The sequence below is a fragment of the Fibrobacter sp. genome, assembly GCA_012523595.1.
Lineage (GTDB): Bacteria > Fibrobacterota > Chitinivibrionia > Chitinivibrionales > Chitinispirillaceae > JAAYIG01.
The window spans coordinates 1-40,947 of the sequence record JAAYIG010000146.1 but is presented as its reverse complement, the minus strand read 5'-3'; the positions used below and the strand labels follow the sequence as shown (position 1 = coordinate 40,947).

Below are 40,947 nucleotides of genomic sequence, written 5' to 3'. Positions count from 1 at the left end.
ATGTACCCAACGCCCCATCCTGTTGACAACTTTTTCCCATTGGCTGGTATAACGAAGCACTATCGAACGGCAGGCTTCATTGAAGATAAAAATTCCCAGTTTTTCTATATCGCGTTTACCTGAGACCTTGAACTCCTTCTCCATCTCATTCTCAACCGGCAGACCATGACAGTCCCAGCCGAATCTGCGGTCCACATAGTTGCCCCGCATGGTCCAGTAGCGCGGAATTATGTCTTTCAGTGTACCTGCCAGAAGATGCCCGTAATGGGGAAGTCCGGTGGCAAAAGGAGGACCATCATAGAAAACGAACGCATCATTTGATTCAGTTTCTTTCAGCGACTTCTCGAAGATTCCATTTTCTTTCCAGAACCTGAGAATTTCATCCTCGACTTCAGGAAATCTGACTTGATTGTTAACAGGCGAAAAGGATCCTTTACTCATAGTTGTTCAAGCACTTTCTCTATCAGCCGTACAAGTACCGGCTCTGTTTTATCAGCAACCGCAATTATTTTCTTTATATCAGCAGGCTCAAGCGCATCAGGCAGACAGGCATCGGTGACAACCGAAAGTCCCAGTACCCTGATTCCTGCATGAACCGCAGCAATCACCTCCGGAACGGTGCTCATTCCGATGACATCTGCACCCAGAGTCTTTAACATGCGATATTCAGCCCTTGTCTCAAGAGAGGGACCGGACATCGATGCATACACACCCTGTTCGAGTCTGATGCCGTTCTGAAGCGCCACTTTCATTGCAAGCTCCAGAAGCTCTTTACTGTAGGGTTCCGACATATCCGGGAAACGCGGTCCTATACGGGGATCATTTGGACCAATAAGAGGATTATCACCCAGCAGGTTTATATGATCGGTTATCGCCATGATCGTTCCAGGCACAAACAGCGGATTTACCCCTCCGCAGGCATTTGAGACAATGAGAGTCTGCACACCCAGGAACTTCATCACTCTTATAGGGTAAACAATCTGCTGCATCGTGTAACCCTCATAATAGTGAAACCGCCCCTGCATCGCCACGACACTCTTCCCCTTCATCGTACCCAGAATAAGCTTACCGGCATGCGCCTCTACAGTCGACAGTGGGAAATGAGGTACAGTCTCGTAGGGCAGAGATACATCGGTATCGATAGAATCCGCAAGACGGCCCAGACCTGTTCCCAGTATAATTCCGATCTCCGGCTTAATCGAAGTTTTTGATTCAATAAACTTCAATGACTCCTGAATCATGTCAAAGGTGCTTGTCATGATACTCCTCATTGTTAATAGTTATACTGCGATTCTGTTTTTCACTTCAGTATCTGTCAAACCATCGAGGGCAACCACCTTGTTTCTGGAATGCCCGCCCTTAATGATTCTTATTGATGATCTGGGAATCGAAAGCCGCTTCGAGAGCAGCTTTACAAGATGCTCATTGGCCCGGTCATCGACCGGCGGAGAGGTAACCGAAATCTCAAGTACCCCTGATTCACCCATTACGATTCCATCTCTTTTGGCTCTGGGTTTGAGATGAACCTCGAATGTGCAGCCCGATTGTTTCTCCAAAACGAAACCGTCCCTCTTTACGCATCTAAAGAGGAGATATTGGGCTGTGGAGGCACCTCATCCATCGTCTCCTCCTCAGCGATTTCCATTAAACTATCCTTACTCCCCTCATTACTCTGCTTGAGGTCACCGCTTATAATCTCGAGGAGATTAAGCTGAGTGGTAAGCATAGATTTGAATCTGGCCAGGAAACTGTCACGCTGGTTCCTCAGTGCCACCAGCTCACTTTCCAGCTCATGCACTCTGCTCCGGGCCTCATCCTCGTAGCGCTCCGCCCTCAGATTGGCATCCTTCAATATCAGTTCAGCTTCTTTCTGAGCATTCACTCTGGCCTCATCCGTGGCTTTCTGCGCTGTCAATAAAGTCTCATTGAGAACGCGCTCAATTTTGGTATAACTCTCCAGCCGTGCTTCCATGTTCTTAATCTGAGTGGCATACTCTCCGTTCTGCTTTATGATCGCTTCATACTCCGAAGCCACCATCTCCAGAAAGCTGTTCACCGCGTCAGGATCAAATCCACGCCATACGTGCCTGAAAGGTTGTTTTCTGATGTCAAGTGGAGTGATACGCATTCTGATGCTCCCCGACTAAAATGTATATAGTGATCGCAAAAGAAACCGCTCCAGCAGTTCAAGAAGCAGTAGCAGAATCAGTGGCGAAAAATCCAGTCCTGTTCTTCCCGGAGGAACAAGCCGCCTTATCGGATCCAGGAGAGGCTCTGTGAGACGATGTATCCACATTACCACAGGATTATAAGGGTCGACATGAACCCAGGAAATAATCACCCTTGCCAATACTATGAATTCATAAATTCTGAAAATAAGGAGAATCCAATAGGCCATCAGCGACGCTCACCCAGAAGAAGAGTGCCAATACGCACCATCGTTGATCCCTCCTCAATTGCCCATTCAAAATCTCCGCTCATCCCCATGGACAATTCTATCTCCCCTGCAAGATCCTTTACTTCCTCACCGAGTTCCCGCAGCATCGAAAAAGCCCCCCGGACCTCCTTCTCCCCGCCATGGAGAGGCCCTATCGTCATAAGGCCACAGAATTTCAGGGAAGCGCTTTGCACCACTCTCTCACAGATTTTCCTGCAGTCCTGAGGTTTGCATCCGGTTTTGGACTCCTCACCGGATGTATTCACTTCCACCAGGGCTTTCAGGGGAGGACCTTTGTGCAGAAACTCGATCCTGGAGATTAACCTCTCCCTATCGACCGATTGAATCCAATCTATATATGGCAGCACACGGGATACTTTGTTTGTCTGGAGATGGCCAATCATATGAAGGGTATAATCACCCTTAAGCATCGGAGCTTTCTGTTCAATTTCATTGACCCTGTTTTCACCAAGATCCCTGATTCCCAGTTCTATCAGCTCCTGAAGCACCTGTGCCGGACAGGTCTTTGTAACAGCTATCAGCCTTACAGCTTCAGCATCTCTTCCCGATTTCCGGGCAGCCCTGTCAATCCGTTCCCGGACACTTGCCAGACGTTCCTTAAGTTGTTCATCCATATAAGGTTATTACGAACCTGCCGATTCAATAGTCCAGGTTCAGGTGGAATGTATATTGTTCTCAGTGAATATAATAAAATGAGCGCTTTTATATGCGTTCTGGTTGAGCACTTTTGTCTCCGACCAGGCAGAAACCTGAACCGTACTGTGCTGCTCAGCAATCCTCTTTTCTTGCTTTCTGGGATATTACTGATAAAAATACTGTACAAAGATTTTGAATATATTATTATTTTAAACCATGTTATCTTTAATAAATATTTTCCTGATTTGAAACATGGAACCCGGATTTCCGGATAAAACATTCTTTTTGTATAAGAATATCTATGCAGAAAGCACAGATAGTTCTAAAATAAACAAAAAAAGCATTCATTCAGTAAAGGTGCATATCTTGCAGTCGACTTGAGACCTATACACTCAAGCAGTCAGATTCCTGCAAGGGGGGCAAGAGGAAAAAATGAGATGGATCACAGCCGCGGTTTTATGCGCATTTTTAGCCAGTTGCAGCAATCTTAAGCTCGTTGAGCAGGACACTCCTGAAGGTCAGGAAAGATTTACAACAAAAAGGGGCTCCATCCGGCATGGAACTTACACAATCTGGTATCCTAACGGAGCCAAAAAGATGGAAGTAGAGTACAGGAACGGAAAAAAGAACGGATTGGAGACTCTTTGGGATGCTTTCGGGGCTAAACTGAGAGAAACCACCTATGTAAACGGGAATAAAAGCGGTAAAGAGATTTTCTGGAATCACAGAGGAGTTCTTGAGAAAGAGATCCTTTATCGTGCCGACAAACAGGAAGGGCTTGAGACCACTTTCTACAATAACGGAAAGAAAGCCAAGGAAGAGCTTTACAAAAACGGGCTTAAAGACGGCCTGGAAATAGGTTATGATGAGAGCGGACGGAAAATCTACGAGGCATTTTACCGCGCCGGAAAAAAGCATGGCAAGGAAATCTTCTACGACTACTCTGCAGGTGAGCAGCCACGTGTTACTACGATCAATTGGGAAAATGGTGAAGTGGTAAAATAAGAGCCTTCCAGAAACAGTTCTTTTCCTCTGATGTTCACACTCAATTATCAACACCCATAATTCCTCAACATTCACCATCACCCTTTAAAATCAGGTCTTTCAGCGGATCAAACCTTTACATTTCATAATATTTGACAAACAAACACTTGCAATTTGTTCTCTCTAAAATGTTATATTGGGAACAAATCAGTTACTCTTAATGTGTTGTATTTCTTTTAAAGGCAGGTGTTTAAGTGTCAGTACGTTGTTTCCTGAATTTAAAGTCTTTAACTAAAGGAGTTCTTTTTTGCGGTGCAGCGGCTTTTGTTGCCTCTTCTCACGGTGATGTGATCAAGGCAAAAAGCCTCTCTCAATCAGAAGTGCAGTCTGCTGTTAATTCGGCTTCTCCCGGTGACACAGTAGTATTACCGTCGGGAACCCAGTCCTGGTCAGGACAGTTGAGGATAGAGAAGAAGAATATCACTATCAAGGGAGCAGGAGCAGGTTCAACAATAATCAATGCCGGAAGCAAAACCATCTACCTCTCAGGTGAGAGTGCCTCCGGTCTCAGAATTACCGGGATCGAATTCCGTTCAGGCAACCAGGTGATTTACGCTTCAGGGAGCGGCTCACCCAAACAGGCAGTAAAGAATCTCCGGGTAGATCATTGCAAGTTCCAGGGGAACTATATTGTCATCGAGACTACAGGCGGGGCAACGGGAGTTTTCGATCACAATGAATTTCTCAATTCCTATGCTGCAAGACTATACGGAAGCAACGATCCCAATCCCAGACCTCCCTATCCGCTGGGGACATCGGATGCGCTTTTCTTTGAGGATAACATAATCACAGCTAACTCAAGCGGAAATCCGCCTCACTGGATCGCCTCAAACAGCCACTCAAAATACGTGGTACGTCATAACCAGTTTAACTACAGTAAATCACTGTGGGATATAGTTGACGCACACGGGGCATGTGAGGTAAAAGGCAGAGGTTCGGCTACCTGGGAGATCTATAACAACGTCTTCAATATCTGTCCCACAATCTCCCGGGTCATCCACCTCAGAGGCGGACAGGGTGTAGTGTTCAACAATACCTTCAAAGGTTATAATGCGGGCAAGGCGATCACCATAACCGATTACGCGCTTTGTAATGGTTCGTGTACTCAGAGCTGTACAAAGTTACCCTGTCCTGACCTGATCAATCATGCCTATTTCTGGAATAACATTCTGGAAGGTAAAGCCATTAATCCTGTAAACAATTGTTCGAACTATATCAAACTCGACAAAGACTATTTCACCTACGAGATGCCCGGATACAAGCCATACACTTATCCGCATCCTTTAACCAAAGAACCGGATAACGCCACTGGTATTTTGAGAAAAGAGAGTGCACCAATTTCAGCGATTTCACTTACGGCACGTATGTCTGACGGGTTAGCGCAGATCTCTTTCTCCCTTAAAGATGAAGCACCTGTAAAGATGGCGATCTATAATGCCAATGGTGTTCTTGTAAAGGAGCTGATCGATGAGGTAAAGACTGCCGGAAACCACTCGATAAGCTGGGATGCAACAAACATACCGGCTGGACTTTACATAGTAAGGGCTACTGCAGGAAAGCTGCAGGAAAGCTTTACATTCATGAGGTAATTGTAAAGAAAATATCTTTCGGGCTCACTTTGGCTACGCTCAGTGAGCCCTCTTTGTATGTATTCTGCACACTTAGGCTTCGCTCACTATGCAGGCTTGAACTCCCACCAAAGATAGCCAGTCATTATTCATACGGGATGGTCATGAAGGAAGGTGCTATTAACCGGACACTACCAAACTGGTAATAAAAATCAGGCTGTTTTTCTGATCTTCTCAATTGTTCCTGCTTATATCCATTTTATTCTCCATGTTTCTTTCTCCTTTCCACCCGGCAATTCAATTTGCATATTATAGTGTACCGTTCTAAACTTAAACTTATTATATTCTTGATATCTATTCGACTTCCCTTTTCTCAATTTTCTCAATAACTTTTTCCCAAAAACAGTTTTTCTATGCAGCAAGGCATTTTTGAGAGCCTTACAGGCTGTTTTCTTGATGGAACTCCGCTGGAAAGCATCGGATACAGCGAACGACGTGTCTATTCAGTGATGGATCATCTCTCCAGGATGTTCAACACCAGGGTGGGAAGTATCTCTTACCTTCCGGATTACGGACTTCCTGATATCTCCGAGGTTTACCGTACCTTGCCTGATGGGCTGGAGAATCTCAGGGACGCAATAAGACGTACTGTCGAAAAATATGAACCCCGGCTGGTCAATGTAAGAGTTCAATATCAGGAGCCCGAATCTGGCAGGCAAAGGATTGTTTTCATCATAAACGGGCAGATAAAAGGTGGTGGCCAGGTGCGGTTCCAGACCACTTTCACCGGAACCGGAAACTCTTCGGTTTCACCCTTCAGAAAAAAGGAATAGATATTTCAAATGATACAGAAATACTACGAAGAGGAACTTCAGTATCTCTATGAATCCGGAAAAGAATTTGCACGTGCGCATCCGGAACAGGCAAGATTTCTGGATATCGATGCTGTAGGAGACCGTGATCCCTATGTCGAGAGACTCTTCGAAGGATTCGCTTTTCTTGCCGCCCGAATAAGGGAAAAACTCGATGACTCCTTCCCTGAACTCACCGGGGGACTCATAGACCTTCTCTGGCCACAGTTTCTGTACGAAATTCCATCCCTCACAATCGTCCAGTTCAAACCTCGGAAAGGGCACCTTCAGGAAACTCGTATTCTTCCCAGAGGAGCAAACCTGCTCTCAAAACCTGTCGGCCCGGATTCGGTCCCCTGTCATTTTATGACAATCCAGGAAATCGCTGTTAATCCTGTGTCAATCGAAAAAGTAATCAGGGGAAACGATAACAGCGGCAGGGCATCTCTCATTTTCAGATTCAGACTTGAGCCGGGAGTCAACTGGAAAAACCTGAAACTTGACCCTGTAAGAATTTACCTCCATGCTGAACATACTACCGCTCTCTCCATTCACAATTTTTTTCTTTGTCACACTGAAAAAATTTTTCTTGTTTTGGGCAACAACAGAATCCCTCTTCCAAAGCCTGTATGTTCCGGATTTTCTCCCACGCAGTCACTTCTTCCAGAGGATCCGCGTGAATTCAGGAGCAGCCGTCTGCTGCTTGAATACTTCCTTTACCCTGAAAAATTCATGTTTATTGACCTATGCGGCATAGATACTTTGTCAACAGCAGATCCTCAGGATCAGGAATTTTCCGTCGAACTGCGTTTCGATAGTGATTTCCCTCAGGAAAGACACTTTGGCCTTGAAACATTCCGTCTATTCTGCACACCTGCGGTAAACCTTTATCAAAGCGACACCGAACCGGTGCTCAAAACCGGAAAAAAAGCCGAATACCTGGTAAAACCAGATCTCCGTCACAGGTATTCCCGCATACACAGTATCATCTCTGTCACGGCACTCAATCGCAGAACAGGGGAAACATACCCCTATTCACGCAGGTTTTCTCCATGCGGAGGAGACCGGGTTTTCAGTTCTGCTTTCAGAAGTAATTTCAGCTCAGGACGAGACCTTTACATCAGCACAAACTGCAGAAGCACACTGGATGAACTGGCTGAAGAGGCACTGTCTGTAAGGGCATACTGCACTGATGGGGAATTACCAAGAGTAGAACTGAGAGAGGACAGCATAAACAACCCAGGGCGAGATCTGCCCGATTTTGTAACATTTACAAATATCACCAGACCTACACTTCCCTTCCTCCCTCCGGAAGAAAAGAACTTTCTCTGGACATTTCTCTCACAGCTCTCTGCGGGCTGGTCCTCATTTTCCTCGGCAGAGTATCTTAAAAACATCCTTTCCATTCATGAGTGGTCACAGGATGAATCGAATCTCAGAAAAATAAAGTCTATATCAAAAATAAACATCAAACCGGCAGAGCAGGTTTTCAGAGGAGGTCTAATCAGAGGTGTAGAGTACTGTATCCATATACAGGAATCGCTTTTCCCCTTTCCCCAGGAGATACATCTTTTCGGAGAGGTCCTTGCAGAGTTTTTATCAAAATACATCTGTATTAACTCTTTCCTTCTGCTGTCAATTGAATTAAAACCTTCGGGAAAATGCTATAAATGGAATTCTCTAAAAGGTAAAAAATGGCCGGTTTAATTGAAACACTCTCACAAGACGCACGGAGCTTTGATTTTTTCAGGGCAGTTTCTCTGCTTGAAAAGGACTGTATCTCAAAGGGTATCTCTGATCCTTTGAACTCAGGCATGATCCGCTTTTTATCTGACCTGTCAACAGTTTTTCCCCAGAGTGACATAACCTCTATAAAAGAAGGAAAGAACTCTGTTTTTTTTACTCTCGCCTTCATGGGACTGACCGGTGTCTCCTCTCCGCTTCCACTCTATTTCTCCGACTATATATGCCGTCATACGGAGGATTCAGAAGCCCTGATTGACTTCCTCTCAATTTTCAGCCATAGAACTTATTGTTTTTTCTATCAGGCCTGGAAAAAGCACAATCTACTGAACATAGATAGAAACCAGGAAACGGTTTCTTTTCTTGACCGTATAATGTCTCTTGCAGGTATACCCGAAAGAGAGAACACAGACCTTCTGCCTTACGGTGGACTCTTCATCTCAGGAAAAGGAACAGCAGAAGGATTGTGTGCTCTTGTTTCCTCCTTCTGCGGTGGAATCCCGACAGAGATACAGGAGTTTTTGCCGAATCGTGTGCATGTTCACGATTTGCGTCCCCTTGGAAGCTGCTGTCTGGGGCAGGATTCTTTACTTGGCAGCAGTATCGTTGACTTCGGCAGCAAATTCCGAATAACTGTCGGTCCTCTGAAAGGCGATATTTTCAAGTCTTTTCTCTCCACTCCCGATATAATAGAGCAGATAAGGGTACTGGCAGATTCTTTTCTTACAACACCTCTTGAGTATGACATAGAAATTAAAGTAAGAAGTCAGGATCTGGAACTGTGTATTATCGGGAAAAAGCAGGCGGCACTTGGAAAAACCTCAATTCTGGGTGAACCCAAACCGGGTATTCACTCAGTAGTATTTCAGGGAAGGAAATCTTGAAGTGATAGAGGGCAGGACAAGAGAGATAGCTGTCCTGCCCGGATTTTTCTAAGAACTCAAAGTTCAGGGCTATATGGTGTGGAAGAGATACCTTAATGGAATGATGAGCCTCCCAGCTTTTTCAACTCCGTATTTGATATATCCACTTGGCAGAAACGCTCCACCTGAATTACCGGTAAACAACGGGAAATAAAGATTTCCCATCGAAACAGCAATACAGTCTATTAATCTGACACTACTGGTTTTTAGTGGTATAATTTTTACATGAGTCGCTGAAAACCAAACTTTCTATGGAAGGTTACTGTATGAAACGATTTATGTTTTTTCCCTGTGCACTGGTAACAGTGTTCTGCATCTCAGCAGAGATTTTGACTCCTGACCGTATGACAGTCTGGGATCCCGGAGTACCTGGAGGAATTTCAGTTCCCTCTGAGAACATTATCAATGTCATTGATTTCGGTGCTGATTCAACCGGAAAAGCTGATTGTAAAGATGCTATAACAAGGGCAATAGAAGCGGTCCCTTCTGAGGGCGGAGTTGTATACTTCCCTGCAGGCAGCTATTATTTCAGCGGCACTATTTCTATCGGCAAAAATAATGTTGTCATTCGCGGAGACGGCTATGATAAAACAAAACTGCTTCACGATCACACCGGACTCTGTTTCGATGTGGTAGCGTACAAAAGGGGGCAATGGCAGAATCTGCCGGGCGGATTTACAAAAGGATCAAAAACAGTTACAGTCGATGATGGCAGCAAATTTACTGTTGGCGCTTTCGCTGAGATCCAGCAGGCAAATGATCCCCCTCTGATGTACACTGATCAAGCATGGATTCAGTCATGGGCTGATAATGCTGTTGGCCAGCTTTTCGAAGTTGTAAATATAGAAGGTAACAACGTGACATTCCGCACTCCACTCCATTATGATGTCAGATCCGATCTCAATCCGCAAATCAGACCCCAGGGTTTTGTGCGCGGTGTAGGGTTTGAAAATTTTTACATCGAAAGACTTCAGGAAGGAAACAGTACATTTCAGTTCAAGAACGCGGCCTACTGCTGGGTAAGAAATATCGAAAGTTATCACACACGGAAAATGCACATAACGAACAACACGACAATTGGTTGTGAATTTCGTGACAGCTATTTTCACAGATCCTTTTCTTATGGAGATGGTGGAGCTGGTTACGGGGTTGAGTTCGGCTTTCACTCAACTGACGGGCTCTGTGAAAACAATATCTTTGATTCCCTGCGTCATGCGATGATGGTGCATATTGGAACAGTAGGATGCGTATTCGGGTACAACTATTCGATTAATCCGGTACAGGGTGAGGGAGAAACAAATCTCAATACAGGATGGGATCCATGCGATATCTCTCTTCATGGTCATTATGCACAGATGAACCTTTTTGAAGGTAATGTAGTTCAGGAGATTGGAATTGCAGACTACTGGGGGCCGATGGGGCCGGGGAATACATTTCTTAGAAATGTTGTTCAGGGACCTGGAATTTATCTCTCCGATAACTCCCATTTACAGAATCTGGTAGGGAATACAAGTAAAAAATGGATTGACGACGGCAGTTCGACGGGTACGATAAGACATGGTGAGAAAGTAAACGGAGTGTATGTATGGGATGAAAGTATTGAAAATCGGGTCATACTTGTTTCCTACTATCTTAAAAATAAACCGGCCTTTTATGGCAGTATGGAGTGGCCGTCAATTGGATCGGACATTGAGAACGGGAAAAACCCGGCACAGTTGAGGTGGGAATCGGGGAAACTGATAACAGGAATCGAAAAAAGGATATACAAAAGACCGGTGACAGTACCAGAAAAAGGAGGATGTTTACAAAAGGTTTTCGACCTCAGGGGAAGAATGATGGTACTGCCGGAAGCTGCTTTTATGTCAAGACCCGGTATTTCTTCAGGGATTTACATTTATACTGACAACAGCCGTAAAACTACACAGTTTCTACGGTAAAGTAGTGTTAGAATACACAAAATATTCCTTCTTGAGATTGGTGGATATCGGTATCGAATGGGTTTTCTATACGTTTTTTCTGGAAAACAATCTATAAATATTTGCCGTTTTTTTTCAAATTGTAAAAACCATTGAGATTTAAGAGTTGGTTCGTGGATAGAAATTTTTGCAAAATATTCATTTTGGGAAGTAAAGTGATAGTTTACTTATTACTGGTTTTTCATTTTGCACCCCAGAGGTAACATATTGACTTAACAATTTTCAAATTGGAACGTCTTTTCTCGTACTCAGAATTAACCTCCAGAACCGATTTAGCAAAGTGGGAATTTCCCTCTGGAAATAGATATCTGTTTTTCATTTCAGGAAAGGTTTGCTCCCTGGAAACTTCATTTTTTCACCCCGAAGGTGACACAGTGGCTTATTGTTTTTCAAAATGAACACCTTTTCTCATATCGAGAATTAATCCTGAGATAGTTAAATCAAATTTGAGAATTTTCCTCTTAGAAATAGATATCAATTCTCCATTTTTCGAAAAAAGCAAAAGTAGTCCGTCACCTGCAATTTCTTTTTTCACCCCAGAGGATGCTGTTTATGGTACTCGTTTTCACATTTTATAATAAGATCTTGGGTATTGGGTCTTCTGCACTACTACTAAGGTTTAGACAGATACTAAGTTTTTAGAGATTAAGAATCAAAATTTCACCACTGAGACAGCTCAGCATTTTTAAATCGCTTAAATCAATCTTTCACCCCAGAGGTGCCTTATGGAAATAATATCCTCTTGCCCATAAGTCCAGCAAGAGTGCCTTTTCTCTCAAAACAAGTTTTCCTCTTAGAAATAGATATCTCTTATCCATTCTCGAAAAAGGTAAAGATAGTCCGTCCCTTGCAGTTTTTTATGGCTCGCTAATTGCACCAGATTATTACACTTAATCTTTGCTATTTACGAGGCAGAAATGGCTGAAAAATCCAAAAGGAAGCCAAAAAAGAAGGTAAACACTGAAGAGCCGGTTCCCGATAAATCTTCAATAGAACCCAAAGGAGAAACTGCCCCTCAAAGTAATCCTCAAACTCCCGGGAAACTGCTATCCCACGCCACTGTACTCAGTTTACTCCTGGCAGCAACAGTTGCATTCTTCCCTATGGCCTATATCTTTCTTGTACCTCTGGCACTTGCAGCCACTATTTCGGCACTTACTTTTCCAGTCTATAAATTTCTCCTTAAAAAACTGAGAAACAAAAAATTCCTGGCATCGTTTATCTGCTGTGCAGGTTTGGTTCTCCTTGTCCTTATACCTTTGTACATTTTCATACATCTCATAGTAAATCAGATAATAGAGATACTCCCTGCTGCTATCCCATGGGTGCGTGAATTCCTGAAGACCTGGCGGGAACAGCCGATAATCGCCTGGTTTTTAAAAACGCCTATAGGGAAATACGCTGTGGAACAGGTTGAATGGGAATCCGTGGGACAGGAGATTATCAAGAATAGTGCTTCTGCCGCATCCCTTGTCCTTAACAGAACTTATGCTGGTGTCTTCGGAGTTGCCTTTGATCTGCTTATGGCAATTCTCCTTCTGTTTTATTTCTACATTGACGGAGAGAGAATAATCGAAAATTTCAAATCTCTTCTTCCAATCAAAAAATCCCAGAAAGACATGATTGTGTCCCGTTTTACACTGATTTCCCGTGCTACCGTCCTTGGAACTTTGATAATCGGTCTTGTTGACGGCCTTCTGGGAGGATTGACTCTCCTTATTTTTGGTGTTAAAGGCTGGCTTATCTGGGGTTTTATAATGGTGATTCTCTCTATACTTCCTGTAGTTGGTGTATCGATTGTACTGGTACCCATTGGAATAGTCCAGATATTGATTGGGAGGGTCTGGCAGGGAATAGGAATCCTGGTGACCCATTTCCTGGTTGTCAGCAATGCGGACAATGTGATACGTCCGCGGGTTGTGGGAAGCAGCGCACGAATGCATGATGTGATAATTCTTATTTCAACAATCGGAGGTTTGAGTATCTTTGGAATCACAGGCTTTATCATTGGGCCAATAATTGCCTCGTTTTTCCTCACCGCACTGGATATTTACAAAGAAGAGTTCTGTGAAGATCTTCCTGAAGGCTGCATTAATCATGCTTCACAGAAGCCTGCAATACGGGAACCCTGAAGGTTGTAAAGATCAGGATAAAGGGGAACAGAAACTTATGTAATACATTATAGTGGCATTATCCAGCTCAGCTATAAACAATCTCCATCTTTTCTGCTTGCCCCCGTTCCTCCGGTATGCTTTTATCCGAGCCGTATAAAAGCACTGCTGTGTCTATCAATGCCAGATGGCTGTAAGCCTGGGGAAAATTTCCCAGAAGTCTTCCAGATGTAAAATCAATGTCTTCACTGAAAAGTTTCAGGTGATTGGAATGAGAGAGGAGCTTTTCAAACATCGCACAGGCTCTCTCTTTTTCTCCGATTTTAAATAATGCAGAAATCATCCAGAAAGAGCACAGTGTAAATGAGGACTCCGGCTTCCCAAAGTCATCATCATTACGATAACGATACATCAGACCGTTTTTACAAAGCTGCTCAAGCGTTTTGGTAACAGTCATGACATAACGGGGATCCGAAGCATCAAGGAAACCGTATGGTTCCATAAGAAGATTAGCAGCATCAAGATGTTCACTTCCGTAGTATTGTGTGAAAGAATTGATTTTCCCGTTCCAGCCCTTTTCCATTATATCTTCTTTAATTATCTCACGAGTCTTGCACCATGTTATGGAAAAGGAGTTCTTCCCAAGAAAGGCAGCTATCCGGGAAGCCCTGTCCATCGCCATCCAGCAGAGCAGTTTTGAGAAGGTAAAGTGCTGTTTCTGACTGCGGAATTCCCATATACCCATATCCGGCTCATTCCAGGATTCAGTCACTGTCCGGGCAATAGATCTCACGATTGTCCAGAGGCTCTCTTTTGTCTGAGGATCACATTTAAATGTGCTTAAAAATATGAGGATTATATCCAGAAGGACTCCATAAATGTCATTCTGTTTCTGGCTGAATGCTGCGTTGCCGATTCTGACCGGAGTTGAGTTCTCATAACCGGCGAGGTGTGAAAGGAAACGCTCAGTCAAATTCTTCTCGCCTCTTATCCCATACATAATCTGTATTTTTTCGTCTTTAAACGGTACGATGTTCAATATGAACTGCATATAGCGTTTGGCGGAATCGATATGCCCCATACGCGCGAGTATAGACGTGGTCATGGAGGCATCCCTGATCCAGCAATACCTGTAATCCCAGTTACGTTCAGCACCTGGAGTTTCAGGAAGAGAAGTAGTGGCCGCGGCCAGAATCGCCCCTGTGGGTTGGAATGACAGCAGCTTTAGCACAAGTAAACTTCTCGTGATTTCATCACCAAAGGCAGTTACTGAAAAGGTGGATCTTGCCGCCCAGTTCATCCAATAGGCACGTGTAAGCTGATATTCCAGATTTATGTGTTCCAGATCAATCCTTGGCAGTTTTTCATTGTAGCTTAAAAGAAAAAACGAATCATTTTCGAGGCACATTGCAGAACTGTCTGATATTTCTTTTAAAGAAAGATTGGAATAAAGATAAAGTGATTCATAATTTCCACTTGCAGATACGGTTTTTATGAAATCATTCCCAACGATATTTTCTGTTTTTGACGCTCCATAATTAAGCGATGGAACGTATATGATCCTTATCCGCGGTTTGCCACCCCGGAGCTTTACATACCTTATGATGTCAGGCGGACAATGATAATCACCATCATCATATCTGTATCTGGGCATGAAATCGATTATATCGAAACTTCCATCCTGAGTCTGAAAAGATGTGACAAGAATATTGGTATTTTTAATATATTGTTGTCTGGAAGAAAGGAGGTCCATGGGGATTATGGAGAAATGTCCCCCGTTTTGTTTGTCAAGAATTGATGCAAACACCGAAGGAGAATCGAAGTAAGGCAGACAAAGCCACTCGATTGTGCCCTCCTTTGAAACAAGCGCCGCACTCAAACAATTTCCAATAACACCATAGTCCAGGTTCTCCATTTTTCACCTTTCCTCAGCGAATACCTTAATAATCAAATTATCGGAAATGTATCCGGTATTTTCAACCTGTTCCTCAATTTTCTGCAGTCTTGTTCTGTGCATCGGATACAAGGAACATGCTCAGTAAACGCCTCATCTCGGCTGTCGATTCCACATTGAAGCTTGCTCTTGATGGGCCCATGCCTACTTTTATTGAACAGGCTTCCTCAGGAAGACTTGAAAACATATTCTCGTCTGTAATATCATCGCCGGCAGCAAGGATAAAATCCCAACTGTCTTTACCTATAATTTCCATGGCAGCAGCACCTTTGTTTACACCCGCATTCTTGATCTCAATTACACGGTTCCCTTCCAAAACACCAAGATTGAGATTGGAAACCTGTTGAATCAGAGCATCCATCAACTCCCTTACCCTGATAGAGGCAAGTTCCGGATCAGCATTTCTGTAGTGGAAAGCAAGAGAATACTCCTTCTCCTCCAGAAGTGACCCTGGTGTCCTGTCAACGAAAAGCTCAAGAATAGGCCGCAATTCATTTTTCCATGTATTCTGCTGAGGTACTGTTAAAGTCCATTCCTCTGATGGTTTCTTTATCCACACGCCATGCTCAGCACACAGTACAAGACCACTGTTTGAAAACCAGCGGTCAAGTGACCCTCTGTCTCTTCCGCTGACAAGAGCTACTGTGTTTCCTTTGCCTGCATTTATGCTTTCAAGCAATTTTATCAGGATATCATCCGGTATTGCTTTTTCCGGTTTACCGGCAAAGGGCACAAGTGTCCCATCATAATCAAGAAGGAAAAGAGCACGTGAGGCGTTCCTGTATTCTGAAAGGATCTTCTCACAGTCGTTACCCGTAAGCCTTTTACTTTGCAGTTTTTCCCTTAGCAACCGGACCTGTTCAAGTTTACCTATAAAATCATTAGCCCACCGCCTGACATCATAGCGTGCGAGCCGTTTTTGCATACTGGTAATCCTGCTTAACTTTTCCTCTCTGCTCATCTCCAACGCCGTTACAAGTGCATTCGCTATTTCTTCTTTGTTATTCGGATTTACAATAATCGCTTCACCCATCTCCCTTGCGGCACCTGCCATTTCACTCAAGATAAGCACACCATCTTTCCCCTGTTGTTTAGTGGCAACATACTCTTTTGCCACAAGATTCATTCCATCACGCAGCGGGGTAATCAGTGCAATTTCGCATGTGTAGTAAAGCGCCGCGAGTGTAGCAAAGGGAATCGATCTGTATAGATTCATCACTGGAGTCCATCCTATAGTCCCATGGCGACCATTAATAGATCCAATTTTCTCATCCACATGATTCTTCAATTGTCTGTAGGACTCAACGGATGACCTTGATGGAACAGCAACAAGAATAAGGATCACTTTCTCCCTCATTCTGGGATTTTTACTGAGGAACAGATCAAAAGCATCCAGACGCTGGATTATTCCTTTTGTGTAATCTAATCTATCAATAGCAATTATAAGAGAACAATTGCCGGTTTTTCTTCTTATCAACCTCTCTTCCCTCAGCACTTCCTGCCGTGTGCCTACAGTTGAATAATGCGTATAGTCAATTCCCATCGGGAAGACATCAACCTTTATAAACCTGTTACGGTATTCAATGGTACTGAATGTATTCTCATGCCCCAGAAGTCTTCTCACACTGTTAAGAAAGTGGCGTATATAATCATAGGTGTGGAAACCGATCAGATCCGCTCCCAGCAGTCCTTCCAGAATCTCATTACGCCATGGCAGGAGCCGGAATAATTCCAGGGATGGAAAGGGTATGTGCAGAAAAAAACCAATATCGGCATCAGGCATTTTTTCTCTGAGTATTGCCGGCAGAAGCATCAATTGATAATCATGAATCCAGATCATGTCACCTTTTTCAGCATTTGCCATAACGACCTGCGCATAGAGATTGTTTACATGTACATATGAATCCCAGAAATCGGCATGAAACAGGGTGTGTTGGGGGAAATAGTGGAAAAGAGGCCATATAGTCTTATTGGAAAACCCATAATAGAATTTTTCCATATCATTACGACTAAGATTAACAGGTACACACCTGTTTTCCATCAATCTGGTTGAAAGTATCTGTTCTTCTGAAATGCTTATATTCTCTCTGTTAAGGCCAGGCCAGCCTATCCATAAACATCTCCTGTTCTGGTGAAAAGAATCCAGTCCGGTGGCGAGTCCTCCAGTACTGTTGCGAAAATGAAGCTCACCTTTTTTCTTTTCAACCGTTACAGGCAAACGGTTAGAAACCAGGATTATCCTTTGCATAGTACCGCCAACAGGGTTTAATGATAATTGCAGAAAAGCAGAAAAGGTTCTTTTTACTTCAAACCATATTTCCGCAGGAACTTTACAGGTAAACAAATGAAGACATTTGCTGATAGTACTATTAATATATGAATGTCCGGCATCAAGATCAACATCCTATCCCCGAATCAGCTCCCATGAAGTGATTGGCCAATTTGACATAGTAAAAAACGCCCTGCAGGTACACGCAAAATGCTATTTTCTCAGCAGATGTTATTTATACTGCCAAAGTTTTAAAACCCATTTATCGGATACAAAAAATGCTGCAGATCGATCTCCACGTACATACACTCTTCAGTCTTTGCGGGATTCACACGGTTATGGAACTTCTGGAACAGGCCCGGATGCTGGGTATGAAAGGCCTGGCCATTACCGATCACGGGCTTACCATTGGAGGAAGGCTTAACAGCCCCTTCTTTGAACGGTTTCAGTCTCCATATCCGGATATAAAAGTACTGAAAGGGATAGAATGCAACATACTTGACGAAGACGGAACTGTTGATCTGCCGCCCGCTTTCATGCAATGGATCGATGTAGTGCTGGCCGGAATTCATCCCAATATCGAAAAGGGACTTGGCAGGGAAAGATATACCGACATGGTAATCGCTGCAATAGAGAAGAATCCATCCATTGATATTATCAGTCATCCCAATGATCCTGCCTATCCGGTTGACTACCTGAGGCTTGCTCGGAGCGCTAAAATTAAAGGAGTCGCACTGGAACTGAACAACTCCAAAATCCTCTACAAACGCAGTTCCGTGGAAGACACTATATCACTCATCGAGGCTTGCCGTGATACCGGCTGCTCCATGGCAGTGTGCAGTGATACCCATGCAATTCTGGAACTGGGGAGGGATGACTCTGTAAAACCGCTGCTTGTAAAGGCAAGCTTTCCTGAAGAACTGATAGTTACACACACAGCAGAATCGACACTTGCTTTCATCGACAGCAGGAAAAAGAACAAACACTGTTAAGCCCTGTATCGGCAGACAATTATGCAAAATGCATAACCTGTCTCATTTCGCATAAGTCCTATCTAACTCCTTGTAAATTATCCTGTCCGGATATCTTTCCATCCAATTCTCCTATGCATCATTCATAACGCACTGAATGGCAAAAGCTGATTCTTCCGTTTTTCAGGGAGTTCTCTGATGGCACACCCTTTGCATATATGGGTTTCCCGATTAAGCACCATCGGGTTTCATTGATATTCTATAATTATTGTTTCTGTTGACTAAAACAGGAACGTTCGTCTCACACTTAACACCTATCAAAGGAGTTCATCGTATGATGCATACTCTTAAAACGCTCTGGCGTTTGGCTGCACTGGTTCTGTGCATCACAGTCCCACAGGTTTCGGCAAAATCCTCTGTGAAGATGCCGTACAAAAGTATTACCGTTCAGAAAGAAGACGGTAAAGCTGTTTTCAAGAATCAAACTCTTTATGGTGAACCAGGCAGGCCAAACCTACCCGTTTACACCGTCACTTTTCTCCTTCCTGCACAGGCGGATCTGAAAAAGATCTCCGTAGTAATGGAAAATACCAGAGAGATTGAACTGGATGGCGAGTACGAAGTCGATGCCGCGCCGCCTCCCACTGCAGCCGGCAAACAGGCATGGCCTGCAGGCAGAAACATTGTCAATGGCAAAGACATTGATGTTTACCAGCGCAATGCATTTTACCCCGCCAGTTACATTGGAAATATCTCTCCCGGAAAAATGCGCCAATACAAGCTTGTAAATGTGACTGTTAACCCTGTTCTTTACAATCCTGTAACAAAAAAGCTTAAAATGATAACCGGAGGGGAACTCACAATCTACGATTCACCTGAGCCCACATCAAAATCCATGAAGCCCGCCACTGGAGGTATTCAGCCTTTCAGTAAAAAGATTCAATCCTTGGCGGTAAATTTCTCTGATGCAGCCGCTTCTTACGGGCTGCCAAACCTTCCGCAAAGGATGGGCCCGGCGGCAGCCCCTCTGACAGGTGAGGTCTATGCAATTATTACCACCAGTTCTATTGCTTCACAATCAAATCAGCTTCAGAATTTCATTAACTCTAAAACCACACGTGGTTTTGATGTGCAACTTTTTGATGAAACAGCGTGGGGCGGAGGAAGCGGTGATGCGGCGGCGGAAAATATCCGTACATGGCTTCAGGCAAATTATTTCACCCGTAATATCACTTATGTACTGCTGATCGGTAATCCCCATCCTGAAACCGGTGATGTTCCGATGAAAATGGCCTGGCCGCGATCCGAGTATGATTCACACCGGGAATGTCCCACCGACTTTTACTTTGCCGAACTCTCCGGTGACTGGGATGCAGACGGTGATTTACTGGTGGGAGAATTCATTGATGATTTCTCTGCAGGTGATCCTGATGTTTTCGCGGAAGTCTCGGTAGGCCGTATACCCTTTTATGGCAATATAGGTGATCTGGATCATATACTGGCAAAGATAATCACCTACGAAAATGAAGGTTCTGCTACTTTCCAATGGCGGGCAAACATGCTTATACCATCTGAACCTCTTGACAACAATACACCAGGTTATCATTTTGCCGAGGCAATCAATAATGATATTCTCTATCCTCAGGGATGGGGGAAATTCAGAATTTACGAAAAAAATTACGGCGTAAATCCCGAATTGACACCCTGTTCGGAAGCAACCACTTTTCTGACCTGGAAAAATGGTGCATACGGTGCGGTAAACTGGAGCACACACGGATGGGAAAGGGGTGCATCTGACATTATGTCATCGCTTGCAGCCTTGAATCTTAACGATCAGTACCCATCGATAGTCTTCCAGGGGAGTTGCTTGAATGCCTACCCCGAGGATGATCAGAATCTCTCATATTCACTTCTTAAAAACGGTGCCATTGCAGCTCTGGGAGCCACCAGGGTTTCCTGGTACTATCCCGGGGAAACCAATGTTGTCAATTCCTCTTCAGATTTCGGATTTTCATACAATTTTGCCCAGAATATAGTTAAACACGGGATGTTTGTCGGTGATGCACTGATGGACTTAAGGGCAAGGGTACCGGTAGGGATCTGGATGAACTTTCTGGTGTTTAACGTCTATGGCGATCCGGCTGTAGGTGTCTATACATCACCCGATAATTTCTTCCTCGTCAGTGAGATTCCCGCCCAGAAGATCTTCGCGGGAGAATCTTTCAAAGCAATCGATCTTAACAGTCATGTATTCAACTCACAGTTTACCGATGATCAGATGACCTGGACTGTGTCAGGAAACATTAATCTTAATGTTGTCATAAGCAGCGCCAATGTTGCAGAGATAACCACCGGGTCCCAGAGCTGGAGCGGCAAAGAGCAGATAACGTTTACAGCCACAACCCCCGATGGTGAACAGAAAACCATAGTTGCCGATTTCGAAATAGCCGGATCACAGATGATCTACTTAAGCGACATGGATTGGGTAAGTGCCACTTGCAGCTGGGGTACAATTCAGAAAGATCTCAGTATAGATGGTAATACTATAACCATTGGCGGAGTAGTGTACGACAAGGGAATCGGCACACATGCTCAATCAGAAATCGTTTACCAGCTCAACAGAGCTTATGATCTTTTCGTCTGCACTTTCGGAATTGACGATGAGGCATACGGTTCTGCAGACTTTCAGGTTTACGGGGATGATGATCTTCTGTTTACAAGCAGAGTACTGCATCACGGCGAATCAGGAAAATGTGAGCTATGGATAAAAGACTACAATCAGCTCCGGCTGGTGGTCGGTGACGGCGGTGATGGAATTGGCAGTGACCATGCCGACTGGGCTGATGCTAAGCTTGTCAGTGGAATAACCTCCCCTGTGCAGACAATCAATGTAAGCGTTTTCCCGCATGTGATAGAGGGATGCACTGAACCGGCATGGGATCCTGTGAAAATTTACAACACAGACAGTATCTGCTCTCATAATGGGCATATCTGGCGTGCAAAATGGTGGACTCAGGGCCAGGAACCGGGAACAACCGGGGAATGGGAGTATGGGAAGTTCTTGGGGAATGCTCGCAGCAGCAGACTTTCTATTATGGCCGTGTACATCCAAGCGGTGCTGTAAGAGTAGAATACAATGATTCCCTCGTGGTCAGTATGTTCCCCGACTCTGGTTACATGGTCTCGAATTTATCAATCGATGGTCAGTATGTCTCTCACTGGGATGGATACTATACATTCAGGAATGTTACCACTGATCATACACTTCAGGCTACCTTTGACCGGGAAGTTTACTATTATCTGGGAATTTCGGCAGAAGGTACCAGTGAAGGGGGTTATGCCATCGGTTCCGGCAACTACTATGTGAACAGGCCTGTACCTATTGTAGCGCTTCCGATTCCCGGGTATCGCTTTACAGGATGGCGTGTAGTCTATGGAAACTGCACCGTCGCTGACCCACAGGATCCGGTGACTACAATCACAAGCTCAGATTACTGCAGAGTTGTTGCCAGTTACGAAGTGGATGATTCAAATGCCGATCTGACCGTTTCACCGCAGGGACTTGACTTCGGCGCAGTACCTGTGAATACTACCGCATCCGGAACTCTTACATTGACAAACAGCGGGAGTATGGATGCACTGGTAACGTCAATTGAATCATCTGCTCCGCTTTTCACCGTTTCACAGGAACTTCCTCTCGAGATTCCGGCCGGGACATCTAAAACTGTAACAGTTTACTTCCACCCTGTACAGGAAGGAGAGGTAAATGGAACTCTGACCATCACAAACAACCCGCCTTCCGCACCACAACAGATAATCTCTCTGGCTCTGAGTGGAGAAGGCGCCGGCCCCTTCGACTGGAATCTTACTATTACACCTACAATCTTTGCGACAGAAGCTGTTATCAGTTTCCAGGCAGACCCAGCATACGTAAATACTGATGCTGTATTCAATTTGTACCGGATTTACCGCAGCGGTCAGCCCAGAACATTTGTGGAATCGTTTACAAGGACTATCGAGGCCGGAGCAAACTCATTTACCCGCCCTGTCTGGGATTACCTGCCATCAGGATATTATACACTTGAGATGAATAATTCCAGCGGCACGACACTTCTGGCACAGTACTCGATTGAGAAGCTCAATAATCCTATCGATTTCCAGATGAGTGCATCTCCTGCTCAGACAAGCAGCCAGGTAACAATCTCCTTTAACAATCCAAGTCCTTACCTGGTCGGCAATACAGCGGAAATTCTCTTCGAGAATGGCTCTGAATCATTCACAGTAACAACCGAGATCATTGCAGGAACAAACAGTGTGGTTCAGAGCGTTTCCAGTCATTACTATCCTCTCGGTGAATACACTGTGACCCTGATGATCAATGCTCAGGAAGTCGGAACGACATCATTTACCAAGGTAGCCAAAGATTACACTCTGGAGGCTTCCGTGTCGTCCATCGATTTCGGAGCGGTCTCAGTGGGTGGAAGCAAAACAGTGGAAGTTTTATTGACCAACACCGGAAACTCCGCTGCGCTTGTAAGCGCGATGAATGCCTCTGATCCGGTTTTCAGCGCAACACCCGCTGTCCCGCTCTCAATTCAGCCGGGAACATCCGCTGTTATCGGTGTCAAATTTGCACCCGTAACCGCCGGAGAAATTTCAGGTACTCTGACAATCATCAATGCTCCGGATGCTCAGGTACAGACAATAATCATCAACCTGTCGGGAACCGGAGTGTCCCAGTCTTCATCTTTCGAGGTCATCATGATTCCTGATGCCAGTGTTATCGGGAACTCAATTGCACCCTCGTTTACCATTAAAAACACCGGAGAAACCAGTATCAGTCTCTCAGATATTGTCCTCGAGTATTACACTTTCGATCCATCGGTAATCGCAGACAACCTCAGGGCTGATATCTATTACTGCAGTATCGGAAGTGCGAGCGGAAGTATCAGCAGGCTTTCCCAGGTTTACGGGTCAGACACACAGAAAGCCGACCTGCAGACCAGCTTTACCTTCTCCAGCGGGACTCTCGCCCCAAATGCCTCAATGCAGTTACAGGCAGGTATACACACTGCTGACTGGCAGTACAATTTCAATGAGAGTGACGACTGGTCATATCCGGTTCAGTCCGGAAACAAAGCTCCATTTGTGGTTATCCGTGACAGGACAACAAATGCGATCCTTTACGGAACTGTCCCTTCCGGGATGTAATCTGTTTCACTAAAGCGGAAAGCAGATCAAAGCCTCCTTTTTTCGAAAAGGAGGCTTTTATTAATAAACAGAAGAAAATCAGTAATTACAAATGGAAATTCAGAACATTCCTCTCTGCAAAAGACTATTTTATCCATCTTTAAAAACTATTACTGACCGAAAGCAATCTTTCAGCAACATCATATGTATGAGTGTAAAATTCAAGAGTATCCGCAAAAAGCTTTTTACATTAGTAATGCAAATCCTGCTGATAACTCTTGGTGTTTCCCAGATCACCACCTCCATACTTCTTATAATCCTCTCGCACAACACATTCAAAGAGGGAGAAGAGAGGATACGGGAAAATCTTCTTGATAAAGGCAGAGTGCTGGTGGCCAATAACAGCATCGCACTGCAGGGTATGGTAGCGGATAATGCTTTCCACAGCATAAACGAGCTTGTCTCATCCACTATTCAGAAAGATAAGGATGTGATCTATGGTATCTACATGGATGCATTCTGTCAACCATGGGTAAACGTGACCCCAGGCACACCCTGCAGCTTGTTCAAACCATTGACCGCTGCTATCGATTCCATGAGCAGATGGGCAAATAAAATCAATGAAGTAAGCTACAAGCGTATTACCCAGGTCGGTCCCGGAGTTTTTGAGTTTGCTGCCCCTGTAGAGGTAATGGGACAGAGAATGGGGACGATAAGGTACGGAATATCAACGGCAAGAATGGAACAGTCAATTCACGAACTTAAGAGAGACTTTCTGAAAGAGGTCGCCAAATATACTATCATCCTGGTTGTGGTAAGTTTCCTATTACTACTATACGAAATAAGAGTGGCTAACAATCAGGCCCGGTCGATTACAAAACCGATTGATGAACTGGCAGTTGCTGCCGACAGAATCTCTTCCGGCAATTACAATATTCCTGTAAAAACATCGAACGATGATGAAATCGGGCTCCTTGGAAATGCTTTTGAGACCATGCGCGAGACTATAAAATCCTACACTGACAATCTTGAACAGATAGTAGAGGAACGGACCGTTCAGCTGAACAATTCCTATAAAGAGCAGTTAATACAGGCAAACAAGCTTGTGACACTTGGAACCCTTGTAGCGGGTGTGGCACATGAGGTCAATAATCCAAACAATTCCATACTCCTCTCAGCTGGAGCACTTGAGGAGATGTGGGATGACATACAGAGAATAATCGATGAACATGTAAATCAGAACGGGCATTTCAAAGTTGGGGGTTACACCTCTGAGGATATGGCTGAGGAGGTGCCTCAGTTGATATCGCGGATAATCAATAATTCCAGGCGGATAAAGAGTATTGTTGAAGAGCTCAAAAACTACGGCAGAAAGAACAGTGGAGAGCTGAAAGCGAATCTGGATATAAACCGGATCATAAGAGATTCCATAGAAATAATCGAAAACGAGATAAGGAAATACACCGTCAATTTCAACGTTGATCTCAAAGAAGGCCTACCGCTTGTCGAAGGTGTTCATCAGAGACTCGAGCAGGTGGTTGTAAACCTCATTCTGAATGCCTGCCAGTCTTTAAACGATACGAATAAAGAAGTGTTTGTATCCACAGAATACGACAGCACTGCTCAGAGCATCATTATTTCCATCCAGGACCAGGGCTGCGGCATGGACAAAGAGACACTGGAGAAAATTTCACAGTCATTTTTTACTACAAAACACAACCAGGGTGGAACCGGGCTTGGCCTTGCAGTGTCCTCCCATATTGTCAAGGCTCACAAAGGTCATCTGCAGTTCGAGTCTGAACCTGGAAAAGGAACTCTTGTAAGAGTAATCCTTCCTGCACAAAACAAATAACAGGAGAGATATGGAAGAGAGATCGAAAAACCCGCTTCTGCCTATTCTCATCGTCGATGATGAACTTGATGCGCTTCAGTCGTACAAATCGCTTCTCAGGTATAATGGATTTGACAACCTGATCCTTTGCAGCGAAAGTACACATGCCATGCAGTTACTGAGCAGGGAAAGGATTTCAATTGTCATTCTGGATTTGAATATGCCGGGACTTACCGGACAGGAACTGCTGGAAACCCTTAACCAGCAGTACCCGGAGATACCGGTCATTGTAATTACTGCGGTTGATAAAATCGAAACTGCTGTCCGCTGCATGAAGCTCGGTGCATTTGACTATATGATAAAACCGGTAGAGAAAAGTCACTTATCCGCCTGCATTTTCAGGGCACTCGAAATTTTTGAATTAAAGCAGGAAGTAAGGCTTCTGAAGAAACAGGTCCTGAGTCGTAAATTGCAGAATCCGGAGAATTTCAATGAGATAATTACCAATAATGAAAACATGAAATCGATTTTCAGGTATATAGAAGCAATAGCTTCCAGTTCAAAACCCGTACTCATAACAGGGGAAAGCGGGACCGGGAAAGAGCTTGTTGCCCGTGCAGTGTACAAACAAAGCCGTCTTCAGGGCAATTTTGTAGCGGTAAATGTTGCCGGACTCGAGGACACTATATTTTCTGACACCCTGTTCGGGCACACAAAAGGCGCATTCACAGGCGCAGATTCTCCCCGCCGGGGATTGATCCACAATGCAGAAAACGGAGTACTTTTTCTGGATGAAATAGGTGACCTCAACCCTAAATCTCAGGTAAAGCTCCTGAGACTGCTCCAGGAAAAGGAGTACTCTCCTCTTGGATCGGATACACCGCGTCTCAGTAATGCCAGAATCATCGCTGCCACCAATGCCGACATCGGCAGTAAATCCGAGGCAAATCTGTTCCGTAAAGACCTTTACTATCGGCTCGCCACACATCACATTCATATCCCTCCCCTCCGGGAACGTCTGGACGATCTTCCGCTTCTGATAGAAGCTTTTGTGGAGGAAGCCTCTCAATCGATGGAAAAAGAAAAGCCACAGATTCCCCGCGAACTGAAAATTCTGCTTGGCAGTTACTCATTTCCGGGAAACATTCGGGAATTGCAATCGATGATCTACGATGCAATGGCACGGCACAATTCCGGAGCACTGTCTCTTGAATTCTTCCGTGATTACATTCAAAACAAAAGCGAAAAAAAAGAGATCGAAGAGATTACAGAGGAATATTCTCCCATTATCCTTCCTCCGGATCGTTTTCCTACATTGAGAGAAGTGGAAGAATATTTGTTCTCAGAGGCCATGCAACGATCTGAAGGGAACCAGAGCATCGCAGCACGTCTTCTGGGAGTCTCTCAGTCAACTCTCAGCCGCCGGTTTCAGGCAGAAAGGCGGAGAGTGACAATATAGCAAAGAAATTGTTGGAATGTTTCCATCTGACAATTTATTTTGGATGTTCATTTAATCATAACCCGGTTTAGATGAAATTGTCTTGTCAATATTACCTGCTTATTGTCGTGGATTTCCGGTGATAACTTCCATGCTCTGCATCAAGCAGAATCAATATGGAAATATGATTAAAATTGCACTGAGAGTAATCTCCATAGGGATTTTGTTTTCAGCTCCTGAAGAGCTTAATGCTTCCGAAAAGCTTTATGTTTTCTATCCATCCGCAACCAGGCCTCACATTATCTTTGAAAAGCTCCAGAGTTCAATGAAAGATGTCCGGGTGTTTGTATTCGGCAACGCCTCAGATTTCCTGGCCCGTGTATCAATGGAGCCACCTGATGCAATTCTCACAAAAACTGCCATTATTCATCAACTCAACAATTATTCAATTGTTTTCAGAGGAGCCCGGGGAGAAAACACAGAAGAGAGATATGTACTTGTCTCTATGAAAAACAGTAACCATTCTCCGGCAATCGACTCGGAATCAGTAGTAGGTACAGTTGATTTCCTGGGCAGGACTGGAATGATCAATTTTGTCCGTGAAATCTTTCCTGTAATGCCCAGAATCAAGAGAGTAAACAAACCCGAGGACCTGATTCCGCTACTTATCTTTGAAATGGCGGATTTTGTATTGACGGAGGAAAGTAAAGTTGAGTTTCTGAAAACCTTAACAAACCGTCCCCTGGAAGTGACACCGTTATCCGCCGGGAAGCAAGGCATAGTGGCTCTTGCTGTTTTCAAAGGGAAAAAGGGTACCGCTGTCATAAACGGACTGAAGAGTTTGCAGAGCGAAACAAAGCAACTTTTTGGGATAGATAAATGGAAATGATCAGATTAATTAGACTCTGCCGGTTTTGTGCCATGATAGTGATCCTTGCGATCTGCATTCCCGGGATGTATGCATATCCAAAAGACCCGGTTCTGATCCTGAGAGGAGAAGGCCAGGAATTCAGAGATGTACTCTCCGGACTGACATCTGAGATAATAAATGACTTCATTATTCATGATATGGTTGTCACCAAAAAGACTGCGATCAGTGATATAGAATCTGAAGTCACATCAAAAAAGCCAAAGCTTGCAGTATTGATGGACAATCTGGCAATTTCTCTGTTTAAAAAATATCACAGTGGAATAAGAGACACTTCACAAGTGTTACCATCCGTTTCACTGATGGGGGTCCTTGTCGCCAATGCCATAGATGGCCTATCCAACGCTACAGGAATTTCCTATGAAGTGCCCGCAGTCACCAGTATTCTGAGTCTCAGAACAGTTTTAAACAGACAGATCAACACTGTAGGGGTGGTGCATCGTGAGTTTCTGGAAAATTTCATCGAAGTCAACAAAGCATTCTGTAAAAAGGAAAGAATAGACCTGATCGACATTTCGCTTCCCAATAAAAGCAGGAATATGAAATACCTCCTGAGAAAAGCGCTGGCAGAACTCATTGAAACAAGAGGGATTCAGGCTCTATGGGTACCAAATGACAACCTCCTTCTTCAGAGCGATTATATTGAAAGTGTCTGGGTTCCAATCACTTCACAGGCACAAATCCCGGTCATAGTAGGTGTTGATGTATTTGTGAATCCTCAGATGAATTTCGGTACTTTCGCAGTCCTTCCGGATCATCTCTCGTTGGGAAATCAGGCTGCTGAGATTATCTATAATATACGCGAGAACAACTGGAAAGTTATGAAGAGCAAAGTCGAACCACCTCTGGCCATTTACAAAATTATCAACTACAGACAGGCAAAAAAATCTTTCGGAATCTCCGATGAGACACTCAAGAGTATAGACAAGGTATTAAAATGAAAAAAAAGTTCATGTTTTCATTGAAATCATTGAGCCTTTCCGCTGGTCAGATCATTCTTCTTTCGGTTTTAGTATTCCCGGAAACCCCATCGGAGATAATCGATGAACTCTCGCTTGGAGAGCTTCTGGCTGTTGAGCTCTCCTCAGGATCCTTTCTGGAACTCGATTACAAGAAATCTCCGGTAAGCATGACAATAATTACCTCAGAAATGATAAAGTACTCCGGCGCCCGTAACATTTCAGAGCTTCTGGAGATCTTTGTCCCCGGTTTTCAGTACATGTATAACAAATGGAACGGTACTCTCTGGGGGATGAGGGGAGTTGCAAACGACCGCCATACCAAGCTCATCTACCTTGTTAATGGTCATAAGATGAACGCACAGGCCAGGGACGGGTTCCAGGGAGAAGTTGTTCTTGGCTTACTAAATGATATAGAGCGGGTGGAGGTACTCAGGGGACCAGCCGGTGTGATTTATGGTTCCGGAGCGATTGCCGGAATTGTCAACGTGGTTACAAAAAAGACCGGCAATAAAAACGCACAAGTCAACACAGGATTCACAATCCCGCGAGGAGCTGACATTGATGTCACTCTTTTCGGTTCACCATCTGACAATCAGAAGATCTCTTTTTCTGCCGGTTACCGAAAATCAGAAGGAACCGGTCTTCACAAATCAAAAATTTACGGTAACCCGAGCTGGCCCTGTCCCGGCACACCCATCCCAGGAGGGGTCCCCTCTGACGGAAGTTACGGCTCCACAGATGGCAACATGAGGGCATCCTTCGGCTGGCAGATCGACAATTTTGATCTGTATGTCAGAGCAACCAGGCAGATTGAGAATGCAGGGGGTTGGTTTACGATTGACCCATGGCCGGAGCTCAATAATCAGTCAATTGATTCCACCGCCGGCAACAGAACTGTGGATGGCAGGATCATCGAGCCAGATGATTCGGTATGGTTCAGCACTGAATCATTCGGCGAAAACCAGCGGCAATATATTTCAGATAATCTTTCTGCAGAGGGTTCTTACAATTTCACTTTTAATAAAAATATTCTGAAAATAAAGTGCGGTTTCGACAGAAACACCACCCGTATCGGAACAGAACAACGCGCAGGATACTCAGCCGCCAATTCTCGCTCACCAGGTTTCATCGCTGAAACATTCGGAGAGAGTCGCTTTACCCTTAGCACCATGTTTCTCCTTAAATCCGTCGATAAACTCCAGTTTGCTGCAGGGATGGAATACCGGCTCGATCTTATTGGAAAAGACATGGAAGGGAAAAACTCCAGAGAGGAAATCCAAGGATACAAAGTAGTAAGCGATGTCAATTACCAGACACTCTCCCTCTTTTCCGAAGGATTCTTTGATATAACAGATAAATTTGGAATCGACCTGGGCGGCAGACTTGATTTCCACACCAGGGCTTTTATGGCAAATCCCAAAATCGCTCTGGTATTCAACCCGTGGTACAACCACTTCTTCAAACTGATCTACCAGACTGCTTCCAATAACGGAAGTGCAGATAACTATGAGTACAATCGCAACCATTTTGATCCTGAAACGGGTGATATCAGAACCGACCCCTCATTTGAGAGATCAAGGCAAAAACCGAACATTTACACTGATATTCTTCCTATGGTACCATCTGTCGAGGAACTGCACTCCCTGAAACCGGAAAAAGTCCGCTCGATTGAATTGACATCCACTCACACAATCGGAGATCTCTTCACAATCACGCCTTCTGCAGCACTTGGACAGGTAACAAATCTGTTCGGATGGTCACAGGTATTGTTCAGAGTGATTAATGCTGGAAAGTACAATTACGGCAACTTCGACCTTGATTGTAAACTTGAAACAAGGTTCATAGTTTTTGGAGGAAATCATACTTTGCAGCGTCCTGTTTTTACAGAAAGCAGATCCCAGGATAAATATTTTATCCAACCCCATTACGACAAAACCAGTGATAGTTGGTATGATACCACATATCAGGGCAGGTATTACCCGGTGTCTGACGGCACCTATGATACTGTTAAAGTAAACCTTGTCAGTGATGGAATTACAGTTGACGGCAAGAATTTTCTCAACCTTTCCACCAATACAACTAAATTTTACCTGACTGTAAAACCACTTCCCTGGATAGTATTCAATACCAACCTCCGCCTCTTCTGGGGATTACCGGGAAGAAAAAGCCTTTATGACAGGGATGAAAAGGATGGCTACAATTACCTGGATATCCAGAATGGCAGTTTTTCTGAGCGTCTCCGCGGAGTTCCAAAAAAACTGAACGCCAGCCTGCATTTTTTTCTTCCCGAGGACATCACCCTCTCTATATTTGCGTATGATATTCTTGGAGTAGATCGCAAATCAGGCAAATCCGGATACGACAGTTTCGTGATTAATACTATCAGATGGCAACAGATGGCCAACCCGGAGCAGAAGGATATCGCCTCTACAGACCAGCAGTCCTTTGGGTTTACGATTTCTAAAGGTTTTTAAGATAAATCCTTTTTACTGGAGCTTAAATTCCGACTCCAGGAAACACCTGTCCGTTGGCATCAGGCTCACTCCTTGAATAATCCGGTCCTTAGATAATTCCCCCTTCCGGTCGGCCACTCAAGACAGCCTGACTTTGCAGATGATACATCATAGATCTGTACTCCCCCAGCTCCTTTTCCGATCGTATCTTTGAGTGAGACTATTATCTCCAGAACTCCATCATTATCGACATCAGCTATTGTTGGTGCAGCCATTGATCCCCGCTTTTCAAGAGGCACCCTGTGAAGCAGTTTTCCATCGCTGCTTAAAATTACCAGATGAGACTTTCCATTTTCAGTCGAATAAGTGCAGAAGACGATCTCCGAAATCCCATCATTGTTGAGATCACCCGCTGCAGCCTCACTGCATCCGACAAACGCTCCCCCGCTGTTGTCAAATTGTACCTTCCACAAAATCGCCCCGTCAGGACTGAAACAATAGAGATTTCCATCATAGGAAGGTACTATTATGTGCGGTCTGCCGGTATTCATGGTGAAAATGCATGGTGATGGAGCAACCTGAACTATGTTGTCCTGGTAACCAGTGTAAAGCGGCATACCAGTTGTGACCGGCTTTTCCAGCCCCGGGACTCTGGTCATGTCCGGATTTAATATCCATAGACTGTTTCCCCGGTTTTTATACTCTCCTGCACGCTCATGGTCCGAAAAAAGAATTATTTCAGGTAAACCGTCAAAATCCACATCTGCAAAAGCAGGCGGTGAATCTGTGAACTCATCCCTGTCGTTTCCGTCACCACCCCACCCCTGGGCCGCAAGTGCAATATCATGAAACATAGGAACCGAGCTGGCATATTTACCCTTGAAAAATCCTGAGGCTGTGAATTCCGATCCATCGGACCTCATGATTCCTATGTGGCAGATGTCATAGGTACTTACGATATCATTCATCCCGTCGCCATCGAGGTCTGCAATACCAATGTTCTGGTTGTAACCGCCATAATCATTGCGGGCAGTCCAGTCCTGTACCTGAGGCCATCCGCTCAGAACTGTTCCATCTACCCGCCAGATATTTGTTACCGGTCCTTTGGATGTCTTCACAACGCAGATTTCATACCGGTTGTCATTATCAAGATCACCTGCAGCCAGAGATCTTATTTCATCACCTGAACCTGGAAACGACTGTGGCCACCCGGCCTCCAGATTCCCCTGATGGTCATAAACCGCAACCTGGTTGCCATACGCTACCGCAATCTCACCAAACCCGTCATGGTCAAGATCACCAACCACAGGGGAACAGTACATGCGGCGGGATCCGTGATCGTTAGCAGATGATCCATTCTCTCCTGCCGGCGCTCTCCATTTCAATTTATTGTCTGCTCCCCAGACGTAAAGTACACTGTGCCGTGATGCTATTATCTCATTGCTGCCATCATTATCGAGGTCATAGACCGCAGGTGAGGCAAACCAGTTCTCATCCCAGCTTGCGGGAAGAGTTACCCTGAGTACGGGTCTGGATACTGAGCTTGGAATTTCTTGCATAGACTGAAAACCGGGGCCAATCGATAGATCGGTCGAACAGAAAAGCATTAAAAAAATGGCAAGAAACGGCAGAATAGGGTTATTTTTATATTCCATAATGGCAAATATAGTATTGGAAAAGAATGGTGAGTTAAAAACAGAACGGTAAACATTCCTTTATCATTAACATATCTCTTATATTGACAAAGCACTTGAATTCTTTATATCTTGTTCATATCTGAACTTATGCATCTATTCGAACAAAATAAGCAGAACCTCTTCACCCGCCGGGAAATGTCGTTATGATCAAAGCATTTATCTCTTCGATGATTATCCTGATATTTTTTTTCTCCTGCTCTGATAACCCCACAGGATTATCCGCAGACATTTACAAAAATGAGATCACTTTTGTTAAAGAGCAGATTCAGGTTACCCGCGGGCTGAGCTTCACTCGCCCCGTAACAGTGAGTACCATCACCCGTGAACAATGGTCAGATTATAATAACCGGTGGTATTCAAACAGCAGTAACCGGGCAATCACGCTGCAATTAAAGCAGCTTGGTTTTGTACCTGATACCATGAAGGACCTTGAGGGCGCTGCTGCTTCCTTTCAGGATGATGTGGTTGGAGCATTTTATCTCCCTGGCACAGATTCAGTTGTGATTATTGGTCCAATAAGCGATCAGGTGGCGCTTATCTACTATCTGGGACACGAATTTGTCCACGCACTTCAGGAACAGCATTTCAATGCTTTCTCTAATTACGTTATGCCCTCTACTCTCCAGTCTGTTATCAATAGCGATTTCTTCCTTGCCCAGCAATGCGTGACTGAGGGAGATGCAGAATATTCTGCAAATCTGATGCTGATAAGATTAGCGTACGAGGACCAGTCAGCAGATGATACACTCTCCTATTATCTTAAAGAAACACTTTCCTCTTATTTTAATTACTTGCCGGATATGGGCGCACTCAGATACCTGGAATTCAGATCCTATGCACCATATACACTTGGTCCATGTTTTATCATGAACAAACTGAAGGCCGGAGGATGGTCTGAAGTCAACAGGCTCTTCCACTCAGATCGAGTCAACTCATCGAGAGAAATCATCACAGGTGCAGATCATGAACCTGTAGTATTCAATTTTGATCAGATAACTCCAATACTGCTTCAGGATATTTCCTCATTGGAGTTGGCTGATGATGACAATTACGGTGCGGTCATGCTCATGGCTTTACTCGGTGATTATCTCGATACAGAAAACTGCTACAGGGCACTTGGACTAGCAGGTGACCGGATAATCTATGTACTTGATAGAGACAGGGAACTGGGGTCATTTGTCTGGGCAATGGCTTTTGACAGTGAAGAGGATGCCGGCTACACTTTCGGAAAACTCGATCTCCTCCTTACTAATCGCATAATAAACGGGAAGAGTTCTAAACGGAAGGAAACTGCCGAAGCTCTTGTCTTTAACTGCGGCAGTTCAGAGGCACATCTGTTTTTAAAAGGGACTAATGTATTCTGGATTGAAAATGTGGACAGCCTTGATTCTGTGATAAACCTGCTTTCAAATCAGGCATTGTCTAAAAGGGCATTTCCCGGGAAAAACGCCTCCACCTATCCCCGGTATCATAAGTGGAGGATTCTGGATCGTTTGTTTTAATATGTTAATCTTTGACCAGTCTCACAGAAAACCCCTCATCTCTGTAGTGTGTACAGGTTTTAACTTTTACACTGTCTTTTAACAGATAGATACTGTAGGCTTGACCGGCATAGGTGGTACTTGTAGAACTCCACCAGTGGTTCTCTACTCCCCTGTAACCAAACACACCTGAGTGAAAACGACACCCGCTTGGAAGAGCTGAAAAATTACTCTTGTTGTTTTCATCCAGATTATAGCCTATTGATCCAGGAACAAGACTGCTCTTCCAACTGTTATCCGCAGCAAGGGATTTTGCGACTTTATTACCAGTCAATGAACCATCCCAGTTATAACCATGATCAATTAAATACTTTATCATCTCTTCCCATTCAGCAATCGATGGCACATGCCATCCACGAGGTGCCAGCCTGTTCAGAGCATAATAATTATAAAGTGCGCCGTATTTTTTAATGGTATCGGGATCAGTGTCATTTTTATAGTAACAGAATGCTCCAGTCGTAAGATTTCTCCACTCCTCATTACTCTCCACAAGAGGAATTTTAGTCCCATCATTGAACCTGGTGGTACGAAGATCCTCTCTTGTCCAGATCTTCTTCCCAATTTTCACAGTGCTGTAGACATTGCCATCAATATCGGTGACGGTAATATTACTCTCATTATCATTACCATTACCATCCCCATCATGCCCGTCATTATTTGTTCCTGTTGGATTATTGTCTTTACAGGAAAAGACAAGACACATCACACAAAACAGTATTGACACCTTCTTTAGAAACATAACTTTCTCCTGAAAAAAGAGTACAGATTTATAAACCAACTAACTGAATAATCCTGTACAAGACCCCAACAGAACAAACCGCAAACACTATACCAGCATCATACCTTTCTGCTTTTCTTGCCGTGATTATCCTGAATAAGAATCGTTTAGTTTTACAATCAAAAAGCTTTGTATTATTATTGTACTTGTATTTTTTACAAATGAAAGCAACTTCAGAGACTGACTGTACCAGTAGCCTGTTCAGTTGTTTCTCATACCATCATCAAATATTTTGGATTCTATTTTTTTTTCTCAGCCCCACACTCTACTCATATCTCAGTGCCTCGATTGGTTTCAAGGAAGCCGCCCTGCGGGCCGGATACCACCCGAAGAAAACACCCACTGAAGCGGAAAACAGGAATCCCAGCACAACCGACCACCACGTCACTGCTGCCGGAAGATTGATCAACCTCGATACAGCCCACGCCACCATAAATCCCAGAACAGTTCCTATAATCCCCCCTGTGACTGAAAGCGAAATCGCCTCTATGAGAAACTGGGAATGGATATCTCTTTTCCTGGCACCAACTGCTTTACGGATTCCAATTTCTCTTGTACGTTCTGCAACAGATACAAGCATGATATTCATAATTCCTATTCCACCAACTATAAGAGAAAGCGCAGTTACTCCAATCATAAGACCGAAAATTCCCGATGTTATCGTTCGGTAAGTCGCCATTAGTTGATCCGCACTGTTTATACTGAAATCGTCCTCTTCTCCAGGTCTCAGATTACGCCTCTGTCGAAGAATCCGAGTCAGGTCACCCTTGACATCATCAATCTGCTCAGGGCTTGATGGCTTCACAATTATTGTAACCGACTCACCCCCCCTGGGTGTTATCGGCCCAGAAAACAGTTTTACGAATGTTGTAAGTGGTATTACTATGGCATTGTCCTGATCATTACCGAAAAGTGATCCCTTCTCCTCCAGTACTGCAGTGACCTCAAACCTGTGACGACCAACCAGAATCGACTTTCCTACAGGCTCCCTCGATGGAAACAACTCCTCTGCAACAGTTTTTCCGATCATAGCATTCTGCCTGCTCTGATTCATATCCGATTCTGTCATCTGCCGCCCGGATGCAATGTTGAATTCGGTTATGTACTGATACTCCGGAGTAGTACCAATCAACTGCACTCCATCCAGTTCCCTGTTCCCGAACCTTACTGTCACGGTTGACATCAGCATCGATGCGATCCGCTGCGCAGGCTCCAGACGCCTTTCAATATCCTTCGCATCCTCAAGTGTCAGGTTTCTCCTTCTCCTCGCCCTGATCGCCTCATCCCGGTTCATCACCCATCCATGTTTCTGAACATAAAGAGTATTTGAGCCTATCGATGCCAATTGGTTGGAGACAGTCCTGTTAAGCCCGTCAATAAGTGCAAGCATCCCGATAACTGTCATGACCCCGATCATCACCCCCAGGGTCGTAAGCACAGAACGCAACTTATGGGTATTGATTGAATTCAGTGCAAGACGGAATGCCTCCAGGATATTCATCTCTCTACCCGCTTGTCGCCCTCTATCATACCGTCTTTTATACTGATAATCCTTTGTGCGTATGCCCCTATCGAATGATCGTGAGTGACAAGGATAATCGTCTTGCCCCCTTTAAAAAGTTTTTCAAAAATCTGCATGATCTCCCTGCCGGTACGGGTGTCAAGATTTCCGGTCGGCTCATCAGCCAGAATTACAGGAGGGTCGTTTACAAGCGCCCTCGCAATAGCGACTCTCTGACGCTCACCCCCTGACATTTCGTTTGGACGATGGTTGATCCGGTGCTCAAGCCCCACAGAAATAAGAGATTCCCGCGCCTTTATCCGCCGCTGAGGAGCTGGTACTCCCGCATAAAGCATCGGGAGCTCCACATTGCGAAGAGCTGTATCACCAGAGAGCAGATTAAAAGTCTGAAAAACAAAACCGATTGATCGATTACGAATAGGCGCCAGTCCATCCTCATCAAGCCGGGATATATCTCTTCCTTCAAAAAGGTACTCTCCTCCGGATGGCATATCCAGACAGCCTATAATGTTCATCAGTGTTGATTTTCCTGAACCAGATGGTCCCATGATGGAAACATACTCACCACGATCTATCGAAAGGGACACATCACGCAATGCGGCTACCTTCACCTTTCCCATCAGGTACTCTTTGCAGATATGATTGAGTTCAATCAGCATGATAAAAAGTATTCCTGAATCCGCAATTAAATTTGCAAATCACTCAGGCCTCACTGCTTCTCCCTCATCGATCTCCCGGAGCACTTCAAATGGACCGGATATGACCTGCTGTCCCTCCTGAAGACCACCGGTAATCTGAATGTAATCTTCACCTGTCACACCGGTCTTTACCGGCAGAAGCCTGGCGACTCCATTATCATAAACAAAGACCCCCTCCATCTCCCCATCTCCGTCAAGATCCTCACTGCTTCCATCCGTCTGCATACCGGAAAACTGCCCAACCGGCCTCACCACAACCGCCTGAAGGGGGACAATGAGCACATCCTTCACCTCTTCAGTAACGATCTGAACATTCGCGGTCATACCAGGCTTTAAAATGTCAACTGAATCCGTTATCAGAATATCAACAGCATAACTGACTGTAGCATCCTCGCGGGGAAAACCCTCTCTGTCAGAAGCAGCCGCATATCCAATATCCATAACCGAGCCCCTGAACTGTCTCCCGGAGAGCGCCTCAACCTCAACTGCCACCCGCTGCCCCTTCCTGACACTCGCAATATCTGCTTCGTCAACTTCGCACTCGATCTGCATCCTGGACAGATCCGCAACTATCATAAGTATAGTTCCCGGATTATTCAAAGTCCCGGGGATAACATTCTCTCCAAGTTCAACATTAAGCTGGGTAACAGTTCCGCTTATGGGTGCAGTTATCCGGGTGTCCTCAAGCTGCTCAAGGGCCTGTGCATAAGTTGCACGTGATTCCTTGACACGTGCTTGATCAAGAAGAAACTGCGTACGTGCAGCCTCATACTCCTGCTCCGAAATGAGTTTGGAATTAAAGAGCTCCTGTGCCCTCTTAAAAAGAGCCCTGCTCTGCGCCTGAGAAGCTTCTGTCAAATCCAGATTCGCCCTGGCCCTTCGGACCTGGGCCTGATACTCGGTCTGATCGAGAAGAATAAGCAACTGCCCCTTATCCACCGACTCCCCCTCCTTTACAGGCAGACTATCTATTCTCCCCACTACAGATGAGGATATCTGGACTTGAGTCAAGGGACGCACGACACCGGGCGCAGAGATAACAGATGAGATATCCCCCCTGGCCACCTCTGCAAGCTCAACCCTCCTGCCTCCGCGATTGCGAAAAATGAAAAAAATCAGCACGACACTTAACAAAATGAGAGTTAAGGATATAAGTATCAATCTTGACTGTCTGCTCATTATTCCTCTTCTGTCACCAGACCCCAGCCAGAAACAATAAACGGACACGTGCGAGATAATAATTGACAATAATCTGCACAGATTCCCGGAGAGATTCCAGATACACAGCCTGACTCTGGGAGAGCTCCAGGGCCGATCCTGCCCCAAGACGAAACTGCTCCTGAGCTAGCCGGAGCTGCTCCTGCGCCTGCTCTCTGAGAACAAGAGCCGTAGAAAGCGCCTCACGTGAGGACAGGTAATCGCTGTAAGCCTGATTAGCCTGTTGAATCACACTGCTCCGGGTGATTTCCTGAACCGCTTTTGCTGATAAAACCTGTGCCGATGCCCCCCTGAGCTGTCCATACCAACTCATCCGTTCGAAAATATTCCAGTTAAGCTGAATCCCCCAGCTCCAGAAATCGTTTTCCCCCCAGTTACTAAAGCCAACCTCCCTCTCGGCATAACCGTAAGTAAATTCAGATCCCAGGGTCGGTACCTTTCTTAGCTTGACAGAGAGTTCTCCTGACTGCCTGGCCTGCAGATTGAGATCAGCAGAAAGTAGAGACGGGTTAGATTTCAGAACACTTTCTATGACAGAATCGCGGCTCAGAAAATCCTCGGTGGTATCGGGAAACAACAGAGAGGTGTCGATTTGCACCGGGTAATTTACCCCCATCAAGCCGGCAAGATTTCTCATCTCAGCCTCTAACGCTGTTTTGGAATTGGTAAAGTCAATTTTCTGTCTGGAAAGATCTACCTCCACCCTGAGCAGTTCAGGACGTGATATGGCACCAAGTCCAAACCTTTGACGTGCGACAGTTACCTGCTCTTCAAGCTGAAGAACTGCAGCCCTTGATGCATCGAGACTTTTATATGCGCCAAGCAGATTGTAAAAGGCCTGCTTGACATCGTATGCCAGTTCAGCCTGTGCCCCCCTGAAAACCACATCCGCATTATCCCAGACAGTTTTAGCCTGTCTGAGACCTGCTATCGATGCTGCATCTATAAGAGGTGTGCTGAGAGTTATGCTGGTCTGGAACTGATCATTCCATACCTCCTCACCGGGGATAGGGGGAGATGTGGGATCTTCGATTATAAGCTGCCGCTCAGGACCATTTCTGCTGAATCCTGCTGAAGCCCCCAGAAACGGAAGTACCGCACTTAAAGCATCATAGATTCCGACCTTTGTCAACTGACGTTCCCCTTCATTTCTCTGCCTGTAGTACCCCCTCTCAAGTGCAATCTGCACGCACCTATCAACACTGAGTAATGAATCGGACTCCTGAGCTTCAGAGCAGACCCATAAAAACACCAGTACCGTGACGGAAAATGCAACCGGCATAAAAATCATTCCAGTTCTGAATCGGTAAAGCAGAGGTTTTGTAATTAAAACCGAGTGATGCTAATTACGTGCCATTGTAAAAGGCATTAGAACAATTCTTATCCAGTGAAAGGGATACAGACATCCCATAGCCTGTGTTGATTTCTATTTGAAACATTACCATTTTATGGTAAATGCTTTCACCTGTACCCGGAAAATCACTGAATTGTTTGTTCTTGTAAATTACCTTCTTATAATACTGGTCCAAGGATAAAAAACCCGGTAAAAACAAAGGAAAACATCATGAAAACACAGTATTACACAGCGGCAAGTCTCGATGGATTCATTGCTACTGAGGATGACTCACTTGACTGGTTATTTTCTCTTGGGGACCTTAACAATTCCAGTTATCCTGAATTCATATCAAATGTTGGTACCCTTGCGATGGGGTCAAAAACTTACGAGTGGATATTAGGCAATAAGGAAAAGGTTATCGCTGAAACCGGCTCATCGTGGCCATACACTCAACCAGCCTGGATCTTCTCCAGCCGCCGACTTCCGGTAATTGAGGGTGCCGACCTCCACTTTGTCAATGGTGATGTGAGGCGTGTCCACGCTGAAATGCGAGATGCTGCAAAAAACAAAAATATCTGGATTGTAGGAGGAGGAGATCTCGCGGGCCAGTTCTACGATTCCTCCTTACTGGATGAGCTTATCATCCAGATTGGGTCAGTCACTCTCGGAAAAGGCAAACCTCTCTTCCCCCGCAGAGTGCTTAATCCAATTTTGCGCTTAGTGTCTGGAATTGCCCCGAAAAAATGGACACGTGACTAAGCAATTTTCTTCCGTTTGACAGATTCATATTCTGCTGGTGATAAATATCCCAAAGTAGAATGAATCCTTTTGCAATTGTAAAAACCTTCGAT

31 protein-coding genes are annotated in these 40,947 nt (G+C 44.7%); 17 read left to right on the top strand and 14 right to left on the bottom strand.

The features are described 5' to 3' along the window. The 6 genes from GX089_10100 to GX089_10075 form a co-directional block, all read right to left on the bottom strand. Positions 1-441: class I tRNA ligase family protein (locus GX089_10100; GenBank protein ID NLP02835.1), on the bottom strand; the 441-nt coding region annotated here is incomplete at its 3' end. Continuing rightward, positions 438-1,259 carry a purine-nucleoside phosphorylase gene (locus tag GX089_10095; GenBank protein NLP02834.1) on the bottom strand — a complete coding sequence of 274 codons (822 nt, stop codon included), beginning with the start codon at positions 1,257-1,259 and terminating at the stop codon, positions 438-440. The genes GX089_10100 and GX089_10095, both read right to left, overlap by 4 nt. 21 nt (positions 1,260-1,280) lie before the next feature. Next, the gene (locus GX089_10090) at positions 1,281-1,556 is read right to left on the bottom strand and encodes a DUF167 domain-containing protein (GenBank protein NLP02833.1); all 276 of its coding nucleotides are present in this window, start codon (positions 1,554-1,556) and stop codon (positions 1,281-1,283) included. Positions 1,557-1,573: 17 nt separating this feature from the next. Beyond that, positions 1,574-2,128, bottom strand: coding sequence for a DivIVA domain-containing protein (locus tag GX089_10085; GenBank protein NLP02832.1), 555 nt, complete (start codon positions 2,126-2,128; stop codon positions 1,574-1,576). A gap of 15 nt (positions 2,129-2,143) precedes the next feature. Beyond that, the gene (locus GX089_10080) at positions 2,144-2,398 is read right to left on the bottom strand and encodes a YggT family protein (GenBank protein ID NLP02831.1); all 255 of its coding nucleotides are present in this window, start codon (positions 2,396-2,398) and stop codon (positions 2,144-2,146) included. Continuing rightward, positions 2,398-3,072 carry a YggS family pyridoxal phosphate-dependent enzyme gene (locus GX089_10075; protein ID NLP02830.1) on the bottom strand — a complete coding sequence of 225 codons (675 nt, stop codon included), beginning with the start codon at positions 3,070-3,072 and terminating at the stop codon, positions 2,398-2,400. Before GX089_10075 ends, GX089_10080 begins: the two co-directional genes overlap by 1 nt. A 454-nt stretch (positions 3,073-3,526) precedes the next feature. Here GX089_10075 and GX089_10070 point away from each other — a divergent pair, with 454 nt between their 5' ends. The 7 genes from GX089_10070 (at position 3,527) to GX089_10040 (ending at position 13,331) form a co-directional block, all read left to right on the top strand. Next, positions 3,527-4,099 (top strand): toxin-antitoxin system YwqK family antitoxin, encoded by a 573-nt coding sequence (locus GX089_10070; GenBank protein ID NLP02829.1) that lies wholly within the window; start codon positions 3,527-3,529, stop codon positions 4,097-4,099. Between the two features lie 233 nt (positions 4,100-4,332). Beyond that, positions 4,333-5,727 carry a T9SS type A sorting domain-containing protein gene (locus GX089_10065; protein ID NLP02828.1) on the top strand — a complete coding sequence of 465 codons (1,395 nt, stop codon included), beginning with the start codon at positions 4,333-4,335 and terminating at the stop codon, positions 5,725-5,727. 392 nt (positions 5,728-6,119) lie between these two features. Then, positions 6,120-6,539, top strand: a complete 420-nt coding sequence (gene tssE, locus GX089_10060) for a type VI secretion system baseplate subunit TssE (GenBank protein ID NLP02827.1) — start codon at positions 6,120-6,122, stop codon at positions 6,537-6,539. A gap of 9 nt (positions 6,540-6,548) precedes the next feature. Next, positions 6,549-8,264, top strand: coding sequence for a type VI secretion system baseplate subunit TssF (tssF, locus tag GX089_10055; protein NLP02826.1), 1,716 nt, complete (start codon positions 6,549-6,551; stop codon positions 8,262-8,264). After that, positions 8,252-9,184 carry a type VI secretion system baseplate subunit TssG gene (gene tssG, locus GX089_10050; GenBank protein ID NLP02825.1) on the top strand — a complete coding sequence of 311 codons (933 nt, stop codon included), beginning with the start codon at positions 8,252-8,254 and terminating at the stop codon, positions 9,182-9,184. Before tssF ends, tssG begins: the two co-directional genes overlap by 13 nt. Positions 9,185-9,489: 305 nt before the next feature. Further along, on the top strand, positions 9,490-11,160 hold the full coding sequence (locus tag GX089_10045; protein ID NLP02824.1) for a dockerin: 1,671 nt from the start codon (positions 9,490-9,492) through the stop codon (positions 11,158-11,160). A gap of 956 nt (positions 11,161-12,116) precedes the next feature. After that, positions 12,117-13,331 carry an AI-2E family transporter gene (locus GX089_10040; protein ID NLP02823.1) on the top strand — a complete coding sequence of 405 codons (1,215 nt, stop codon included), beginning with the start codon at positions 12,117-12,119 and terminating at the stop codon, positions 13,329-13,331. 67 nt (positions 13,332-13,398) lie between these two features. On the opposite strand, the gene GX089_10035 is transcribed toward GX089_10040, so the two are convergent. After that, entirely contained in the window at positions 13,399-15,225 is a 1,827-nt protein-coding gene (locus tag GX089_10035) for a glycoside hydrolase family 15 protein (protein NLP02822.1), read from the bottom strand. A gap of 73 nt (positions 15,226-15,298) precedes the next feature. Continuing rightward, positions 15,299-17,512: a bifunctional alpha,alpha-trehalose-phosphate synthase (UDP-forming)/trehalose-phosphatase gene (locus GX089_10030; protein ID NLP02821.1), complete on the bottom strand. Its 2,214-nt coding sequence runs from the start codon at positions 17,510-17,512 to the stop codon at positions 15,299-15,301. A gap of 299 nt (positions 17,513-17,811) precedes the next feature. On the opposite strand from GX089_10030, the gene GX089_10025 reads away from it, so the two are divergent. From GX089_10025 to GX089_09990, 8 genes are all read left to right on the top strand, one after another. Next, a complete protein-coding gene (locus GX089_10025; GenBank protein ID NLP02820.1) occupies positions 17,812-18,525 on the top strand; it encodes a PHP domain-containing protein in 714 nt (237 codons plus the stop codon). A 313-nt stretch (positions 18,526-18,838) separates the two neighbouring features. Beyond that, complete coding sequence (locus GX089_10020; GenBank protein NLP02819.1) at positions 18,839-21,628, top strand: hypothetical protein; 2,790 nt, start codon at positions 18,839-18,841, stop codon at positions 21,626-21,628. Beyond that, positions 21,547-23,715 carry a choice-of-anchor D domain-containing protein gene (locus tag GX089_10015; GenBank protein NLP02818.1) on the top strand — a complete coding sequence of 723 codons (2,169 nt, stop codon included), beginning with the start codon at positions 21,547-21,549 and terminating at the stop codon, positions 23,713-23,715. Before GX089_10020 ends, GX089_10015 begins: the two co-directional genes overlap by 82 nt. A 187-nt stretch (positions 23,716-23,902) precedes the next feature. Next, positions 23,903-25,546 carry a HAMP domain-containing protein gene (locus GX089_10010; GenBank protein ID NLP02817.1) on the top strand — a complete coding sequence of 548 codons (1,644 nt, stop codon included), beginning with the start codon at positions 23,903-23,905 and terminating at the stop codon, positions 25,544-25,546. A 10-nt stretch (positions 25,547-25,556) separates the two neighbouring features. Beyond that, entirely contained in the window at positions 25,557-26,984 is a 1,428-nt protein-coding gene (locus GX089_10005) for a sigma-54-dependent Fis family transcriptional regulator (GenBank protein ID NLP02816.1), read from the top strand. Between the two features lie 163 nt (positions 26,985-27,147). Then, complete coding sequence (locus GX089_10000; GenBank protein ID NLP02815.1) at positions 27,148-27,852, top strand: hypothetical protein; 705 nt, start codon at positions 27,148-27,150, stop codon at positions 27,850-27,852. Beyond that, complete coding sequence (locus GX089_09995) at positions 27,849-28,832, top strand: hypothetical protein (protein ID NLP02814.1); 984 nt, start codon at positions 27,849-27,851, stop codon at positions 28,830-28,832. The genes GX089_10000 and GX089_09995 overlap by 4 nt, the downstream gene beginning before the upstream one ends. Next, positions 28,829-31,327, top strand: coding sequence for a TonB-dependent receptor plug domain-containing protein (locus GX089_09990; protein NLP02813.1), 2,499 nt, complete (start codon positions 28,829-28,831; stop codon positions 31,325-31,327). Before GX089_09995 ends, GX089_09990 begins: the two co-directional genes overlap by 4 nt. A gap of 65 nt (positions 31,328-31,392) precedes the next feature. Here the strand turns inward: GX089_09990 and GX089_09985 are convergent, their stop codons facing one another. Further along, entirely contained in the window at positions 31,393-32,865 is a 1,473-nt protein-coding gene (locus GX089_09985) for a VCBS repeat-containing protein (protein ID NLP02812.1), read from the bottom strand. A 281-nt stretch (positions 32,866-33,146) separates the two neighbouring features. Here GX089_09985 and GX089_09980 point away from each other — a divergent pair, with 281 nt between their 5' ends. Continuing rightward, entirely contained in the window at positions 33,147-34,505 is a 1,359-nt protein-coding gene (locus GX089_09980; protein NLP02811.1) for a hypothetical protein, read from the top strand. Positions 34,506-34,509: 4 nt separating this feature from the next. Here GX089_09980 and GX089_09975 read toward each other — a convergent pair whose 3' ends face one another. From GX089_09975 to GX089_09955, 5 genes are all read right to left on the bottom strand, one after another. Next, on the bottom strand, positions 34,510-35,283 hold the full coding sequence (locus tag GX089_09975) for a hypothetical protein (GenBank protein NLP02810.1): 774 nt from the start codon (positions 35,281-35,283) through the stop codon (positions 34,510-34,512). Between the two features lie 304 nt (positions 35,284-35,587). Then, positions 35,588-36,823 (bottom strand): FtsX-like permease family protein, encoded by a 1,236-nt coding sequence (locus GX089_09970; protein NLP02809.1) that lies wholly within the window; start codon positions 36,821-36,823, stop codon positions 35,588-35,590. Further along, on the bottom strand, positions 36,820-37,500 hold the full coding sequence (locus GX089_09965; protein ID NLP02808.1) for an ABC transporter ATP-binding protein: 681 nt from the start codon (positions 37,498-37,500) through the stop codon (positions 36,820-36,822). The genes GX089_09970 and GX089_09965 overlap by 4 nt, the downstream gene beginning before the upstream one ends. A 42-nt stretch (positions 37,501-37,542) precedes the next feature. Further along, positions 37,543-38,721: an efflux RND transporter periplasmic adaptor subunit gene (locus tag GX089_09960; protein NLP02807.1), complete on the bottom strand. Its 1,179-nt coding sequence runs from the start codon at positions 38,719-38,721 to the stop codon at positions 37,543-37,545. Positions 38,722-38,734: 13 nt separating this feature from the next. Then, the gene (locus GX089_09955; GenBank protein ID NLP02806.1) at positions 38,735-40,042 is read right to left on the bottom strand and encodes a TolC family protein; all 1,308 of its coding nucleotides are present in this window, start codon (positions 40,040-40,042) and stop codon (positions 38,735-38,737) included. A gap of 282 nt (positions 40,043-40,324) precedes the next feature. On the opposite strand from GX089_09955, the gene GX089_09950 reads away from it, so the two are divergent. Further along, positions 40,325-40,855 (top strand): dihydrofolate reductase, encoded by a 531-nt coding sequence (locus GX089_09950; GenBank protein ID NLP02805.1) that lies wholly within the window; start codon positions 40,325-40,327, stop codon positions 40,853-40,855. Positions 40,856-40,947 lie beyond the last annotated feature (92 nt).

Bases quoted from the DNA above. Each gene is read 5' to 3' on its own strand.
- GX089_10045 (NLP02824.1), top strand. From the start codon at position 9,490: ATGAAACGATTTATGTTTTTTCCCTGTGCACTGGTAACAGTGTTCTGC.
- GX089_09970 (NLP02809.1), bottom strand. From the start codon at position 36,823: ATGAATATCCTGGAGGCATTCCGTCTTGCACTGAATTCAATCAATACC.
- GX089_10075 (NLP02830.1), bottom strand. From the start codon at position 3,072: ATGGATGAACAACTTAAGGAACGTCTGGCAAGTGTCCGGGAACGGATT.
- GX089_10070 (NLP02829.1), top strand. From the start codon at position 3,527: ATGAGATGGATCACAGCCGCGGTTTTATGCGCATTTTTAGCCAGTTGC.
- GX089_10020 (NLP02819.1), top strand. From the start codon at position 18,839: ATGATGCATACTCTTAAAACGCTCTGGCGTTTGGCTGCACTGGTTCTG.
- GX089_09975 (NLP02810.1), bottom strand. From the start codon at position 35,283: ATGTTTCTAAAGAAGGTGTCAATACTGTTTTGTGTGATGTGTCTTGTC.
- GX089_10035 (NLP02822.1), bottom strand. From the start codon at position 15,225: ATGGAGAACCTGGACTATGGTGTTATTGGAAATTGTTTGAGTGCGGCG.
- GX089_10005 (NLP02816.1), top strand. From the start codon at position 25,557: ATGGAAGAGAGATCGAAAAACCCGCTTCTGCCTATTCTCATCGTCGAT.
- GX089_10040 (NLP02823.1), top strand. From the start codon at position 12,117: ATGGCTGAAAAATCCAAAAGGAAGCCAAAAAAGAAGGTAAACACTGAA.
- tssF (NLP02826.1), top strand. From the start codon at position 6,549: ATGATACAGAAATACTACGAAGAGGAACTTCAGTATCTCTATGAATCC.
- GX089_10015 (NLP02818.1), top strand. From the start codon at position 21,547: ATGGGAGTATGGGAAGTTCTTGGGGAATGCTCGCAGCAGCAGACTTTC.
- GX089_09995 (NLP02814.1), top strand. From the start codon at position 27,849: ATGATCAGATTAATTAGACTCTGCCGGTTTTGTGCCATGATAGTGATC.
- GX089_09955 (NLP02806.1), bottom strand. From the start codon at position 40,042: ATGCCGGTTGCATTTTCCGTCACGGTACTGGTGTTTTTATGGGTCTGC.
- GX089_10010 (NLP02817.1), top strand. From the start codon at position 23,903: ATGAGTGTAAAATTCAAGAGTATCCGCAAAAAGCTTTTTACATTAGTA.
- tssE (NLP02827.1), top strand. From the start codon at position 6,120: ATGCAGCAAGGCATTTTTGAGAGCCTTACAGGCTGTTTTCTTGATGGA.
- GX089_10030 (NLP02821.1), bottom strand. From the start codon at position 17,512: ATGCAAAGGATAATCCTGGTTTCTAACCGTTTGCCTGTAACGGTTGAA.
- GX089_09985 (NLP02812.1), bottom strand. From the start codon at position 32,865: ATGCAAGAAATTCCAAGCTCAGTATCCAGACCCGTACTCAGGGTAACT.
- GX089_10025 (NLP02820.1), top strand. From the start codon at position 17,812: ATGCTGCAGATCGATCTCCACGTACATACACTCTTCAGTCTTTGCGGG.
- GX089_10080 (NLP02831.1), bottom strand. From the start codon at position 2,398: ATGGCCTATTGGATTCTCCTTATTTTCAGAATTTATGAATTCATAGTA.
- GX089_09950 (NLP02805.1), top strand. From the start codon at position 40,325: ATGAAAACACAGTATTACACAGCGGCAAGTCTCGATGGATTCATTGCT.
- GX089_10085 (NLP02832.1), bottom strand. From the start codon at position 2,128: ATGCGTATCACTCCACTTGACATCAGAAAACAACCTTTCAGGCACGTA.
- GX089_10000 (NLP02815.1), top strand. From the start codon at position 27,148: ATGATTAAAATTGCACTGAGAGTAATCTCCATAGGGATTTTGTTTTCA.
- GX089_10095 (NLP02834.1), bottom strand. From the start codon at position 1,259: ATGACAAGCACCTTTGACATGATTCAGGAGTCATTGAAGTTTATTGAA.
- GX089_09980 (NLP02811.1), top strand. From the start codon at position 33,147: ATGATCAAAGCATTTATCTCTTCGATGATTATCCTGATATTTTTTTTC.
- tssG (NLP02825.1), top strand. From the start codon at position 8,252: ATGGCCGGTTTAATTGAAACACTCTCACAAGACGCACGGAGCTTTGAT.
- GX089_09960 (NLP02807.1), bottom strand. From the start codon at position 38,721: ATGAGCAGACAGTCAAGATTGATACTTATATCCTTAACTCTCATTTTG.
- GX089_09990 (NLP02813.1), top strand. From the start codon at position 28,829: ATGAAAAAAAAGTTCATGTTTTCATTGAAATCATTGAGCCTTTCCGCT.